This window comes from Bacillus sp. PK6-026, from assembly GCF_054161455.1.
Genome location: NZ_CP096418.1, coordinates 3,997,440 through 4,055,110, shown reverse-complemented (window position 1 = coordinate 4,055,110; position 57,671 = coordinate 3,997,440). Strand labels below are relative to the sequence as shown.

The window sequence follows — 57,671 nt, the reverse complement described above, 5'->3', positions numbered from 1 at the left end:
GGTGAAAGAAAAAAAGGATCTTGCATGATTCCTGTATTTCTGAATAGGGGTGGCCGTATCCCATTGGCCAAGAGACTTTAAAAAATCAAAATGAGTGATTACGCCATGAGTGTCTCCTTTTTAACTAATCATTCACACCGTGATCAGGAATATGAAGAAAAAAGCAGATCTCGTAAAAGATCTGCTTTCTATTACATACTGATTTGTTTCTTTTGTTCATAATCTATTTCTGGCTGTATTTCCTTCGTGAGTTGATGCCCTTCTATGTCCACATTCGGAATAATCTTGTCCAGCCATTTTGGCAAGTACCAGGCTGCATTCCCCATCAGCTTCATCACACTTGGAATCAGTGTCATTCGTACAATAAATGCATCAAAGAGCACACCAAAGGAAAGAGCCAACCCGTTGGCTTTAATAGAAGCTTCTCCAGCAAAGATAAATCCTGCAAAAACGAAGATCATGATCAGGCCGGCTGCGGTGACAACAGGACCGCTGTGTTTTAATCCGGCTTGAATCGCTTGTACTGGATTCTTTGTTTTCACATATTCTTCACGCATTCTGCTGACAAGGAATACTTGATAATCCATGGCTAATCCAAACAGAATTCCAATAGATAAAATCGGCAAGAACGCGAGTATCGGCCCTTTTTCTGGTATTTTGAAAAAGTCGATGAGATTCCCGTCTTGTAAAACAAATACACAGATCCCAAGAGTGGCAGTCATTGTCAATACGAAACCAGCAACTGCAACAAGAGGCACAAGCAGCGAACGGAATACGATTGTCAGCAATACAAACGCAAAACCCACAATGAGCACAGCAAACACCGGTATCGCATCATTCAGGCGATCTGAAATGTCAATATTCACGGCAGTCGATCCAGTAACGAGCAAATCTACCCCGTTTTTATCTGATAAGCTGCGTACTTCCTTTACCAAATCCTTCGTTGCCACATCATTTGGACCTGTTTCAGGAACGACCGTAATGATAGCAAAGTTCCCTTCTTTATTAGGCATTGCAGGAGTGACACTCGCTACATGGTCTAGTTCCTTTATTTCTTTCACTGCATCTGTGAAGGCTTCCGCCTTATTTTCTGTCACACTTGTAGCATCCGCTACGATTGTTAATTGACCATTAAATCCTTCTCCAAAACCGTCGGCAAGCAAGTCATATGCCTGGCGTTCCGGATTATCCTTCGCTTTCATCCCTGCATCAGGCAAGCCCAGTTCCAAATGCATAGATGGAATACTAATGACGAGCAAAATGAAAATGCTGCATACACTTAGCATGATAGGGTTTTTTGTGACAAAGCGTCCCCAGACATTTGTTTCAGCGCTTTGTTTATCTTTTTTCTTGTTTGATTTCGGAACCATCCGTTTCCCCGCTATCGATAAGACGGCAGGAACAAGCGTGATTGAGGCGAGAACAGCTAACAATACACTAAGCCCTGCTGTCAGCCCCATTGCAGACATAAAAGGAATGTTAACAACCGTCAATCCGCAAAGTGCGACAATAACAGTAAGTCCGGCAAAAACGACTGCACTCCCAGCTGTTCCGGTAGCTCTGGCAATTGATTCATTCTTTTGTATGCCTTCGCCTAGAAACTGGCGGTGCTTCGTAAAAATAAATAAAGCATAATCAATCCCAACAGCAAGGCCAATCATTCCGGCTAATGAAAGACTGACGGAAGCAATATCGAAAACTTGTGTTCCAATCAAAACAAGTCCAATACTAACACCTAATCCAATCAGTGCAGTTAAAATCGGTAAGCCTGCTATTAATAAAGAGCCGAATGTAATGGCTAACACTACAAAGGCCAGGATAATGCCGACAATTTCAGAGATACCGCCTATCTCCATCTCGGCTCCCGGTACATCACCGCTCAGCTCAGCTTGCAATCCCTCATAATCAGCCATTTTCAAACTGTCTTTTACGTGTTTGATAGAGTAATCCTTTATATCATCTGCTGATGATTTATACTTGATATCAGCATAGGCAACTGTGCCGTCTTTCGCGATTGTTCCTGTCACAAAAGGACTTGCAATCGAGTCAACAGAACCATCTTTATCGATTTCCTTTAACGTATTTTCTATTGCTTTTTTGGCTGACTCTGCAGTAAGTTTCTCTCCATCTTCAGCACCGAAAATCACCCGTATGCTCCCTTTATCAGGGCCGTGAGGAAATTCTTTTTGAATGACATCCATCGCTTTTTCCGAAGGTGTGTCAGGTATGGACATATCCTCAGAAAAACTTGGTTTTAACGTAATGGCAAGCCCTATCGAAGCAACTAACACAACGATCCACGCACATATGACTTTTACGCGATGGCGAGCAACCCATCCTCCTAATTTATATAACATTTTTGACATGATAATCTCCTTTCAACACATTGCTTGATCATATTCCTTCTCATTGTAGTGGACAATGAAATAAAAAAAACGTACATTCGGGTATGTACGTTTGGGCAAATTTCAAATTTGATGTTATTTGTCTAATGTCAGAATGCCTCTTTGCATGGCAATCGTTACGGCTTCAGTTCTTGAATTCGCGCCTAATTTATTGTAAATGGACGTTAACCTGGACTTTACTGTTCTCTCAGAGACGCCCAAATCAAAGGCGATCGCTTTGCTTTTAAGACCTTTAGCAATTGCTTTTAGAACAATGACTTCCTTTTCTGTCAGCTGCGTATCACTGCTCTGTTTTTTCATCCGCTCCAATTGGATTTCTTGCAGACGTTTTAAGATTTCAGGCTGCAACAGCACGTTTCCTCTTATTGCTGCATCCATTGTATGAAAAAGGGTTTCTGAACTCGTATCCTTCAATAGATATCCTTTCGCCCCTAATTCAATTCCTTCGATCATTAAGTGATCTTCATTATAAGTAGTCAAAATAATGATAGGGATGTCATGTTTTTCTTTTATTTGTTTAATGGCTTCTAACCCGCTCATCTCCGGCATATACAAATCCATGAGAATGATATCCGGTTTTAATTCATCTGCAAGACGGACTGCCGCTTTGCCATTTTCGGCCTCTCCTATGATGGTGTAATGATCATTCGTTTCAATTAAAAGCTTCAGACCTTCCCTCACGACAAGATGGTCATCAACGATTAAAACCTTATTCATCTTGCATCTCTCCCTGAATTGGTACTGTGATCTCAATTTGTGTTCCTTTTGATTTTGTACTCTTTATATTAAATTGGCCTTTCATGGCTCTGACGCGTTCTTCTATGCCGAGAAGCCCGTAATGTCCTCTCTTTTTCTTGCTCTTTTCAACATCAAATCCTTTGCCATTGTCCTTGACAGTTAAATGGAGCCTCCCCTTATCATCATCCCAAATGGATACCGATATCGTTTCTGCTTCAGCGTGCTTTGCTGCATTCGTTATGCATTCTCCAATGATGTAATAACAGTTTTCAGCTGTACGAACGTCTAATATCTGATGTAATCGGTAGTCTAAAAAACCACCCATGCCTGTCGACTCTTGAAAATGATCCATTAGTGAGGTAATTCTTTCTTTTAGAAAACCGATTTCCTCTGCTTTGCTGCGCAGATCGTCAATCGCTGAACGCGCGTCGGCCAATGTACCTCTCACTCTTTTCATTGATTGTTGAATGATTTCTATTGCTCTCTCTGTGTTGCCTTTGGCGAGATGAACATGAATAGCATCGAGCTGCATATTTAAACTGACCAGCCCTTGAGCAAGCGTATCGTGTAAGTCCCGGGCCATACGCTGCCTTTCGTTTTGCAGCGTCAGCTGTTCGACCTGCTGATGAGCCAGCTCCAGCCGTTCAAGAGTCAGCTGAGCTTTTATCTTTTCATCGACTTGGGCAAATAATGTAGCGGCATAAGTAATAATCACGATCATAATAGGTACGGCAATGACAAGAAAATGCAAATAATCACCTTTGTGAATCTGATGTGTTGCATTGATTGACAGCAGAAGCAGTAAATACAGTATGAGGAAAGTCCTTCTTCTGTCTGCTATTCCTGCAATCTGTCCAATCAAAAATGCATAAAGGCCGATGATGACCAGCACTAAGAAGCCAGTCATGATATTAGCCAGTGTAAAAGTGATCAAACCTTGCAGCACAAAATATAGAATGACCCTTTTCTTAACCCAGCGATATGAATGCCAATGCAGCAAAGCAAAAATGGCGGTCAATACTGTAAACACGTTAAGCAATAAAATGGACCAGCTCCCAATAATAAATTGCAGCACGATAGAGGCTACATAGATCATGAGAATAAAAGCCAGGCCCGGCACTCTGAGCGCAAGCATATTTAATGCCCGTCTATCATGTGAGTAATGCTTTTCTTTAAAAGGATTCAAACCTCATCCACTTCCTTTAACAGTTTAACCGAACAGAGATTCATGTAATTTATTGAACGTGAACATACATTTATCCAATCATTTTATAGGAAGAGAAAGAACACAACAATACCGAGGTGCAGTGAACCATTAGATGTTCCCAAACATATGATCATTGCCCAAACGTACATAAGCGTTCTGCCTTTATGTACGTTTTATCTTTTCAAATTTACATTTAAAATCATGAGGAACTCACTATTTATTAAAGGAATGATCAACATTGAAATCGATTGATCTCACAATTTTATCATTAAAAAGAAAAGGTATCAGAACTGAGAAAGTGTCAAAAAATCAGTGCCCTGATCGATTAAGCAATACGAACGAAAAAACAGACAAACATAGAAACAAAAATAGTCAATCCAAGAGCACGTGTAAAGAAAAAGAGGAATGAATATGTATTGGTTTTTAGGTGCTTTATTATATTTTCTCATCGGTACTTGTATATTCATTGGAGTCATTAGAGACATTCACTCAGGCTCATGGATGCTCCTTACATTAGCAGCTCCAATCATCATTATTGGCTACCCTTACTTTTATTCAAAGAAGCTTTTTGCCAAAAGATAGTGAAATAGACGCCATACAATCAGAGGATCTTGCATGATCCTTTTTTTTCAGCCTATCGACGGTGTTTATCTTTTAAAAAAAGGGAATAGAACAAAAAAAGAAAAGGAGATGGAAGACATATGAAAAGCGACCGAACCATGCATATTATTTCATGTACAGACAATAACTACGCACAGCATTTAAGCGTGATGTTCGCATCATTGCTGACGAATATGGATCAGACGCGCGATGTGAAACTGTATGTCATCGACGGAGGGATTGAACCGGAAAATAAAAAGCGTCTGGAAGAGACGACCCTTCAATTCGGAGCCCCCATTACATTTCTGAATGTAGAAAAAAGCCAGTATGACCGTGCGGTCGAAAGCAGCCATATTACAAAAGCGGCATACTATCGGATTTCCATCCCCGATCTGATTGATGACGAATCCGTCAAACGAATGATCTATGTCGATTGCGACGCCTTAGTGTTAGAGGATATATCGAAGTTGTGGGACAAGGACATTTCACCTTATTTCGCAGCGGCGGTTGAAGATGCAGGCCAGCATGAACGGCTGAAAAAGATGAACATCAGCGACGAAGCAAAATATTTTAACTCAGGTATCATGATCATCGATATGGAAGCCTGGAGAAAAAACAACATTTCGAAAAAAGTCATCGACTTCATCAATAACAACGATGAAGACATGTTTATGTTTCATGACCAAGACGCGTTGAATGCGATTCTTTATGATCAGTGGCTCGAACTTCATCCGAGGTGGAACGCCCAAACACACATTATTTTAAAAGAAAAAACGCCGGCTTCCCTCATCGATCAAAAGCGCTATATGGAAACAAGGGCAAACCCGGCAATCGTTCATTTCTGCGGCGGAAACAAGCCTTGGAATTCAAACACCTCACACCCGTACGCCCGTCAATATTTTAAGTATTTGCAGTCCACAGCCTTTAACCAGCCGGCCAAATTGTCTAAAAACCATGTCAGCTAACATGCCAATCTCATTTTAAATCGCAGGATGAATCGATATAATGACAACAAACCCTGACGTATCCCCATATTCGCTTGTTTCCTTTCGGAAACAAGCATTTTTCTTGGCTGCAAAAATTTTTGACGAATGGAGGAGCGCTTTTGGTTAAAGTGCTGTTGACACTTAACGGACTGTTTTACCGCGCAGCGCCGCTGTTGAAGGAAAGGGTCGAACGGCTCGGCGCCGAATTTGCTCCAATCGGTTGACGAGACAGGATTTACTGACTCATATCAAGGATGTTCATATTTATATCGCCGGCGTTGAAAAAGTGGACCGGGAGCTGATCGACGCCGCCCCGGAACTAAGATATATCATGAAATTCGGTGCGGGAATCGACAATATTGATGTAGAATATGCAAGCGAAAAAGGAATCCTCGTCACGAATGCACCCGGCCAAAACGCCTCGGCAGTCGCCGATTTGGCATTCGGCCTTCTGCTGTCTGGCGCCCGTTCGATCCCGCAGTCAAACGCCGCAGTCAAAGCCGGTTTGTGGCAATCCGAGATGGGCTATGAGCTCGATGGAAAAACGCTGGGGCTTATCGGTTTTGGGGAAATTGGCAAAAAGGTTGCAAGACGGGCTTCCGGGTTTCATATGAACGTTTTGGCGTACGGCACATACAAAGACTACAATGCAGCCAAACGGCTGAATGTACGGTTTGCAGAGCTTGACGATATCCTGGAAAAATCTGACTTTGTATGTATCAGCACGTCATTAAGACCTGCCACCTATCATTTGATCAATCAAGAAAAGCTGGCAAAAATGAAGAAAACCGCGTACCTGGTCAACATTGCCCGCGGAGAAGTGGTAGACGAAAGCGCGCTCATTCAAGCGCTTGAACAAAAACAGATCAGAGGTGCAGCATTGGACGTCTTTGAAACCGAACCGCCGGCCGCCCGGATCACTAGTCTCGGCAATGTCATATGCACGGCGCATATCGGCGGCGCTACGTATGAGAGCATCAGGCGCATCGAAGAGGTGACATATCAAAACATCAAAAGGTTTATCGAAAAACAGCCGCCGGCTTTCCGCGTTTCATAAAGACCGGAAACGGCGAAAAGCCGCATCCGGTTATGTTCTTTGAAAAAACTCAATTATTTCTCCTTCGGGCCCAAAAAGAAAAAAATAGCGGAAGCCGTTTGGCAATACGGTGATCTCGTCTTCCATCAGCTTGATGCCGGCGCTTTTTACGCGGGCGAATTCAGCCTCGATATCATCGGTTGAGACGGCAAAATGATGTACTTTTCCTTCCTGAGGAAGACTGTCGTTATATCCCTCGATCAATTCAAGCTCTGTCTCGTCTTTGTTCTCAAAGCCTAAAAAAGCCAGCTTCATGATGCCGTTTGTATGGGTCATTCTGCCTTTCAGCGTCATTCCGATCACATTTTGGTAGAATGTGATCGAAGCATCAATGTTTTTCACCATCAGTCCTACGTGGTCAATTCGCGCCATTACGCCATTCCTCCTTTTGTTTCTCCATCATTTTAGAAAGGTCGGAATCATCTGTCAATTATCTCGATTAAATGATGAATAAGAATATTGATCAGGCGTTATGGTAGGATAGAGAAGACTTTAAAATAAGGACTGAAATCAAATGCATACATTAAAAATAAAACATCCATTCGCTGCAAAAATGAAAAAGGGCTATCCCTTAATTGAAAAAGAAGCTGTTTCTTCGCAAGAAAACGGCATAAAAGAAGGTTCGCTGATCAGGGTTGCCGATGAAAACGGCACGTTTTTGGGAAAGGGCTACTATGGCGAGCAAAACAAAGGGATCGGCTGGATTCTGACCCGAAACGAAGAGGAATCAATTGATCAATCATTCTTTTTAAGCAGGCTGGCGAACGCCTTTCAGGCCAGAAAATCGCTTTTTCAAGACCCGGATACGACCGCTTTTCGTTTGTTTAACGGGGAAGGCGACGGAATCGGCGGCTTTACGATTGATTATTATGACGGCTACTATTTGTTCCAATGGTACAGCAAAGGGATTTATACCTTTAAGGAAGCGATTATGGAAGCCCTCGATGAATTGACAGACTATAAAGCCGTATATGAGAAAAAACGGTTTAATACGGCCGGGCAGTATGTAGAAGATGACGACTTTGTCAGAGGAGAGAGAGGGGAATTTCCGATCATTGTGAAAGAGAACGGCATACATTTTGCCGTTTACCTCAATGACGGTGCGATGACAGGCGTTTTTCTCGATCAGCGCCATGTCCGCAAGGCGGTTAGGGACCGGTATGCGGAAGGAAAAACCGTGCTCAACACCTTCTCATATACAGGTGCATTTTCTGTGGCGGCGGCGCTTGGAGGCGCTGAAAAAACGACGAGCGTTGATGTTGCAAACCGCAGTTTAAGCAGGACGATCGAACAATTCAGCGTGAACGGGCTGGATTATGAAGCTCATGATATTAAAGTCATGGACGTTTTTAAATATTTTCAATACGCGGCCAAAAAAGAACTCGCCTTTGACCTCGTCATCCTTGATCCACCTTCATTTGCGAGAACAAAAAAGCATACATTCAGCGCGGCAAAGGATTATAAAAATCTGTTGAAAGACGCGATTCGAATCACTAAAGATCAAGGTGTGATCGTCGCTTCGACGAACAGCAGCGCTTTTGGGATGAAAAAATTCAAAGGCTTTATCGAAGCGGCATGCAAAGAAACGGGGACGCGCTTTACAGTGCTTGAGGAGCATTCGCTTCCCGAAGATTTCAAAACGGTGAAAAGCTATCCTGAAGGCGATTATTTAAAAGTTGTCTTTTTGCGGATCCGCCGCCGTTAATGTTAAGGGCGGGGAAAATTTTGCGATAAAAACAATACCTGTCGATCAATTATTCATGTATATTGATATTACGCGAAAAACTCAGGCAGGGGGAAGTTATGGATTACGGAATTTTAATATCGATAGGTATTTATATGGCAGGAATGCTTTTTATCGGATATTTTGCATATCGAAGAACTTCAAATTTGACCGACTACATGCTTGGCGGAAGAAATCTGGGCCCCGCCGTCACCGCGTTAAGCGCAGGTGCTTCCGATATGAGCGGCTGGCTATTAATGGGGCTGCCCGGTGCGATGTTTTTGAACGGATTGAGCAGCGGCTGGATCGTTGTCGGTCTGACAATCGGCGCTTATTTGAACTGGGTGTATGTTGCGCCGAGGCTGAGAACGTATACGGAAACGGCCGGCAACAGCATTACCATACCCGATTATTTCGAAAACCGTTTTAAAGACGGTTCAAGGCTGTTACGGGTGACGTCGGCTTTCGTTATTTTAGTATTTTTCACTTTTTATACATCATCCGGAATGGTGGCGGGCGGAGAGCTGTTCAGAACAGCATTCCACCTTGATTATCGGATCGGCATCTGGCTGACGGCCGGGGTTGTCATTCTTTATACGCTCTTCGGGGGCTTTCTGGCTGTCAGCTGGACCGATTTTGTTCAAGGGACGATCATGTTTATTGCGCTCATCTTAATGCCGATCGTCGTATTTGTCCAATTGGGGGGAATTGCGCCGGCGTTTTCGGAAGTGAACGCGGTCAACCCGGACCTCCTCCGTCCGTTTCAAGGAACAACCGCAATCGGTATTGTTTCTTTACTGGCGTGGGGGCTCGGCTACTTTGGACAGCCTCATATTATTGTCAGGTTTATGGCGATTTCAAGCGTGAAAGAGTTGAAGAGTGCCAGAAGAATCGGCATGGGCTGGATGATCTTTTCGATTTGCGGCGCGATGCTGACAGGACTCGTCGGCATCGCCTATTTCAGCGCAAATCATCTTTCGTTAAAGAATGCCGAGACGATATTCATTAAGTTGGCAGACCTTTTGTTCCCATCGATGATTACGGGATTTTTGCTGGCTTCCATTTTAGCAGCTGTCATGAGCACGATTTCTTCACAGCTTCTTGTAACCTCAAGCGCGCTGACAGAGGATTTTTATAAAGCGTTTGTCCGGAAAGGAGCTTCTGACAAAGAACTTGTTCTTGTCGGAAGGTTGTCTGTCCTCGCGATTTCACTGATCGCCCTCATGATGGCGCTTCATCCGAATGAAACGATATTGAATCTTGTCGGCTATGCGTGGGCAGGTTTCGGAGCGGCCTTTGGTCCTGTCGTTCTGCTGAGTCTGTATTGGAAACGAATGACGAAGTGGGGCGCGCTTTCAGGGATGCTGTCCGGGGCGCTGACTGTTATTGTGTGGGAGCAAGTAAAAGCTTTTGACCCGGTTTATGAAATTATTCCCGGATTTATTGTTTGTACAGTCGTGATCATCGTCGTCAGCCTGATGACAAAGAAGCCGTCCGTAGAGATTGAAAAGGAATTTGAGACGGCGGTTGAACAGCTGAAAGGTTGAGAATAGGGTGATGGTCTTTGTCAACGTATTGTTGACGGCCGCTTTTCTCACAGGGGCTTTCGCAGGATTTCTGTGGACATTTTCCAAAGAAAAAAGCGATGAATTTTTTCGGAAATGGCGGCGGATGGATCGGGGAAATTTCACACTTTTCGGTTGGGATTTTGGTGTATTTCTTTTATAGTATTGCTGATGTGCTGCTCGATGTCTAAATGAAAAAAACCAAATTGGCGGAAAAAAACTTCCCCAATTTGGTTTTTTTATTTTTCGGCTATGACACTGCAATAAGGGAAATGAGAAACGGCGCTGCGCAAAGCGTGATGATCGCAGCCAGGATCATCGATACGCTTGAAATCGTTCCGGACACGGAGCTGAGCTCAAATGCTTTTGATGTACCTGCGCCGTGGGCGCTTGTGCCAAGCAGCACGCCCCTTGCAATTTCATTATCAATCCGGAAGTAGCGAATGACCATCGGTCCGATCACTGACCCGGACAGGGCGGTCAATATAACAAAAACAGCGGTCACCGCGGGCATTCCGCCGATCATTTCAGAAACGCTCATTGCAATTGGCGTTGTGACCGATCTGGGAACGAGGCTCTCAATCAGGTCTTCATTCAGCTTGAAAAGTTTTGCGATAAACGCTGTTGACAGGATCGCGATACAGCAGCCTACAGTCACGTTGATAATGATCTCAACCGCGTATTTTTTCAAGACTGGAAAGTATTTGTACAACGGAATCGCAAAAGCCACGGTTGCCGGCTGGAGCATGTCTGTCAACAAGCGACCGCCCGCATTGTACGCTTCAAAGGGCACATTGATGAAAAGCAGCAGGCCGACAAGTATCACCGGCGTGACCAATAAAGGTGACGCATACACCTTTGGATGGCGTGAATACACCGCTTTTGCGCCCAGATAAATTAACACTGTTGCGATCAGGCTTAAGCATCCGATGAGCATGTTTTTTTCCTTTCCTTTCTTTTGGCAATCAATTGAGTCAGCATTCCGGTCGACACCATGACGACGAATGTACTGATGAGGACAACGAGTATAATGCTAGTGCCGAATTCAGCCAGAATATCTCCGTAGTTCATAATCCCGACGGCTGAAGGGACAAAGAACAAAAGCAGCTCCGCGAGAAGCCACAAGGCGCCGATTTCAATCCATTCCAGCTTAATGATTTTGAAATGAAGAAGCGCAAAAATGACGATAATCCCGAGAATGCTGCCGGGAATGTTTATATGAAGAACCTCGGCAATCAGATTCATGAAACGCGCGAATAAAAATAAAAGAGCGACCTGACCTAATCCTTTAATGAATGTTTTCATGTCATTATCCCCCTTTCTAAACATGAGTGTACATGAGTTTTAAGTATAGGTAAAATACATATACAGAATAGATATTATTCATTTTGTCTATAGTTAAAAGCGCAAATCAGGTCAAAAGAAACAGTTTCCTGACTAAAATTAGAAATTGTCGTCCGGAATCATTTGGCGATTTTTTGTGACCATTAAACTGCCGTATTCCCGTGTCTTTAGACTTGTCCGCGATGAAAGCGGTGTACAGATGATTCAAAAAGACGGGTTATATGTCCTTAAAATGCGCTGTGAGGAAGATGATGAACTGTGTATATATCCCTAAAAACAGTATTTACAGCCTATTCAACATCCGTGATTTTCGACTTAAACTATAAATATTGGAAATGAGAGCAAGTCCAGTCAAAGATGTGAATCTATGAAAAACCAATCAAATCATAATTTGACAAGGAAACAATCCATGCGAATCATACTGCAATTTCAGAGGTGACAATAATGGACTACTCAGACACGCTGCAAAAAATACACGGTGTCCTCTCCCATAAGGCGGCAGAGCTGGAAGAACAAATTGCAAGGCTGGAGCGGGCAAAGCGCGATGTAGAGCGGGAACAAAACCTCGGAATCGAAGAAATCAGGCAGATTTTGCGTCCGAACCTTGATGAGTCGTGGACCGGAAGCAGGGCAGCCGATTTTGACGAAGCACGTGATGAAGCGCACACGGCAATGTACAGAATTTTCACCGATGAATATGATCGGTATATTCATAAAATTGATTTAAAGATATTTGCTTTAGATTCTGAAAAAGGGGCTGTTCAAGCTGCAAGCTGGTCGGCCGACCGGGCGGACTTTCTGATGGAAAAAGGAGAGGAGGCCGTCGACGCTCTGCACAGCACAATCAACGGTTTAAAAGGGTGGTTGAAATGAGCAAAACGATTAAACTTAACCATGCAGCGGTTATGAAGCAGCTGGAGCAAGTAAGCAGCACGCTTCAAGCCGTGTCTTTAAAAAGCCCGTCAGCCGGAGCGCTCGGGCGGAACAACCTTGATTTTACGAAAAAGTGGCTTGAACGCGAAGCCGAAATTTGCAATATGGTCGAACAGTATAAAGAGGCTGTTCGTAAAAACATTGAGGACACCCGCTCCAATGTGGACACGCTGAAGGAACAGGATGAAGCGATTGCCCGAAGATAGGCGCTGCCGGCTGTATGCCGGCGGCGTTTTTTTATGTTGATGTAGAAGGGTGCTCCACGGGGGTGCAGAAAACAATGAAATTGGTTTAGAATATGAATACAAGCAGGAACTCTGAAAGGGTGTCAAACAAATGGACATACGCCACTTAACCTATTTCTTGGAGGTAGCCCGTCTGAAAAGCTTCACAAAAGCCGCTCAGTCATTATACATATCTCAGCCGACAATTTCCAAAATGATTAAAAATCTTGAAGAAGAGCTCGGGATTGAGCTGTTTTACCGGCGGGGGCGTCAGATCGAGCTGACTGATGCGGGGCAAAGCATGTATGTGCAGGCCCAGGAAATCACCAAGTCGTTTCAAAATTTAACTTCAGAGCTGAATGACTTGATGGACGTCAAAAAAGGGCACGTGCGGATCGGTTTGCCGCCGATGATCGGCTCCGGCTTTTTTCCGAAAGTGATAGGGGATTTCAGAGACAAATATCCGAACGTCACCTTTCAGCTTGTTGAGCACGGCTCTGTGAAAGTGCAGGAAGGAGTGGAAGACGGATCGCTTGATATCGGCGTTGTCGTCTTGCCTGCAAAAGAGGAGATTTTTCACTCCTTTACAATCGTAAAAGAAGACTTGATGCTGATCGTCCACCCGTCTCATCGTTTTGCCGATGCGGATGAGATCGAGCTTCGGCAGTTAAGCGAAGAACCGTTTATCTTTTTCCGGGAAGACTTTGTTCTTCACGAACGGATCATTACGGCTTGCTTGAAGGCTGGATTTCAGCCGAATGTCATTTATGAAACCTCGCAATGGGATTTCATCAGCGAAATGGTTTCCGCTAACCTTGGAATCGGGCTTTTGCCCGAAAGAATCTGCCGCGATCTTGACCCGGAAAGAGTGAGAATCATTCCGCTGGTGAGGCCGGCCATTCCTTGGCATGTCGCCGTCATTTGGAGAAAAGACCGCTATCTGTCGTTCGCGGCGAGGGCGTGGATTGATCATACAAAATCGTATATATGGAGCGAAAATTCAAAAACAGAAGGGAATGCAGCCGAATGAATCTAGAAGATGCCGCAAGAGGAATTGAGAAAGTCAGAAAGCAAAAACCGCTCGTACACAATATGACAAACAATGTCGTCACCAATTTTACGGCGAACGGTTTACTGGCTCTCGGCGCATCGCCGGTGATGGCGTATGCGAGGGAAGAAGCCGCCGACATGGCAAAGATCGCCGGAGCCCTTGTGCTGAACATCGGCACGCTCAGCCGGGAATCTGTTGAATCGATGATCATTGCAGGAAAGTCCGCCAATGAACACGGTGTGCCGGTTATTTTTGACCCAGTCGGTGCTGGGGCGACGCCGTTTCGAACAGAATCGGCTCAAGCGATTATGCGCGAAGTGAAGGTTTCCGCCGTCAGAGGCAATGCCGCGGAAATTGCCAACACGCTTGGAGAGGACTGGCTGATCAAAGGCGTGGATGCAGGCGAAGGGAGCGGCGACAGAACAGAGCTCGCCAAAAAAGCCGCGAAATTATGGGATACAGCCGTCATCATAACCGGAGCTGAAGATGTCATAACGGATGGAACAAAAACGTATACCGTAGGCAACGGACATCAACTGTTAACGAAAGTGACGGGGACAGGCTGTCTGTTTACCTCTGTCATCGGTGCGTTTTGCGCCGTTGAAAAAGACGTTTGCCATGCCGCTGTATCTGCAGCCGCTTTTTATGGAACGGCGGCCGAGTTGGCCGCGGAGAAAACGGAAAACCTGGGGCCCGGAAGCTTTCAAATCGAGTTTTTGAATCAGCTTGCCGCTGTTGAAGCGATGGATATAAAAGAACGCGGCAGGATCAGAGAGGTGGAATAAGATGACGCGAGTCTCAAAAGAAACGATAAAAGATCTGTTGTCAGTCTATTTTATTATGGGTTCAAACAATACTGCAGGCGATCCTTTAACTGTCATTGAACAAGCCTTAAAAGGCGGTGCGACACTTTTTCAATTCCGCGAAAAAGGCGAGGGCGCGTTAAAAGCAGGAGATCAAAAGGCGTTTGCTCGACAGGTGCAGGCTCTTTGCAAACAGTTCAATGTTCCGTTTATCATCAACGATGATGTAGAACTCGCGCTTGCGCTTGACGCCGATGGGGTGCATATCGGGCAGGATGATGATAAGGCCGCCGACGTCAGAGCGAGAATCGGGGACAAAATCCTCGGTGTTTCCGCGCATACACTTGAAGAAGTCGTAAAGGCGGAAAAGGATGGAGCGGATTATATCGGTGCAGGACCGGTTTACCCGACTGAAACAAAGCGGGATACAAAAGCTGTGCAGGGTGTCTCGCTCATTCAAGAGCTCCGCAGGCAGGGGATTGGCATACCTGTGGTCGGAATCGGCGGGATCACGGCCGAAAACTGCGCCCCCGTCATCGAGGCCGGCGCTGACGGCATCAGTGTCATCAGCGCCATCAGCAAAGCTGCCGATCCAAAGGCGGCCGCCGAGGCGTTCAGCAAGAAAGTGCAAGCTGCTAAACAAAGCGCGCATTCCTAAATGGAATATGCGCTTTTTGATATAAAAATTAAAATCTCTCGTTCATAAACCGTTCCAGAAAATGCCCGATCACCAGGGAGGACATGCCGAGCGATGAGGCAGTGCGGCCAAGCGAGGAGATTTTCAAATGATAATTAGACAAGGCTTCTGCAGCACTTCTTGAGGCAATCGTTTTTTTAATCGCATCGACGATGATCGGATAGGATTCTACAATGGTATTCCGCAAGATAATCGTATCGGGATTCAACGTCTTCAAGATGTTGAGAAGTCCGATGCCGATATGAAAACCGAATCTTTCAAACGTCTCCATCATCCCCGGATCACTGCGGTCTGCAAGTTCTTTAACGGTTTCGTAAAGCGAGGCTTCGGAATTCGCTCCATAGTGAGAGAAGACGGCTTTTTCCGAAGCGTAAAGCTCCCAGCAGCCTCTATTCCCGCACCGGCACAATGGGCCGTCAAAGTGAATGGACATGTGCCCGGCTTCTCCGGAAAAACCTTGCACACCTCTAAACAGTTTTCCATTCATTAAAATCCCTAAACCAATCCCGGTATTAATGCTGACAAACACGGCATGCTCCAGCTGTCCGGCTTCTCCGTATTTCTTCTCGCCAACGGCGCCGGCGTTTGCTTCGTTTTCAATTAAAATGGGAACGCCGAACCTTTCTTCCAGTTTTTCCTTTAACGGAATCAAATGGATTGGCTTATTTGGCGTAAACACCACCTGCCGTTCGTTGTCTACCAAGCCGGGTACGCAAACGCCGATTCCGGTCAATCCGTATGGGGAAGGCGGTATTTTGTCAACGGCTAGCCCTGTCAATTCGATTAATGCCTCTTCTGTCGCCTGAATGTCTTCTTCATCCAGCGTCCGTTCGAATTGTTCAATCAAATGCCCTTCAAGATCGGTTAACACAACAATCAGATAATTGGTTCCGATATCTATACCGACCGCATAGCCGGCTTTTCGATTGAATTTCAGCATCACGGGCCTCCTGCCGCCGCTTGACTCGCCGGGGCCGGTTTCATAAATGATGTCCTTTTGAAGCAAGGAAGATACTTGGGAGGAAACGGTCGCTTTATTTAATCCCGTTATTTCCGAAAGTTTTGCTCTTGAAATGGGTGCGTTCTCAATAATCTGATCAAGAATCAGAGCTTTGTTCATTTTTTTTACAAGGGCTTGATCCGCTGTATTCAATGTCAATCACTCCATTGTTTTGAAGCTGTGAATTTATTATAGTATAACAAATTTAGAAAACTCAATTTTTTCCTTCATTTCCATTGAAAGCGGTTGATTCATCTTGTAAAATAAATACAAGGAAGTTAGTTTAATGGTTAAACAAACTTATTTTTTAACGTTTGCTTTGCAAGGAAAAGTGAAGGGGGAGATCGGAATGTTTTTTAGAAATGTCGGAGTGATTGAGTATGAAGGAGCCGATTCGGAAAATCCTTACGCATTTAAATATTACAACCCTGATGAATACGTCGGCGGCAAAACGATGAAGGAACATCTTCGCTTCGCTGTTGCGTATTGGCATACCTTTGATGCGGACGGGAAAGACCCTTTCGGTGACGGGACGATGTTCCGGCCGTGGAACCGGATGACACATCCTTTGGATAAAGCAAAAGCCCGGGCGGAAGCGGCTTTTGAATTCTTTGAAAAGCTCGGCGTGCCCTATTTCTGCTTTCATGACGTTGATATCGTTGATGAAGGAGCAACGTTGCGTGAGACATTTACGTATTTGGATCAAATGTCGTCTTTTCTTAAAGAAATGATGGAGACTAGCCGTGTTCAGCTGCTTTGGAATACAGCCAATATGTTTACCCATCCGAGGTATGTCCACGGGGCCGCAACTTCCTGCAATGCGGATGTCTATGCCTATGCGGCCGCAAAAGTGAAAAAAGGACTGGATATCGCCAAGGAGCTTGGAGCGGAAAACTATGTGTTCTGGGGCGGAAGAGAAGGTTATGAAACATTGCTGAATACAAATATGAAGCTTGAACTCGAAAACTTGGCTTCATTTTATAGAATGGCGGTTGAGTATGCGCGCGAAATCGGTTTTGACGGCCAATTTTTGATCGAGCCGAAGCCGAAGGAGCCGACGAAGCACCAATACGATTTTGATGCGGCCACAACGATCGCTTTTTTAGAAACTTACGGTTTAAAAGACCATTTTAAACTCAATCTTGAGGCGAACCATGCGACCTTGGCCGGGCATACATTTGAGCATGAACTACGGGTGGCTGCCTTGCACGACGTGCTGGGTTCCATTGACGCCAATCAGGGCGATTTGCTCCTGGGCTGGGATACTGATGAGTTCCCGACCGATCTGTATTCTGCAGTACTTGCGATGTATGAAATTTTGAAAGCAGGCGGGTTTAAAACCGGTGGTATTAACTTCGATGCTAAAGTAAGGCGCCCGTCTTTTGCGGATGAAGACTTATTTCACGCTCATATCGCAGGAATGGATACGTATGCAGTCGGCTTGAAAGTCGCCTCCCGTCTGCTTGAAGACAAAGCCCTCGACCAGATCATTGAAGAGCGTTATGAAAGCTATACGAAAGGGATCGGGCTTGAGATCAAAGAAGGCCGCACCGATCTGAATAAGCTTGCCGCATACGCTCTTGAACACGACCAAATTGAAAATCAGTCAGGCCGCCAGGAACGACTGAAAGCGACCGTTAACCGTTACTTATTGAACGCTTTGCGCGAAGCGCCGGCAGAAAAGGAGACACGCTAGTGGAATACGTGATCGGGGTCGACCTCGGCACCAGCGCGGTTAAAATCATCCTTGTCAATCAGCGGGGAGAGCTGTGCGGCGAGGTCTCCAAACCATTTTCAATCATTCAGCCCCATTCCGGTTATTCTGAACAGGATCCCGCAGAATGGGCGGTAAAAACGAAGGAAGCCATTAAGGAATTAGTTATGCATTTCCCGGGAAAAGCATCTCAGATTAAAGGGATCAGCTTTTCCGGACAGATGCATGGATTGGTACTTTTAAACGGCAAAGGAGAGGTTTTGCGAAACGCGATCCTGTGGAACGATACACGGACAACCGAACAATGCCGTCTGATTAACGAGAAAGTCGGAAAGGAGCGCCTGCTCGAGATCGCGAAAAACCCGGCGCTCGAAGGCTTTACCCTTCCGAAGCTTTTATGGGTGAAAGAACATGAAAAAAAATTTTTTGAAAAGGCGGCCGTTTTTTTTGCTGCCGAAAGACTACGTCAGGTACACGATGACGGGGCGTCTGCACAGCGAATATTCAGATGCGGCCGGAACGCTCCTGCTCGATGTGAAACATCAGACATGGAGCGGGGAAATCTGCAGCAAGCTCGGCATCCCGGAGTCCTTATGTCCGGATCTGATTGAGCCGTGCGCCTGTGTCGGCGGCGTCAGTCCGGAATTCGCGGCCGAAACCGGTCTGGCTCCTGAAGTCAAGGTGTTTGCCGGCGGCGCTGATAATGCATGCGGCGCGGTCGGCGCCGGTATTTTAAGAGAAGGAACGGCCCTTTGCAGCATAGGCACCTCAGGGGTTGTTCTCACATATGAATCAAACCGAGATCAAGCGTTTGATGGCAATATTCATTTTCTGAACCACGCCGCCCCCAATGCGTTTTATTCAATGGGAGTGACGCTTTCCGCAGGACGCAGCTTCAGCTGGTTTAAAGATGTATTTGCCGGGCAAACGTCATTTGACGAATTAATTAGCGATATTGACCATTCCCGTCCCGGTGCCCGGGGGCTGCTGTTTACCCCTTACTTGTCAGGGGAGAGAACCCCTCATGCCGACGCAGATATTCGCGCCAGCTTCATCGGGATGGACAGCGCACATACACGGGCGGACTTCGTCAGAGCCGTCATTGAAGGCATCACATTCTCCCTACACGAGAGCATTGAACAATTCCGTGCCGCGGGAAAGGATATCAGCCGCGTGATTTCAATCGGCGGAGGCGCCAAAAGCGATCAATGGCTGCAAATCCAGGCGGATATCTTCAACGCCGACATCATCAGACTCACAAGCGAACAGGGGCCGGCATATGGAGCAGCCATGATCGCGGCCGTCGGGTGCGGCTGGTTTCCGTCGCTTGAAGCTTGTGCAGACCGATTCGTTCTCATCAAAGAAACCTTTTCACCCCGCCGTGAATACAGCAGACAATACAAAGCTCTGTTTCAAATTTACAGAGATGTCTACCGGCACACGAAAGCGCTGAACGAGCGGCTGGCGAGCTTTCGGGAATAAAAAAACTTATGAGCCGGCCGGCTCATAAGTTTTTTTCGGGTGTGCATCCAGTTTAAGATTGATCCATGTGAATGCCTGTATGTGCTTTGACCTGAATTTCTGCAAATGCTTCTTGATCAGGGGTTTTTGAAGACAGAATCGTCCCGAGATAAGCGCCTAGAAAGCCGAGCGGAATGGAGATGATACCCGGGTTGGAAAGCGGGATCAGCGGTTCTCCAACAAAGATAGCGTTTCCGGCCGGGTCCCAGACACTCGGGCTGATGGAGACGAGAATCAGCGCGCTTAAAAGACCGGTCAGACTGCCGGCCAAAGCGCCGGCCGCATTAAATTTTTTCCAGAAGACGGTGAAGATAATGAGCGGCAGATTGGCGCTTGCCGCCACGGCAAATGCAAGCGAGACAAGAAACGCGACATTCAGCGATTGGGCGAAGACAGCAAGCAGAATCGAAAGGACGGATACGCCGATGGAAGCCCATCTTGCAGCGATCATTTGCTCTTTTTCCGTAGCCGCGCCTTTTCTGATAATCTGGCTGTATATATCATGCGCAAAAGCGGATGCCGCCGACAGCACAAGGCCTGTGACCACCGCCAAAATCGTTGCGAACGCGATGGCTGAGACGAAGGCGAACAGAAAATCTCCGCCGAGCGCCTGAGCAAGCAGCGGTGCAGCCATGTTCCCCGCTTTATCGGCAGCTAAAATGTTTTCAAAACCGACAAACGCGGCAGCACCAAAACCGAGAAAGACCGTCATAATATAAAATATACCGATAATCCATGTAGCCGAGATTACCGATTTCCTTGCCGTTTTGGCATCTTTTACTGTATAAAACCGGATGAGAATGTGAGGCAGGCCGGCTGTCCCGAGGACGAGTGCCAAATTGAGTGAAAGTGTTTCAAGAGGAACTTTATACTTATTGCCGGGGTTCAAAAAATCAGCCCCAAGCGGAGTAGCTGTTTTCATTTGTTCAAACATGTTCGTCAGGCTGAAGCCGAATTTTGAAAAAACGATGATTGAGATAATGAGCGTCCCTGCCATCAAGAGAACGGCCTTGATGATCTGGACCCAGCTGGTTGCGATCATTCCTCCGAATACGACGTATATGGTCATCAAAACCCCGACAATGCACACGGCCAGCGTATAATCGATGCCGAGCAGAAGCTTGATCAGCGCACCGGCGCCGACTAACTGTGCAATCATATAAAAGGTGGAGATCGTGATCGTGTTTAATGCGGCGACACCGCGAATTTTCTTTTGTTTAAAACGAGAGGCAATCATGTCCGCCATTGTAAATTTGCCGAGGTTTCGGAGCGGCTCTGCCACTATGTAAAGCACGACTAAATAAGCGACGAGGAAGCCGATGCTGTAGAAAAAACCGTCAAACCCGTTCAAAGCGATCATCCCGGCAATGCCGAGGAAAGAAGCCGCTGACATGTAATCTCCCGCAATAGCCAGTCCGTTTTGAATGCCGGTAAGCCCTCCTCCCGCCGTGTAAAACTCATTGGCCGTTTTTGTCTGTTTGGCCGCGAAATACGTAATGACAAGCGTGAGAGCAACAATGGCAAGAAACAGAATAAAGGCTGTGGCACTCATGAATCAACGCCTCCAATCTTCTTTTTGAAATCGCTTGCAATTTGATCGAATTGACCGGCTTTTTTTGTATACATAATGCACAGCGTCCATGTCATAACAAACTGAGCTATCGCAAAAACCCATGCCCATGTGATGGCTCCGACTGCCGGCTGATTCAAAAATGTGAAGTATGACGTCATAACCGGCAGCAGGAAATAAAAGAGCAGAAAGAAAATCGTCATCGGTACAATAAAAGCCCGTTTCCGTGATAACAACCGCTGGAACTCCGGAGATGCCGCAGCTTTGCTGTAATCTATTTTGCCTTCTCTCATTTGTTCTTTGCCCCTCCTTGTGTTTGTCTGAAAAGATACAACAAAGGTATGTAACACGCTCCGGATTTATTCTTCAATTTTCACACAGCGTTTTATTTATATAAGATGAAAGACCTGATCATCTCGAATAAATGTTTTTTCCATAAAAGAAACCGTTTGTTCACCTTTTTCTTCTCATTTGTCATGCCTTCCGCCTCGTTTCCGCCTCTGTCAGCTTCCTTCTCAGTTCATTTGCAGACGCAATCGCTTCCCGGTCTGTTATCACGCCGCCGGGCTTGTTTCCTTTGCCGAGCAAATAGCCGTCGAATGTCATGTTCATAAAATCAAATATGTAGTGAAACTGTTGAATGAGCGGCAGCCCTTTCAAGCGGGGATCATCGTCTCCGACAGCTGCCACGTAGACCGTTTTTTTCGCCATTTGCTGTTTAAATGCAGATCTTCCATGCTCTATCAATGTCTGTGACCAGCGGTCAATAAAATTTTTCATCAGACCCGACATGCCGTACCAATAGATCGGAGTGGCGAAAACTAGGATATCCTTCTCCAGCACCCGGCTGATCAGGTCTCTGTAGTCATCATCAGGGTAAAAAGGGGCTGTATTGCTGTGCCTGTAGTCCGATACGGGCTGAATGTGATAGTTTCGCAGAAATATCTTATCGGCATCAAGTCCGTCTACTAATCGATTCATCAGTTCTTCCGTATTTCCATTTTCACGGGAGCTTCCGCAGATTGCTGCTATCCCCATATTGTTTCATCCTCCTTTGGAATCGGTCATGAATTCAGTTTAAGATAACAACAATCATCAGTAAAATTGATATTTTAGATATTTACCATCGGAAAAATCGATTATATAAGCGAACTTAACAGAAAAGAGAGAATGGAAAGGAAGCATGAGGATATTATCAGAAGGATCAAGACGAAAAGCTCCGCCCCCCTTCGGGAGAAAGGCAATCGAAACCGATGCAGAAGAAAGTGAATGGGACTGCTGGCGTCAGCGTTGGTTAGCAATGGCTCTAAAACGCCTTATTCAATCCGGTCTGGTACCCCTTAAGAGAGTGAAGCTGGAAAAATGAAACGACCTATGTACAGGGCAAAGGTAAGGCTGCTCCTTAAAACGCGCGTTTCTATGGAGCAGACAGAATCTATACACAGGCAGCAGGCCTGCTGCTCAAATACGTCATTATCAATTAAAACACTCGTTAAAACAGCCGGTTGGATCATCTTGATAGATCAAGATTCAACAGAACCGCCTGTTTTTTTGGATAACTGATGCTTCTAAACGCTTACTGCTTTATCGGTTTTTCAGCATCGCTTTGGACGGGCTGACTGTGAAGAAATTCTTTCACATCTTCAATTTGCAGCCCAAGTTTTTTCGCCTCCTTCATCAAAATCACCCAATCTTTGTCCAACTTGTGTTTCGTTTGAGTATTCATAGCTTCCTCCAATATGATAAGACGTTGTTCACCTCAAAGAAAAAAACGGTTTTTCCTTGAGATGCAATAAAAGTTATAAAACAACAGCCATGTGAAAACAATGACAAATTTCATAAAAAATTCACAAAGTCATCTTTGATAAACCTACCTATTCCCTAAATAACTGACTAAAAAAACCAAAAAATCTTAGATTCTTACTTATAATAATAAACAATCAATTACTGACTGGATAGTATTCAATTAAAAATGATCATTTTTCCCTATTAAGAATTTCTCAATTGCAGCCGAATATCCTTTGAATATTCTAAAAATAAGAAAGAGATTTTTGGCAGATTATTACGAAAAAGTATTGGAAAATCAATGGTTTCAAGGAATGATTTAGAATAAAGACATGGTGGGTAGGGAGGGTCCTTTCGGCTTAGTTGCTGTATGGGTTAAAGAAGGGTAATACGAAAATACTATTATCGACCAGTATTAAGTGGAAAAAAAGAACATTGGTTTCAAATGCAGAGAAAAAAGTATAGCTTTTGCCTCAAAATCGCTTTAATTCACCAGGATGAAACCATTGTAATGGATAAAAACCCGAACTATTCCTTGTAAGGCATTTAATGGAACAGAAACCTTTCCACTTGTTTTGCCCCTAGTTTTTATTTGAAGAAATGATGAAAATACGAGCTGGAAAATGCTGAAGGTGGTAAAATGAAAAAGCGAATATATCATCTTAGGATTAAAAAAGAGATTCACAGGCGTTTTATAGACTTAAAATGGAAGAATAACGCCGCTGAAAGGAGAGAAATGAATTGGCAATATTAGTATGCGGAGGGGCGGGCTATATTGGAAGCCATGCTGTAGCGGAACTGTTAAGCCGCAATGAAGAAGTCGTGATTATTGATAACCTGCAAACTGGACATCAAGAGGCGGCTTTAAAGGGAGCTTCTTTCTATAATGGAGATCTGCGCGATGAAGCATTCCTAAGAAAAGTATTTCAGGAAAACGAGATTGAGGCTGTCATGCATTTCGCGGCCGATTCTTTGGTTGGAGAAAGCGTAACAGATCCTCTCAAATATTATGACAACAATGTTTACGGAGCCGTTTGCCTGTTAAAGGTCATGAAAGAGTTCGATGTAAAGCAAATTGTCTTCTCATCAACGGCTGCAACATACGGAGAACCGGATCGTGTGCCGATTATGGAAACAGATCCGACGGATCCGACAAACCCGTATGGGGAAACGAAGCTCGCGATTGAAAAAATGCTGAAGTGGTCTGAAAAAGCATATGGAATCCGTCATGTCGTCCTTCGCTACTTTAATGTTGCCGGTGCGCATGTAGACGGATTGGTCGGCGAAGATCATCAGCCTGAGACGCACCTGATCCCGATCATTCTTCAAGTCGCGCTTGGCAAACGCGACAAGATTATGATTTTCGGCGACGACTATCCGACTGCAGATGGTACGTGCATCAGAGACTACATCCATGTAATGGATCTGGTCGACGCGCATATTCTCGCTGTCGAAAGGCTTCGAAAGGGCGGAGAAAGCACTGTATACAATCTCGGAAACGGCACGGGCTTTTCGGTCAAAGAAGTCGTTGAAACAGCCCGGAAAGTGACAGGCTGCCCGATACCGGCGGAGGTTGCAGAGCGGCGTGCTGGAGACCCGGCACAGCTGATCGCCTCTTCTGAAAAAGCAGTGAAAGAACTGGGATGGCAGCCGAAATACGCCGAGCTGGAAACGATCATTGACAGCGCGTGGAAGTGGTTTAAAGCACATCCGAACGGCTATCAAAGCTAGAATGCGGTGACGCCTATTAAATAGGATGAAAAAGAGCTTTCAGTTACAGAAGGAAGCTCTTTTTTGATGTTTTGAAGTTTAAAGCGTGCTGTCAACAGGGAAAAGGAATGGAGGAAGATAATGATTCACTATGAAAAAAATTAACAATGTTAAATTAATGATTGACCAAAGTTTTTTATTGTGGTAAACCTAAATTTGACAGATTTTTTGTTTCGGAGGGATTTGTCAGCTCTTGCTATGTGTGTAAAAAGAACTAAAAAATTACCAGTCTATTTCCTTCATTATTCATAATATCATGAACAAATTTTGACGATTTTGTGACATTTGGGTGAAAAAAAGGTGAACAATCGAAAAAAATAAGGCTAATTGGTGAAGATTTTGATAGCATAGCAAGGTAGAAGAAAAAAGTTTTTCAGAATCCTTTTATCTTAGATATTCTGACCAAATTTTAGACATCATTTAAGGAAGGATGGTGATCCTCTTGTTCAGAGCATTTAAACCACTGATTATGCTGACTCTACTTTCCTCCATTTTTTTATTGGGCGGCTGCAGTCAAATCGCGGTATTGGATCCTAAAGGACCGGTTGCTTCGCAGCAAAGAGATCTTATTCTATTATCGATTGGATTTATGCTGTTTATCGTAGCGGTCGTATTTGTCCTTTTTACTGTGATGATTGTGAAATACCGTGAGCGTAAAGACAGAAAGTCTCCTTACAGCCCGGAAGTAGAAGGCAATACATTTTTAGAAATCGTCTGGACAGTGGTTCCGATTTTAATTGTTATTGCGCTGTCAGTGCCGACAGTTCAAACAATTTATTCTCTAGAAGAGGCTCCAAAAGCATCAAAGGACAAGGAACCTTTGGTCGTATATGCGACATCTGTCGATTGGAAATGGGTATTCAGCTACCCGGAACAGGATATCGAAACGGTCAACTATTTGAATATCCCGACAGACAGACCGATCTTGTTTAAAATCTCATCTGCCGATTCTATGGCGTCACTGTGGATTCCGCAGCTTGGCGGGCAAAAATATGCCATGTCCGGAATGGAAATGGAGCAATATTTGCAGGCAGACCATGAGGGTACTTATAAAGGCCGAAATGCAAACTTCACAGGTGAAGGTTTTGCAGAACAACAGTTTAATGTCAAAGCGGTATCTGAAAGCAAGTTTAACGACTGGGTGAAGAAAACGCAGAAAGAAGCTCCTAAGCTGACGAAAAACCAGTACGATGAACTGATGCTTCCTCAGCATGCGGACGAAATGACGTTCTCATCGACACACCTGAAGTATGTTAACCACGGAAATGATGCGGAATACGCCATTAAAGCGCGCGAAAGATTGGGCTATAAACCATTGTCTCCGCACTCAAAATCAGATCCGTTTGAAAACGTGAAGACAAACAAAGATCAAAAACAATCTGAAGACCAAGATTCTCACTAGGAAAGGAGGAAGCTTGCATGAATTTGAAATGGGACGAATTCATAATTACAGGTGACCCATTAATTCTTGGAGCACAGATTTCCATTTTGCTTACATCCATTGCAATCGTATTTGTGCTGACATACTTCAAAAAATGGAAATGGCTTTGGAGAGAATGGATTACCACCGTCGATCATAAGCGTTTAGGAATCATGTACCTCATTGCCGCAGTCATTATGTTCTTCCGCGGCGGCGTCGACGGGTTAATGATGCGTGCCCAGCTCACGCTTCCTAATAACAGCTTTTTAGATTCAAACCACTATAATGAAGTGTTTACGACACACGGTACGATCATGATCATTTTCATGGCGATGCCGTTTCTTATTGGATTAATGAACGTCGTCGTACCGCTCCAAATCGGTGCGCGCGATGTTGCATTCCCGTATTTGAACAACTTGAGCTTCTGGACCTTCATGGTCGGAGCGATGCTGTTTAATATTTCATTCGTCATCGGCGGATCGCCGAATGCAGGATGGACGGCTTACATGCCGCTTGCAGGCAATGAGCTGAGTCCTGGGCCTGGGCAGAACTATTACTTGCTCGGACTTCAGATCGCGGGTATCGGTACGCTTCTCACCGGGATTAACTTTATGGTGACCATCCTGAAAATGCGTACAAAAGGCATGACCCTATGGCGGATGCCGATGTTCACTTGGACAACGCTGATCACTTGTGTGATTATCATTTTCGCCTTCCCTGTCTTGACAGTGGCTTTGGCGCTGATGACATTTGACCGCTTGTTCGGAACAGCCTTTTTCACCTTGGCGAACGGCGGTATGCCGATGCTGTGGGCGAACTTGTTCTGGATTTGGGGACATCCTGAGGTTTACATCGTTATTTTGCCTGCTTTCGGTATTTTTTCAGAAATCATTGCGACATTCGCAAGAAAGCAGCTGTTCGGCTACAAAGCAATGGTTTATTCAATTGTTGCCATTTCGGTTCTCAGCTTCGTCGTTTGGCTGCACCACTTTTTCACAATGGGCAACAGTGCGGCGGTCAACTCGTTCTTCTCGATTACGACGATGGCGATATCGGTGCCGACCGGAGTTAAAATCTTTAACTGGCTGTTGACGCTGCATCGAGGCAGAATCAAAATCACAACGCCGATGCTGTGGTCGCTTGCATTTATTCCGAACTTCGTCATCGGCGGTGTTACGGGCGTTATGCTTGCGATGGCAGCTGCGGATTATCAATATCACAACACATACTTCCTCGTATCGCACTTCCACTATGTGCTGATCGCGGGTACTGTGTTTGCATGTTTCGCCGGATTGATCTTCTGGTATCCGAAAATGTTCGGTCACAAACTGAACGAACGCATCGGAAAATGGTTTTTCTGGCTGTTCATGACGGGCTTTAACATCTGTTTCTTCCCGATGTATTTCCTTGGATTGCAAGGAATGCCTCGCCGTATTTACACATACGGAGCAGAAGACGGCTGGACTGCATTGAACATGATTGCGACATTCGGCGCATTGCTGATGGCCGCAGGATTCATCGTTCTCTGCTACAACATTTTCTACAGCTTCCGTCATTCAAAACGCGAAGAATCAGGAGATGCTTGGGGAATGGGTCGTACACTTGAGTGGGCTACATCTTCTGCGATCCCGCCGCACTATAACTTTGCGGTTCTGCCTGAGGTTACATCACCTGACGCATTTGCGCAAATGAAGGAAGACAATGTCGAGATTCATCCTGAAAGCAAGTTTAAAAAGATTCATATGCCGAGCAATTCAGGCCGTCCGTTTCTCATGTCATTATGCTTCGGATTTGCTGGATTCGGGCTTGTCTTTGAATGGTTCTGGATGGGAATCGTCGGTCTGATCGGTGTATTCCTCTGTATGATTCTTCGTTCATTTGAATATGACGACGGCTACTATGTAAGTGTTGAGGAAATAAAAGAGACTGAACGAAAGAATGCCAAGTAAAGGAGGCGGGATTGATGGAACATGCAGAACACAGCAATTCTAACGCTCCTATGGAATACCGTTCTGAAATCGGAAGGTTGAATATCCTTGGCTTTTGGATTTTTCTTGGAGCGGAGATTGCTTTATTCTCTACGTTATTTGCGACCTATGCTGTTCTTCATAACAGAACAGCGGGGGGCGTACTGCCGGCAGAACTGTTCGACGCAAAGCTCGTTTTAATCATGACGTTCCTGCTGTTAACGAGCAGTTTCACATGCGGCATCGCAGTGCATGAGATGCGCCGCGGCAGTTTGAAAGGCGTGATGATCTGGATGATCATTACCCTGTTGCTCGGTGCTGGGTTTGTCAGCTATGAGCTTTATGAGTTCAATCATTATGTACACGAAGGTGCCACTTTATCGACAAGTGCTTACTGGTCATCTTTCTTTGTTCTATTGGGAACACACGGACTGCACGTATCGATCGGTATCTTCTGGATTATCGGCATTTTGCTTCAGACGAAAAAGCGCGGCCTAACCCCGCAAACGTCTGCTAAGCTGTTTATCTCAAGTTTGTATTGGCACTTCTTAGACGTGGTATGGATTTTCATCTTTACCGGCGTCTATTTGATAGGGTTGGTGAATGTATAATGGCAGCAAAACAATCGGCTGAACACAGCCACTTTCCTTGGAAGCATATTGTCGGGTTCGTGTTGTCCATTGTGCTGACCTTACTGGCCTTGTGGGTGATTTATACGGATTTAAGCATGGCTGCAAAGCTGTGGATTATTTTCGGTTTTGCGATCATCCAAGCTGGACTTCAGCTCTTAATGTTTATGCATATGACTGAAAGTGACAGCGGCAAAATCCAAGTCGGGAATACGCTGTTTGCCGCATTTATTGCGGTTGCGATTATTGCCGGTTCCGTCTGGATCTTCGCTGCTCACAACTATCACGGAGACAACCCTGAGGGCGGTACTCCAGGTGCAAAACATTCTGAGCACAGCGGACATTAATTGATTGGCAAAAGAGTGCGGATTTCAACGATCCGCACTCTTTTTTGGTTGCTGAACGGAAAAAGAGAGAGCCACAGGCTCTCTCTTTCTCATACACTCTTAACCGCGTTTTACGCCGCGGCCGAATTTGCCGTCGCCCGGCTTGCTCTTTTTAGAAAGAGTAACAGTCAGGAATGTACCATAGTTTTTAACTTGGGCAGTTTCCAATTTGCGCATCTGTGTCACCTCCTTATTACTTCCAGTTGATTACATATTCATGCTATCATAGAATAAAGTGGTAAAAACCACAAAAAGGCACTAAAACCCGACATCATCCTTCAATTCTATTCATAGGGTTTTTATTGCGGTATTTGTTCGGAGGAAACTGATTTAAGGAGAGTGTTACTGATGATACGCGTGTTGTTAGTAGACGACTACAGGGTTCTGACATCCGGAATGAAGGAAATATTAAAAAAATATAATATGGATGTCATCGTTTGCCACGAAGGAAATGAAGCTCTCGACCTCTTAAAAAATCAAGAGGTACATATAGACGTTTTTCTTTATGATTTAAAAATGCCGGGAATGAACGGGTTGGAGCTGTCTCTTAAAACGCTGGAAACCGCACCTCAATCCAAAATTATCATTATGTTTTCGGGAGATGAAATTCACTCATATTTTAATAAGCTGATTGAGGCCGGAGTTAAAGGGTTTATCGATAAATCGTATACAGACAGCATGATTGCTTCGAGTATTTTATTGTGTTTAAAAGGGGCTGTGTTATTTCCCGACGGCTTGCTGCAAAAACTGAGGCTTGATTCCGATCTCGCGGTGGACGAGCATTTAACAGACACAGAACTGGATATTTTGCAGAAGGTGGCCAGCGGTAAAACAAATAAAGAGATCGCAGCAGACCTACAAATGTCGACGCGCAACGTAGAGTATCACTTGAGCAAAATCTATAAAAAGCTCAAAGTAACGTCACGGTACTGCGCAGTAAAAAAAGGAACGATGCTTAATTTGATCAAGCAGAAAGTTTAGACAAAGTATATATTTGCTTTTCCCTGCAAAAGAGAGTCGATAGGCTCTCTTTTTCTTTTTCCTCCGAATAAATCCCGTAATAATGGCCCATTGATGCCATTGGCTATTCATGTCGGTTTTCGGTAGTTTTTTGCGGTTTTTTTGATATTGTCCTGTGATAATCTGATTCATGTGGTCAGTTGGTAAATTCAGGGGTATCGTCGCATTGCAGGCTCTTTTTAAAACGCTCCAAAGCTGAAATGATAACGGCATTCGCCAAGGGCGTGGAAAGAACATCATGCATAAAGTGCTGAAAGAGAGCTTGCCGGCTCTCTTCTCCTTTATTTTTCTGAAATCATGCATACCGGGGAGGTCTAATCTTTGAAAATTATTCGAAATCAAGAGACAGCGACAACCGTGTTGGAAAATGAATGCATCGTCCTAAACCTGGACAATGGGCAGTATTTCGGATTGGAAGGGGCTTTAAAAGAGCTGTGGATCGAAATTGAAAATGAGCGAAAGGATAAAAAAGATATTCTGATCAAGTGGCAATCGGCGTTCGATCAGACAGAGGAAGAACTGTCAGCGATATTAAATGAGGCGATACAGGAACTGACACATCATAAGCTGATTGAAATAGAGGATAAAAGCTGATGAAAAAAAGAGCGCTTGTCAAAAATCACGAATATTTTACAACCGTTCATGCTTTTGTACGTATGATGCTGTTAAATCATGATTTTGAAGAAGCTTATGAAAAAATTGCGATCCATCTGTTTCCGCTGTATGCAAGCGCACAGCAAAGAGGTGCAGGGCTGCTTGATATAGACGAACTGCACCAGAACGGCGAATATTTATATTCGCTTGATGAAGACGACCATTTGGTTACTTCATGCGTTTCTATTGCATTAACGATTCAATCTATATTATTCAGCAATGGGTTTGATGCTGATCTCATGATCGGGGTCAAGAAAATTGATGACAAGCTGTTTTCTCATGCGTGGGTTCAAATGGAAAACGGCAAATCGATCGATCCGAATCATAAAAATAAGGATTTAAAAGTTTTACAGACGTATAAGATGAGCGCTTACGCTGAAAGGTGGGTGTTATCTCTAGTATGAAAGTATGGTTTGGAATGCAGGGAGACAACACCGTTGCATGGCATGAGTGGGTTTCCGCCGTCAAGAAATGGGGACGGGTGGAACGGATTCACAGCTACAGCCGCGGGATCGCAAACATGGCTGAAGCGCATATCCGATACGATGAAGCTTTTAGACCTACAACTCAAATAAATCTTTTGCATCCCGTCATCTTAGACGGCTGGATCAGCGGCGGTCTTAACGCAAAATCGGATGGCACCCGAAAGATTGAACAATATGACAAGCTGTACGTGTCTTTGAAGCAGGATCAAGCTGCCATGCTGTCTCACTCGCATGGCGAATTTACGATGATGTGGTGGGATGACAGTCTACATAGCCTTGTTTTGGCGACTGATATATACGCAACCCGTCCTGTTTACTACTGGGTCAGTCCGAAAGGAGAATGGTTTGCAGCGAATGACTTGCGCATCCTTTTGCTTGTTCATGACATTCCTTTTGCGATCGATCAAAATGTGTGCAGAATGTTTCCTACTTCAGGCTTTGCTGTAGGAGAAAACGGCTTTGAAGATCGGACGTTTTTTAAAGGAATACGCAAAGTGCCTGCGGCGTCCTACGCTTTTCTTGGCCGGGATCATGCGGTTCATGCGCACAGCTATTGGGGACTTTCGCAGCTGTTAAACGGGAAAGATCTTGCTGGAGACGCAGTTCCGCGGTTCCGGGAGCTTTTTCAGGAAGTGACAGCAGATCGTTTAAAAGATGAAAAGCATATTGTCGAATTAAGCGGCGGACTGGATTCAGCTGCCGTAACCGCCGCCGCAATTGCAGGCGGACGGAAGGAACAGCTGCTGGCCGTCAATATATCATTTGCCGAACCTGACATGATATTAAGCCATGACAAGGACCTTGTAAAAAATATGATGCGCGATATGGATATTCCCGGCCTGATCATTCTCGGAGACGCCACAGCCAAAATTCCAAACGCGGAAATCGGGCGTGATCCGCTTTGGTTTGTAGACGGTCCTGATCCGAGAGCCAATTCACTGGTTAATGAGACTTTTACAGTGATCGCTGAGGAGTATGGTGCTTCGTCTGTCCTGACGGGTGAGGGCGGGGATTTCATTTTTAGCGGAGAAGTGTCAGTGATCGATTCTCTGCTTCGGCAGAGACGGTTTTCTGAAATCTACAAATTGCTTCGCGAATGGTCAGGCGGCAGCATGAAAGAGATGCTGAAGCTGGGATTTCAATATGGAATCGCCCCTTTCATGCCTTATATCGGAGAAAAGCTCTATTACGACCTGCTGTGGTCAGATACGGAATATGAGCTGCCTGAATATTTTACTGAAGAACACCGAAAGAGAGAACGGGAGATCAATAAGGAGGATCATCTTCGCTATCGAAAAAGCCGGGAGCTCTCGGTGTGGGGTAAGAGGTTCCATTATGACTTTTTGTGGCCGAGAGCGAGGTACATGGATGCTGTTGGTGTGACATTGCCTACGTACCATCCGTTTTTGGATCGGAGGCTGATCGAATTTTCATTTTCCGTACCGCCTGAACAGCATTTTGATGTTTTAAAAGGGCTTGAAGAACATTATGCAGGCTCTAAAATGCTTCTTCGCAAATCTTTCACCGATATCCTGCCTGCCTATGTTTATAACAGATCAACGAAAACAACATATGCCCATATGGCCAGGAAAAGCTTTATGAATGACCGCAGACACGTTCTTCAGCTATTTGAACCGGGAGAGCACGTCTTTGTTGAAGAGCTCGGCATCATTAAGCGCGATATATGGTGGAAACACTTGCTGGCTATGGCTATTCGCTCTGAAGATCCAAATAATGATCTGGGCATGGGCTATCAGTACATGAGATCTGTCATTGACTTGGAAATATGGCTCAGGGAAGCATCCAAGGGGAAGGAGCACCTTCTCGATCGGAGCCGTCCGGGAAAACCAAGGGTCATGGCTGATATCGAAACCGTCAATACGCCGGAGAAAGCCAAAATATACTCGTATCAATGACCACAATAGGTATAGAAAATGAAGGTGAAGCATGTGTTGAAGATGAAGCATATTCAAGAGCCGCTGCAAACGGCGGGCCTGCTTGGGAAAATGGTCTGGAAATCCGGTCCGCGGCTGATGATTTGCATGGTTATCTTCATGCTGATCGAAGCCGGAGCACCTTTAATCCAATTGTACGCTTCAAAGCAAATGATCGACGGCATTGTCGAGCAGGAAGCGGTCATCTATGCGGAAATATGGGCTGTCATTTATGCGGGAAGCCTGGTCATGATCAGTGTCGTTAAATCATTGGAAAAATGGGTGAAGGCCATGCTTTCTGAGAGGTCGATGATCACAGTCAACAGTTTGTTAATCGACGCTTTTGACCGCATTCCGGGGATGCGTTTTTTTGAGGATCCAAAGTACAGGGACCGGCTGGAAACACTGCGGGATCGCTCGACATGGCTTCCTTCCCAATTCATTAATATCAGTTCGAACTTGGTGACAGCCGTTATGTCTTTGGCGGGCGTTGTTTTGATTATTGCCTACCTGTCGCCCGTTCTTGCTGTCATCCTCATTTTATCTACCGCTCCATTCGCTTTTGTCCATAATCATTACAATGAAATGGAGTGGGAATATCACAAGGATTACGCCCCTGTCAGAAGGAGGGCCGCATATGCTCGCCACATTCTGCTCGGGAGACGATCCGCCAAAGAAGTACGCCTGTTTGGCTTGGGATCTTTCTTTCTTGATTTATATCAATCTGCTTTTAAAGGCTTATATTCTGTGCTGCGGAATATTCAAGTCAGAAGCGCGCGCTGGTCGGTTTTAACGGGTTTCTTATCGGGGGCGGGAACGGGTTTGGGGTACTTTTGGATCCTGTCCCAATCCCATTCAAACAGTTTTTCTGTGGGGGATATATCGTTGTACTTGGGGGCCGTGTTCCAATTATCAACGGCTCTCCGGGATATCGCCAAGGAAGGTGCAGATACGTTGGATATATGGAGAATGGGAAGAGACTTTTTTCTTTTTATGAACGCCGAAAAGGATATCAGGCTTCCTTCCAATGGCGAATCTCTCGGGGACGCAGGACCGCTGGCAGTCGAATTCAAAAATGTCACCTTCCGCTATCCTTTCAGAGAAGCGGCTGCCGGCTCCCGGGAAAATGAAGCTGATGTGAATGAGGAAGATTTGGATATGCTCGATGAGCTTGAAGATGAAGAAATGCGGGAACACGACGAGCAGCCTGAACCGAATGACATGCACACAGGCGATGTTCTAAATCGAATCAGCTTTTCAGTATCACCGGGAGAAAGAATTGCCATTGTAGGGGCGAATGGATCGGGGAAAACAACGCTCATCAAACTGCTCTGCCGTTTTTATGAATATGATGAGGGTGAGATTAAAGTGAACGGCAAAGACATCCGCAAGATCGATCTTCAAGAGCTGAGAAACAAGATGGCGGTCGTGTTTCAGGAATTTGGTAAGTACGAATTGTCACTCCGGTACAATATCGCGGTAGGGCGAACGGAAGCTTTAGGTGATGAAGAAAAACTTCGCGCCGCCGCCCGGTCCGCTAAGCTGGAACCAATCATCGAAGAGTTGCCTGAAGGGCTGGAAACAATGATCGGCCCTGAATGGGGGGGCACCGATTTTTCGGGAGGCCAATGGCAGCGGATTGCTTTAGCCAGATCGTTTATGAAAGATGCCGGACTTGTCATCTTGGACGAGCCGGCCGCATCTTTGGATATTCGGGCTGAGTATGATATTTTTCGGCAATTTCACAGCTTCACAGAGGGAAAAACGGTGATCATGATTTCCCATCGGTTCAGTACGGTAAAAATGGCTGACCGCATACTGGTTTTGAAAAACGGAAGAATTGCGGAAGAGGGAAGCCATCAGGAACTTATGGACAAGAACGGGGAATACAGCAGAATGTTCCGCATGCAGGCCAAATCGTTTCAGGGGAAGGATGAGGTATATTGCTGAAGTTTTGTTCCTTTTTCAAAAAGCTGCCTCAAACCGCTTCCATCATCTTTTATGGTTTATCGTTGTTTTGGCGCTGCGACCCTTTTAAGTCGGCTGTTCTATTTTTTATTACACTGCTGAATGCAATGCTCGGACCGCTCCTAGTCTGGCTGAGTGCAGAGGTGATCGATGAGATTGCACGGGCGCCGTTTGAGCTGTCTTCTTGGAATGCGCTTGTTTGGGCGGCCTTTGCATACATTGCTTTTACGCTGATCGTAGATGCCCTTCAGCCTGTGGCTGAAATGCAGAAAAGGCTCCTTACCGCCAAGCTCGAAGCTTATCTTGATGAAATGCTCATGAAAAAGGCAATTTCCATTCCTGATATCGCGGCTTTTGAAGACGCATCTTTTCATACCAATACACAAATCATCCGCTATAATGAATATTTTGTCACGATGTGGGTTTCCATCGTGTCTCAAACCTTCGGCGGAATGGTGATGATTGCAGCCAGCAGTTTACTGATCGGCATGTCTGCACCGTGGGTGCCGCTGCTGTTTCTCATATTGGCCGTTCCTAAACTGTACTGGGAGGCGAAATTAAACAACGCGACCTTTGAAGGACGGAAAGAGGTTCAGGAACTGAGACGGCGCGCGGAATATTATGCAGGTGTCCCTCTCATGTCTGAAACAGCCGGAGAGGTCAAGATATACAATCTTGTTCCTTTTTTTAAATCTTTTTATAAAAACACCTCGATGGAGCTCCTCCATACGCTGTCCAACGATCAAAAAAAACTGGCGCTGTATCAGCTGTTCTGGTCGGTATTACAATCTTTGGCCGCAGGTGCCGTTCTGATTTACATCGTTCACCAGGCTTTTTATGGTCGGTTGTCCATCGGGGATGTGATGCTGTTTATCGGAGCCGCGGTTCAGTTCAACGAAGGAATCAATGAAATGTTCGCTGCGTTTGCGATCGGTGCAAGAGAAACGAGGCACCTCGGAAATGTTCATTCTTTTTTAAACAGCAAAAATGGCATGGAAAATGGGGAAACCGCGCCAGCTGCTCAAAAGGAAAAAGGATTTACATGTGATCAAGTGGAATTTTCTTATGATGGAACCAAAACGGTTCTTGATATTCATAAGCTCGATATTCCATTGAATAAGACGACCGTTCTCGTGGGAGAAAATGGATCAGGCAAAAGCACACTCGTTAAATTGCTCCTGCGTTATTTTGATCCTAATCAAGGCACGATCTCTTATAATGGTTTACCACTTTATAAGTATGATATTGAACATTACCGGTCAAATGCCGCGGCTGTGTTTCAGGATTTTTTACGGTACGAAATGACATTGAAATACAATATCGGCTTGGGCGACATTTCTTCTTGCACCGACTTGGCTAAAATAAAAAGTGCTTCGGCCTTCGGCGGAGTGGATCAGTTTTTACATAAGCTTGAAGACGGTTATGAAACAGAGCTTGGCAGACTGTTCGGCGGCAGGAATTTGTCGGGGGGAGAATGGCAGCGGATCGCCATATCCCGCGCATTTATGCGTGATGAGTCTGCCGACATTTTGATATTCGATGAACCCTCCTCTGCGCTGGATGTGTTTATTGAGGAAGAGATATTTGATAAGCTGCAAAAGCTGACGCAAGGCAAAACAGTCATTATTGTCTCGCACCGGTTAAGCACGGCCCGTTTTGCCGATCACATCGTATTTTTAGAAAAAGGAAGGGTAGCGGAGGCCGGCACCCATCAAGAATTGATGAAAAATCAGGCCCAGTATGCAGAGCTGTATCGCCTGCAGGCTGAAAAATACGCGCAGTAAAGGAGAAAACAATGAGCAATATAGAAGAACTACGTCTGTTTCGAAAAGAAAATATTGAATGGCTGCAGACTTGGTTTGAGGATGCAGAAGTGAAAAGGCGGCTGGAAGGGATGATGCCGCTTGACGAGTGGTTCAATTTTGCAGACGGGAATGAAAACTACCGGGTATGGGCGGCTTTAGAGGACGGCAAGCCTGTCGGCGTTGTCATGGTTGAAGTTGAGGAGGACTTGACCGGGAACATTGCCCTTGTAGTCGATCCGTTTTTGCGCGGAGAGGGATATGGAAAAGCGCTCATCAAAAGGACGATGGCATTGCCGGAAATGAGCCGGATCAACAAATGGTTTGCCGGAATTGAAGAGGATAACGAGAGGTGCTTAGCGTGCTTCCGATCCGTTGGATATTCATTAGAACATGAACAGCCGGACGAGGACGGCTACTACTCTCTTATTTATTTCCCGGAATCTTAAATAAGGAGCATAAGAAGATGAACTTGATCAAATGGATTGTGGTTTCCGTTATTTCAGTCGCCTTTTTTCAGCCGGCATCAGCCGCTCTATTAAAAGAAAAAGACGACTACACTATTCTTGTATATATGATTGGTTCTGACATGGAAAGCGATTTTCATATGGCAAGCGATGACATTCAGGAAATGATGGATGCGGGTTCATCTTCAAACGTCAATGTCGTTCTTCAGACAGGAGGAGCAAAAAAATGGGCGAACCCGTCGATCAGTCACAAGGTGAATCAGAGGTGGAAAGTTGAACATCAGAAGCTGGCGCCCCTCGAAAATATCGGGAAGACAAATATGGACAGTCCCGGCTCCGTCACAGATTTTATCACATGGGGAGTCAAAACATACCCGGCTAAAAAATATGTATTGATCTTCTGGGGGCATGGGCTTGGCTCCGTTGACGGCTACGGGGGAGACGAAAACTTCGGCAATAAAAAAATGAAAATAAGCGAGCTCCAGTCGGGAATCAAAAAGGCCTATGAACATACGAAGCAAAAGTTTGATTTAATCGGTTTTGACAACTGTAAAATGGCCGGGATTGAAACGGCATATGCCTTGAGGGATTATGGAAAGTACATGCTGGCTTCAGTCGACTATACGAATCAAAACGGCTGGGATTACAAATATGCGCTGCAGTCTGTTCAAGACGACCCTTCAATCAATCCGAAAGAGCTTGGCAGGGAAATCGCGGCAGGCTACATACAGCAGTCAAAAGAAAACGGTGAAACAGAAGACCTGCAGCAGTCTTTAATTCAATTAAACCGCGTCAAAGACGCTGTCGATGCCCTCGACAGGTTGAGCTTAAGCATGAACCGGGCATTGAAAGAGCCGGATGGAAAGCGCCTGCTTCACTACGCACGTCTCGCTGCCGAAGATTATGCAGATGAATCGGATATGGTTGATTTGGCCGATCTGTCAAGCTTGATCGGCCAGCAGATCGGAGCTGAGAAAGAAGCGAAAGAGGTCGTAAAATCCGTCAAAAAGGCTGTCATCATGAACATCAAGTCTCCTGAGCACCCGAGAGGAAGCGGCATGTCCGTTTATTATCCGGCCAGAGACAACCAAAAGCGGTTTGCGGAAAAATCAAAAATATACAACCTGCTTGATTTCAGCGGCCGGTATCAAACATTCATCAAAGATTACTCCCATTCAGCATTTAACTTTGATCTATAATGGTGTCTCTTACAGCAAAAAAAGCGCCGGCGGAACAACCGGCACTTTTTTATCGGCTCATGTGCTTTCGAATCAATGGAAGTCCGTAAATGATGAAAGCGGCGACATGGGCGATGACAACGTTGAGAATAAAGAGTACGATCATGAGAGAGTGTCCTGTAGGAGAAAGGCTGCTGGTCATGTAGAAAAAGAAGAAGACCCACATTAAAATGATTGGCGGAATAGAAGAAATTGCGACCTTTTTGTTGTCCAGCCATAAAAATAAAGGAGTGGCGCTTGCGATCAGCAAGTAAGCGAAAAACATATCCATGCGTTTTCAGCCCCTTTCAATAATGATAGCGCTGCCAAAAAAGCGGAATGAAACGACAATTGTGTCTAATTGGAGAATATTTTGTGAACATTCTGTTACATTTATTATACCACGTTCTTCGAAAAATGATACATACTGGAAAGCATTTTCCGCTCCAACTATCGGCTCAATTTTCGCGGCGATTCAATAGGACATAAAGGATGAAGGAGAGAAAATGCGTGGAGGAAATTGATCCTGCAAAAGTTAGCCAAGACCGCGCGTTCCCTATACGAAACCGGCAGGATTCCGGAAACGAAGAGAAAGTGACAGGCTGGACCGCACGATAAGGCCGCAGCCCCCTTGGATCAACGACTTTTTCTAAACAAAAAAGGCTCTCGGCATTTGGCGCCGAGAGCCTCTTATTTGTCTAAAAAATAAAGTGGGCGCACAGTACGATGACAGGCAGCGTAATCAGCGTCCGAACGAGAAAAATCAAGACGAGGTCAAGGAATGTCACCGGAATTTTGGAACCGAGCAAAAGACCGCCGACTTCCGACATGTAGATTAATTGTGTAACCGATAAACAGGCGATGATGAACCTGGTCATTTCACTTTCAATCCCGCTTCCGAGCACAGACGGAAGGAACATGTCGGCGAACCCGACGACAAGCGTTTGTGAGGCCTCGGCGGCTTCAGGAACCTGGAGCAGTTCGAGCAGGGGAATGAACGGCAGCCCGAGCCATTTGAAAACAGGTGTATATTCAGCGACAATCAGTGCGGCTGTGCCGAGCGCCATGACGACGGGAGCGACGCCCATCCACATATCGAGCACGTTTTTGGCTCCGTCCTGCAAGAAATCTTTGACGCTTGTATTTTGTTTTGCTTTTGCGACAGCCCGGCTGAGTCCCCATTGGAATGGAGTGTATCCTTCGGGAATCTCCTCTTGATCCTGATCCGCTTGGTCTGTAATATAAGTATCAGCCTTTCTTGATAAAGGCGGAATCCGCGGGCTGATCACCGCGGCTGCGGCACCCGCCAGCAATATCGTCAAATAAAACGGAACGAACATATGGGCAAGGTCAACCTGTGAAATAATCACGAGGCAAAACGTGATGGAGACGACTGAGAAAGTCGTGCCGATGACGGCGGCCTCACGCTTCGTGTAGAACCCTTCTTCATACTGTTTGCTTGTCAGGAGCACGCCGATCGTGCCGTCGCCGAGCCATGAGGCCATACAATCGATCGATGACCGTCCCGGCAGCTTAAAGACAGGTCTCATCAGCTTTTTCATCAAAGCGCCGCACAGCTCAAGCAAGCCGAAGTTCAACAGAAACGGCAGAAACAAGCCTGCAAATAAAAAGACGGAGAAGAGAACGGGCAGCAAGCTGAATAATAATGTTCCGCCTGTACTCTTGGCATATACCGCTTCAGGGCCGATCTTAAAGTATGCCATCACTGCGAAAATCATGCCGAACAGGCGGACGATATACCAAAATAAAGATACATTCAGCAAGTTATAGAAAAACTCGCTTTTTTTAATGAAAGCCGGATGAAAGGTTTTGGTGATAAAGGTTAAGATAAATGTTGCGGTTACGATGACCGTCATGATTAACGGCAATTGCTGCTGAAGCAGCTTCTGCAATGCATTTGAAAAGACAGCAATTGGAATCGTTAAATTTCCTTCGATTTTAACGGGAATCATAAACAGAATAATTCCGATAAGCGAAGGGACCAAAAATTTTATGAGATCAAGCCGTTTACGCTTTTGAAGTGCTTTATCCAAATGAAAAACTCCTTATGAATTGGTGATTCTGTATCGCTTCTGCCGGAGGCAAAAGTTTAATTTTATGCAACATTACTCATTTTAATACAAATCAATCAAAAATCAATGAATTTATCACATTCGACAATAGTTGGAAAAATCCTTTAAAATAGAATAGGAATTTGTTCGCAATAAAATCGAAACATTTTATTCTTTTGTACGTCATATCATTTGTGAGGAAGCGGATGCCGTCTTCCTGGATTATTTCATCGTGTCATATTATAAGGGCGGGATTTCGAATGAGTCAGAAAAAGAATATTACAAATCCCTTTTATCAGGGGGATTTGATTTTTGTCTATATTGTCTTTTTTATCATAAGCGTTGTGGCTGTGTACGCCGCTCAGCAGTTTAATCAATATAATGAACCCTTTGCGATGAAACAGTCCCTTTACTATTTGCTGGGGGCCTTTATCATCATCGTGTTTCTTTATTTTGATTTGGAGCAGCTTGAAAAGCTCAGCTTTTATTTTTATCTGCTCGGGATTTTGATGCTGATCGTGTTAAAGTTCAGTCCGGCATATATCGGATCATACAGGTTTGCGCCGGTTATCAACGGTGCCAAAAGCTGGTTTATGCTTCCCGGGTTTACGCTGCAGCCGTCGGAATTCATGAAAATCGGGCTGATCATGTATTTGGCTTCCTTCATGTCGAAAAACGGGCCTGTCGGCAAGCGTACGTTGAAAGAAGACTGCATCTTTCTGCTGAAAATCGCCGGTATTATCATTGTTCCGTTCGGCTTGATTTTAGAACAGGATACGGGTACAGCCGGAATCGTCGCGTTTGTCATTCTTGTGATGGTATTCCTGTCGGGCGTGAACTGGAAATTGATTTCTCTCATCTTCGGAACGGGTCTTACAGTCATTGTTTTGATTTTGTTTGTCATTATCAAATTTCCCGATGTCGCGGGAGCACTCGGGGTTGAACAATACCAAATCAACCGCGTCATGACCTGGGTCAATCCGAGCGAACAGAATGCCGACGATAAAATGCAGGTCGAAAGGGCGCAGCTGGCGATCGGTTCGGGGAAAGTATTTGGAAATGGTGTAAGCGATCTTCAAGTCTATGTACCTGAGGCGCAAACAGACTTTATTTTTGCCGTCATCGGCGAGAGCTTCGGGTTTGTCGGATGCACTTTTGTTGTCATTATGTTTTTCTTCCTAATTTACCGGCTTGTCGTGCTCATAGACCGAATACATCCGTTCAGCAGGTTTGCCTCATTTTTCTGTGCGGGCTTTACCGCTTTAATTGTCATTCATACCTTTCAAAATATCGGAATGAATATCGGCATTATGCCCGTGACCGGCGTCCCGCTGCTTTTGGTCAGCTATGGAGGAAGCTCAGTCGTAGCAACCTTGATCGGCTTCGCGGTTGTCTACAATTCAAGCTGCCAGTTAACAAAGTATCAAAGCTATATGTTCAAATAACAGCCTGATGCATGCAGGCTGTTATTTTATTCACCCTTTTTCGCAATGTGAACGGTTGTTCATGTTATAATGAAAGTTAGTGCTTTTGATGAAGAAATAAGGCGGGGTACAATGGGTCAGAAGAAAAATACGACAAGTCCCTATTATCAGGGAGATTTGATTTTTATATTAGCTATGTTCTTTTTAATCAGTGTGATCGCTGTTTACGCTGCAGAGCCGTCTTTTTCACTGAAGGGCTATCCGGCAAAGCAATTGTTCTTTTATCTGCTCGGCATTTCGGTGATCGTCGGCTTTCTCTATTTTGATCTGGAGCAGCTTGAAAAATTCAGCATATACATATATCTATTCGGCATCTTGTCATTGATCGTGTTAAAGTTCAGTCCAACGTCGATCGCACCGATTATCAAAGGAGCGAAAAGCTGGTTTCAATTTGGTTCGGTCACGCTGCAGCCGTCGGAATTTATGAAAATCGGCCTGATTATGATGCTGGCTTCGGTGATTTCCAAAGCAAGTCCGAAAGGCTCGCGCTCGATGCAGGAGGATGTTCACCTTTTGCTGAAAATCGCAGGGGTATCTGCGGTTCCGGTCGGTTTGATTTTAATGCAGGACGCCGGTACGGCCGGTATCTGCATGTTCTTTGTCGCCGTTATGGTGTTTTTATCAGGTGTGAACTGGAAGCTGATTTCGATTGTGGCGGGGTCAGGAATCACCCTCGTACTGCTCGTTCTGTTTTTGGTGATCAATTTTCCGGAGTTTTCGAAGGATACGCTGCACATCCAGCAATATCAGATCAACCGGGTGATGACATGGGTCGATTCGAGCCAGCAGGACGCGAACGATACGTATCAGACCGAAAAGGCCGTTACGGCGATCGGCTCTGGAGAAATCTTCGGAACGGGTATGAACAATTTGAAAGTCTACGTTCCTGAAGGCCAAACCGATTTCATCTTTGCCGTCATCGGGGAAAGTTTCGGTTTTATTGGCTGTACTTTTGTCGTCATCCTGTTTTTCCTTTTCATTTACCGGCTTGTCGTGCTGATCGATAAGATACATCCTTATAATAAGTTTGCGTCATTTTTCTGTGTCGGGTATACGGCGCTGATCGTCATCCATACATTCCAAAATATCGGAATGAACGTCGGATTGATGCCGGTTACGGGCGTTCCCCTTCTGTTCATCAGCTACGGAGGGAGCTCTGTGTTGTCTGCTTTGATCGGCTATGCGATCGTTTATAACGCCAGCTGCCAGCTGACAAAATATAAAGGGTATATGTTTAAGTAAAAAAGACAGCCGAATCAGGCTGTCTTTAATCTTGGTTTAAAAATGCGAGAGCTGCCGACACAAGAATTTTCGCCGCGTTCAGCATGCCTTTTTCATCGATATCAAACAGCGGGTGATGGTGCGGGTAAACGGCTCCAGTCTGCGGATTGCCCGCGCCGGTAAAAAAGAATGATCCAGGGACATGTTCTAGATAATAAGAGAAATCTTCGCCGATCATATTCGGTTCGAGTTCGATGACGGCTTCAGGGCCGACGATTCGATTGGCACATTGGCGGACGATGTCCGTTTCTTTTTCATGGTTGACGACAGGCGAGTAGCCTTTTTCATAATCGAGTGAAAATGAAGCGCCGTTGCTGTCGCAGACGCCCTTGATGACGCGTTCCATCTCGGCGATGATCGTCTCTTGGACATGCTTTGAAAAGGTGCGGACTGTTCCTTCAATGACCGCTTCTTCGGCGATGACGTTAAACGCCTGGCCTGAATGAAACGTTCCGATCGACAAGACGGCTGCTTCCGTCGGATCGATTCTGCGGCTGACGATTTGCTGGAGATGGTTGACGACTGAGGCTCCTGTTATTAAAGCATCTGTCGTTAAGTGAGGCGCGCCTCCGTGTCCGCCCCGCCCGGATATCGTGACTTTAAATTTATCAGCGGCTGCCATCATCGGGCCTGATGTAACACCGACTTGACCGACGGGCATCGGAGCCCAGATGTGGGTGCCGAAAATGGCATCCACGCCTTCGAGACAGCCGGCTTCAATCATCGGTTTGGCGCCGCCTGGTGTGACCTCTTCACCGAATTGATGGATCAGCACGATATTTCCTTTCAAGTCTTTTTGATGCTTTGCCAGGGCTTTTGCGGCTGTGAGGAGAGCCGACGTGTGAGCATCGTGTCCGCAAGCGTGCATGACGCCGGGGACAGTTGACCGGTACGGAACATTTTTTTGATCCTGTAATGGCAGAGCGTCGAAATCGGCTCTCAAGGCGACCGTCTTGCCGGGGCGGCCGCCTCTAATATGACCGATGACCCCTTGGCCGCCGACATTTGTTCTCACGTCAATCCCGAGGTTTTCCAAGTAATTTGCAATGGTGCGCGGTGTATTGACCTCGCGGTGGGAAAGCTCCGGATATTGGTGAAAATGTCTCCTGAGTTCGATCATTTCCGGATATAATGCATCTAATTCTTCAATTACGGACTTCACCGTCATCTCCCTTTCCGCTTCAAAAATTGTAAGACGATTCTATCATTTTACCATATGAAATTGAATCCATCTGCAGTCCGCCAAACCGTTTTGCTTTAGGGAAAAGCAGATATTGGATATGATAAAGGTTGAGGAGGTAAAAGGATGAATAAAACGATTGAAACTATTTTAAATCACCGTTCGATCAGGTCTTTTACAGATCAGCTCCTGACCGAAGAAGAGGTTCGCCTGCTTGTGGAGAGCGCTCAAAGCGCATCGACGTCCAGCTATATTCAAGCTTATTCAATCATCGGTGTCACCGACCCGGACAAGAAGCGCAAGCTTGCGGAATTGGCCGGAAATCAGCCATATGTTGAAAAAAACGGCCATCTGTTTGTATTTTGCGCAGACCTTTACCGGCATGACAAAATGGCCCGGGAAAAGGGTGTAGATATCACAGCTTCTCTTGAAGGGACGGAGACCTTTATGGTCAGCGTCATCGATGCAGCTCTTGCCGCTCAAAATATGTCAATAGCGGCCGAATCAATGGGCCTCGGCATCTGCTATATCGGCGGGATTCGCAATAACTTGAACGAAGTCTCCGGGCTTCTGGAAACACCTGAATACGTTCTGCCGCTGTTCGGGCTTGTCGTCGGCCATCCGGCCAACCTGTCGGATAAAAAGCCGCGTCTGCCGCTTGATCACATTTATCATGAAAATGCCTATCAAGCGGACGAAGCCGAGTTTAAAAAACATATGTCCGCATATGACGAAACGATTTCAAACTATTATCAAAAGCGGACAGACGGCAAACGGTCTGACAAATGGACAGACCAGATCACCGGCAGCCTCAGAAAGCCGCCGCGTGCGTATATGAATGAATTCGTTAAAGGAAAAGGTTTGAACAAAAGGTAAGGAACGTCCCCTCCGACTCGGAGGGGACTTATCTTGTCAGCATGTATTGAAGGAAAAGATAAAACATCAGCCAAAAGGGAAGACTGAAAAGGATTCCGAATAAACAGCCTTTTGCAAAGCGTTCTTCTACGACTGGCGGGTGCGTTTTTTGCTTCGTCTCATTCATCAGTATTAGGAGCTCCTTTAGGTTTATCCATGATACTATTATTTCTTTTTGCGCAGGAAAAGTAAACGAAGACTTGGGGTGAAAAAGATGTTGTCATTAAGCATACTTGATCAGACTCCCGTTTCTGAAGGAAGCACACCTGAACAGGCTTTACAGCATACGGTGGAGCTCGCGCAAGCGGCGGAGCGCCTCGGATACAAGAGATTTTGGGTTTCTGAGCACCATTTTTCAAGAAACTTGGCAGGATCAAGTCCGGAGGTTCTGATCGGTTATCTTGCGGCTAAAACAGAGAAGATCCGTATAGGATCCGGCGGCGTCATGCTTCCCCATTACAGCGCCTACAAGGTGGCAGAAAACTTCCGCGTCTTGGAAGGACTTGCGCCCGGAAGGATTGATCTCGGTGTCGGACGTGCTCCGGGAGGGATGCCGATCGCTTCCATGGCTCTTCAAAATGGAGGAAGACGGATGACTGACCAATATCCCGAACAAATTCAGGATCTCGTCACATATTTACACGATCAAGCCGATGAACACCACCGCTTTCCCAACTTGATCGCATCGCCGAACGTGGCCGCAGCGCCCGCTGTCTGGCTGCTCGGCTCCTCAGGGGAAAGCGCGAGGCTTGCCGCCCAAACAGGGGCATCGTATACATTTGCCCAATTTATTAACGGCGAAGGCGGAGAAGAGGCGGCCAGACTTTACAAAGAGAGGTTCGAACCTTCTGTATTGGGTGAACAGCCAAACGTGATCATTGCTGTATTTGTGATTTGCGCTGAGACAGAAGAGAAAGCGGAGAACCTTGCAAAAAGCTTGGATTTCTCTTTATTAGCCAATGAACAGGGGATAGTGACCGAAGGCTTTCCATCATTGGAAACGGCGCTGTCATATCAATATTCTCCTTATGAAAGAAAGAGAGTGGAAGACAATCGAAAACGGATGGTCATCGGGACGCCGCGGCAGGTGAAGGAACAGCTGCTTGAACTGGCCGGCGCTTACGGAACGGATGAAATCATGGCGGTGACGATCACCCACGATTTTCAAGACAGGCTGGAATCTTACCGGCTGCTGGCCGAAGCGTTTCATCAGTCAATTTAACGTTTTTGCTGAAAAAAATCGAGAAAATGGCGGATCGGGAAAAGAATAAACAGAATGCATATGTATAAAGCGGTAAACAGCCAGCTGAGCGGAACGAGGATGACGGTATCGACGGTTTGCTCCGTTGCTTTTTGAAAAGGCTTGGGCTCGCGCTTCTGCAGGTTGACGGCGAAGTACAAAATCGTGAAAAATATAAAGCAGACAATAAGGAAGGATAAGCCGAATAATACGATAAAAGAAAGCATATATACGATGTCCTCCGATTGCTTTTTTCACGTTTTGAAGAGAAGGGAGAGCTTCTCCTGAACGCATTATCCGTATTTTAACATATAAAAGCCTTGTTGAGTGGTTCTCAACAAGGCTTGTCATTATTCGACGATAAAAGGGTCTTCCGTCAGAATGTAGCTTGATTTTCCTTTGGCGGACGCATAGGCTAGCATATAGTATTTTCCGGACTTAAGGGTTGCGGCGTCATTGATTTTGCCGTTCCATTGATAAGATTGATAGCCTTTGCCTTGGTTTTTATAAACGCCGGCCTGCCCGAGAAGGTTCAGATTTTCATCATAGACGAGAAATGCGAGCTCTTCAGCCCCGCCCGGCAGGTAGGCTTCGATCGTGTAAGCACCCTGCTTTGCCCCCGGTTCAACCGTTACGGATGTGACGCGCGGGTAGTCAGGCTCTTTGACGATCAACAGGAGCGGAATTTCGGCGACTTTTCTGCCTCCTTCACGGACGTAAACCGTGCCTTCATATGTGCCTGCTTTCGTTTTGGCGGAATTGACGGTTACTTTTGCCGTTGCTTTACCTGTTTGATGGGCCGGTACCACGACTCGTTCCGTTCCTGATACCGTGATGCCCGCTCCTTTAAAGGAGTATTCGAGCTGATAGGCTTTTCTGAATGAAGAAAGGTTTTCAATTGTGAACGCTTGTTTTTTCGTTTGTTTTCCTTTGTCTTTCAGGAACGTTCCGTATGAGTGGCTGCCCGGCGTTACAATTGATGAAGCATGAAGGGCCTCGATGATGCGGATGCTGCCCGCTCCTTGCGTATTGTGAGGGAGAGGCTTTCCGTTTTCATCCGTCAATTTTTCCGCCGTATTCATCAGCACGCCTTTGATTTGCTCTGGCGTCCAATCCGGTTTGGCCTGCTTTAATAGGGCTGCCGTTCCCGCGACATGCGGGGAAGCCATGCTTGTACCCTGCTTTGAACCGTAACCGTGAGGGTTTTTCGGATCGTGGGTCGGAATGGTGCTGACGATATTGACGCCTGGCGCTGAAACGTCAGGTTTAATCATCCATGTATCCATGACAGGTCCGCGCGACGAGAAGGAGGCAATCGTTTCCCCGAGCTTTTTGTCCAATTTGAAAGAAAAGACAGCAGAGCGTTCCCCTTCTTTGATCTGCTGAACAAGCTTTTCGCCCTCTTCTTTCGACAATTTGACAGTCGGTACGGCCATCCCCATAACGTTGGCCTCGATTTCCCCTGTTACATTATTGTAAATCACGGCTCCGACAGCGCCGGCGTTTTTGGCGTTTTCGGCCTTATCCACAAATGGAATGACGCCTCTCTGGATAACCGCTACTTTTCCTTTCACATCTTTGCCTTTGAAATCGTCAGCTTGTCCGATCCCAGCTTCAACAAGTTCCACGTCTTGACCGTTCAAAGCTTCAAGATCTTTTTCCTCCTGGTATCCCATCACTTTTGCTGACGAATACGAAGGAAGCCTCACAGAATATTCATTATATGGAAGCTGCGAGGCGCCGACGGAAATCGCATCCCTTGAAGTTCCCGGCGAGCCGACCGTCCAGTTTTCCGGTCCGCTGTTTCCGTTTGACGTAACGGCGACAACTCCTTCGGCCATCGCCCAGTCCAGTGCGATGCTTGTTGCATAATCAGGGCTGTTCAGTGAATTGCCCAATGAGAGGTTCATCACTTTTGCTCCGTCCGCGACGGCTTTTTCAATGCCTGCAATCACGTTCTCGGTTGTTCCTGAGCCGCCGGGGCCGAGCACACGGTAAGCAAGAAGCGTTGCTTCAGGCGCCACCCCTTTAATCTGACCGTTCGCGGCGATGGTCCCCGCAACATGGGTGCCGTGATCAGTCGCTTCTCCGCGCGGGTCGCCTGCCGGTGTTTCTTGTGGATCATAGTCATTATCCACAAAGTCATACCCCTTATATGGGCCGAAATTTTTCTTTAAGTCAGGATGTGTGTAATCCACACCCGTGTCAATGACAGCTACCTTAATGCCTTTACCGGTATAGCCTGATTTCCATGCCTGATCTGCTCCGATGTACGGTGCACTTTTATCCATCTGTGGATAAATGGCATCCGCTGCAAGTGTCACGTCTTTTCCTTTTATGCTGTCAGGTTTGTAAGCTGCGTTCGGATAAACCGCTTTTACTTCCTTGACGGCGAGCAGCTTCGGAATTTCACTGGCCGGCAGTTTCATTGAAAAACCCGAAAATACACGGTCGTATTCGCGGTTTATTTTCGCTTTTTTGAGTGTTTTCAGCGCACTGTTTTTCGCTTTGCTGCGAGCGGTTTTTAAAGAAGCTTTCGTTTGCTTTTCCCCATCCGCTTTTGCTTCGGCAAGCGACTTTTCTTTCAGCTCCACAATAACTGTTGTCTGTTTATCAGACGTCACATCAATATCACCGTAGATTTCAGCTTTCTCAAGTTCAGGCGACTTTTGATCGGGAACGGATGTTGCCTGCACTCCGGTGAGGAATGTGGATAACGAAAATAATAGAATAAAAGCCATAACGAAATAGCGCATGATACTTTTTCTCAATCTGTTTTCCCCCTTACGGATAAATGGTTTCTTTGTAATCCTTAGAGTTTCGAACTTTTAAAATATTCTCTCAGTTTTAAAAAAATCCTTCTATATATAGAAATAATTTTCAAAGATTCAATGTATTGGAGTGGATGTCTTTAGATTTATGCACAATTTACTGTGTATAAGTGAATAAACTTGTGTATAGATATTGTAGGGAATATACGTTCTTATACTAAATGTTGAATAAATATGTGGATATGTGGATATACCCTGTGGGTAATATGTGTTTATCCTTAGGATAAGCTGTGAGTAAGTTACATTCATGGTTTGTTTCCGTTGAATCATGCGTTTCCATCAGTTTTCAACAAAACTTCTAAAAACTAGAATCATTTTGCACACACATTGTGACAAACATTTTCATTTTGCTGGGATAAGATAGAGCAAGAAAGTTTAATAGAGTTGCTAGTTTTACCACAACGAAACTGGAGGGGATCGGTATGAAAGGTTTGATATCATTTTTAAAATTATGGACGGCCGTGCTGCTGAATGCGGTGGTGCCTGTCAGAGAGACTCAAATGAAGGTGATGGCGTTCGCCGGCGGTACATATCAGGCTGCCGATGCTTATCAGGCAGGCGGCTTTTCGGAAAAAAGAGAAGAATCAACAGAGCGGATGTCGGGCTGTAAGAGAGCGATGCCCGGCAGTTTTACGACAGAACCCAACCGGGCTGTTTGCCAAAAAGCGGTGAAGAGGGTAAGAGCCGGACCAACTCTTTACACGGGAACTTAAACAAGGTAAAATCCCACTCATAACGGGAAGTGGGTGACGGCTTTGAAAATCTATAAAGTATTGAACAACAATGCAGCAATCATAAAGGAGGATGGTCAAGAAAAAATTGTCATGGGGCCTGGTATCGCTTTTCAAAAAGGCAAAAACGATACCATTCCAAGAAACAAGGTAGAAAAAATTTTTACCATTCATGAAGAAAATGAAAAGTTTAAACAAATCCTCGAAACACTTCCGGAAGAACATATTGAAGCTGCCGAAGAGATCATCAGCTATGCGGAAGGGCGGCTGTCCGCACCGTTGAGTGATCATATCCACATCGCCCTTGTGGATCATTTGTCATTTGCGATCGAGCGAGTCCGCAAAGGATTCGTCATTCAAAATAAATTATTAAATGAAATCAAAGCGCTTTATAAAAAAGAATATGAGATCGGACTCTGGGCAATCGATTTGGTCAAAGAAAAATTGAAAGTCGAATTGCCTGATGATGAAGCGGGTTATATTGCGCTGCATATTCATACCGCAAAAATGGATGCGGAAAACATGCAGAAGACGCTTAAATACACAAACATCATCAAAGAATTGATAGAAAAAATCGAATGCTGTTTCAATCAGAAGATTGACGAAAACAGCATCTCATATCAGCGTCTTGTCACGCATCTCAGGTATGCCATCAACAGGCTGGAATCAAATGAAGCGTTTCATGTCATGGACGATGACATGCTTTATTTCATCCGGAAAAAGTATCCTGGAAGCTACCAGTGTGCGGCAGGGCTGGCGGATTACGTGAAAACTGAATATGATCTTCATCTTCCGGAATCGGAAGTCGGATATATTACGCTGCATGTCCAGCGTTTAAATGATTCCTATAGGTAATACCGCCTGATAACGCGCGATCAGGCTTTTTTTAGGTCGATTTTCACAGAAAATAAAAAAGTAGTTGACGAAAGCGTTATCACATAATAAAATGAAAGCGTATTAAAAAATAAATACCGGGGATTGTGACTGGTAAAGCAGGCAAGACCTAAAATTTGCTAGATGAATGGGGAGAATCTATCCGCCATTCGTTGGTGAATTTTAGGTCTTTTCTGCTTTTTTTTAAAAAAAAAGGAGGAGTCATCATGAATCACAAAGAAATCGCCGTACGTCTTATACAGCTTCTTGGCGGAGAAGATAATGTCATCAGTGCAGCTCATTGTGCGACAAGGCTTCGTTTGGTGATCAAGGACGAAGCGAAAATCGACCAGGAAAAGGTCGAAGAGCTGGAAGGTGTAAAAGGAGCCTTTTCGAGCTCTGGCCAATACCAGATTATTTTCGGAACAGGACTTGTTAATAAAGTGTATGAACAGTTTGCCAAAGAGCTGAATCTTGACCAAAAGGAAACGGTTCAGCACAGCGATGCCGCAAAGGGAAAAATGAATCCTTTAGCGCGATTCGCGAAAACGCTGTCAAATATTTTCGTGCCCATCATCCCGGCCATTGTTGCAAGCGGTTTATTAATGGGGCTGTTGGGGATGATGAAGGCATTTCAGTGGGTCGATCCTGATGCAGCGCTGTATAAAATGCTTGATATGTTCTCAAGCGCGGCATTTATTATCCTTCCGATCTTGATCGGTGTCAGTGCTGCGAAAGAATTTGGCAGCAATCCTTACCTGGGGGCTGTACTTGGAGGTATTTTAATTCACCCGAGCTTGTTCAATCCTTGGGGATTGGCAACTGCATCACCGGATGTGATGAACTTTTACGGGCTCAAAATCGAGATGCTGGGCTATCAAGGAACCGTTGTTCCAATTTTGCTTGCCGTGTATGTGATGAGTAAAATCGAAAAAGGCGTAAGAAAAATTGTTCCAAACGCGATCGATCTTTTAGTGACACCGTTTGTCACGATTATTTCAACGGGATTTATTGCCTTTATCGCAATCGGTCCTTTAGGAAGAATGCTTGGTACAGGGATCACGAACGTTTTAACTTATGTGTATGATCTTGCCGGACCTGTTGCCGGACTGATTTTCGGAGGAACATACTCGCTGATCGTTTTAACTGGTGTTCACCACAGTTTCCACGCGATTGAGGCCGGCCTTATCGCTGATATCGGCAGGAACTACCTGCTTCCGATCTGGTCTATGTCCAATGTCGCCCAAGGCGGGGCCGGACTTGCCGTATTCTTTTTGGCAAAGCGCGCAAAAACAAAAGAAATCGCTTTACCTGCTGCTTTCTCTTCTTTTCTCGGCATTACCGAACCTGTTATTTTCGGTGTTAACCTCCGTTACCGCAAGCCGTTTATCGCGGCAATGGCCGGTGGAGCGCTCGGTGCTGCATACGTTGTCTTTATGAATGTTGCGGCAAACGCCTACGGTTTGACGGGAATACCGATGATTGCGATTGTTGCCCCGCTTGGAATGGGCAACCTGATCCATTATTTAATCGGAATGGCGATCTCTGTGTCTGTCGCGTTTATCACAGCCTTTATCTTAGGAATTAATGAAGACGAGAAAAAGTGACGGAAGGAGGGGAAAACGATGAATCAAGATCAGGAGCTTCGTCAAAAGGCAATAAACCGGGTTGAAGAATACCGGGATATTGTAAACCTTGATCCCTATCGGCTGCATTATCACATCATGCCTCCTGTCGGACTGCTGAATGATCCGAACGGGTTCATTCAGTGGAAGGGAGTTTACCATCTTTTTTATCAGTGGATGCCTTTTAAAACGGGGCACGGTGCAAAGCTGTGGGGGCACTACTCTTCAACAGATCTCGTGAACTGGCGGCATGAAGAGATCGCCCTCACGCCGAGCGACTGGTTTGATAAAAACGGCTGTTATTCAGGAAGCGCGATCGCTGAAAATAATGTGCTCCACCTGTTTTATACGGGGAATGTCAGAGATGACGAGGGAAATAGGGAGACCTATCAATGTCTCGCCGTCTCGAAAGACGGCATCTCGTTTGAAAAACAGGGGGTTGTTGCAAGGCTTCCGAAAGGATACACGGCTCATTTCCGCGATCCGAAAGTATGGAAAAAGAGTGGCAGCTGGTACATGGTGCTCGGCGCCCAGACTGAAAAACTTGAGGGCAGAGCCGTTCTGTTTCAATCGGATAATTTGAAAGACTGGCAGTTCCTTGGCGACATCACAGGTTCAAATACAGATCAGCTCGGGGAATTCGGCTATATGTGGGAATGCCCTGACATGTTCGAACTAAACGGCAAAGACGTCTTAATTGTCTGTCCGCAAGGCCTTGAAGCAAAAGAGATGCGCTACCAAAACGTCTATCAGTCAGGTTATTTTGTCGGTGAATTGAACGAGCAGAAACCGGGTTTTACACACGGAGACTTTGAAGAGCTTGACCGCGGCTTTGATTTTTATGCGCCGCAGACGACAAAAGACGAATCAGGCCGGAGGATACTGGTTGCCTGGATGGGTGTTCCAGACCAGGATGAACAGAGCCAGCCGACGATTCAGCATCAATGGGTGCACTGTATGACATTGCCGAGGGAATTGCATTTGCAAAACGATAAAATCGTTCAAAAACCGGTCGCGGAGCTTAGAACGCTCCGCCAAAACGAAAAACGCGCAGCAATATCACTTAATCAAGGCACCGAAAAACTGGACATTGTTCAACCGGACAAAACCGAGCTTTTCATCAGCCCGCAACTTATTGAAGACAGCTTTGAGATTTCCTTCAGGGGTGCCGCGCGACTCATTTACAATAAAGCTGACGGCATCATAACTTTGGAAAGAAACAGCTATGTTGATGAAAGAACGGAAGCCAGACATTGTCGTTTGCATGAGCTCCGCGATTTAAACATCTTTTTAGACGCGTCTGCGATTGAAATCTTCGTCAATGGGGGAGAGGAAGTCTTTACGGCAAGATATTTTCCTTACCCGGGAAATAATGATGTTTGGATCGGTGCCAGAAAAGAAATCATAGTGAATGTAACATCCTGGACGGTGGCATAAAGGGTGCGGTTTGCTATTTTCTGTACAACCCCTTTATGATATGCTTTTTTTAGAGAGAGTGCAGTGAAAAAGGGGTTGTTTTTTTGGATCAAAACCAGCAGAAGTTGACAGCTGTGCGTTTGAAAAAAATGGCGGATCATATTGAGGATACGAGAGAGGAATACAATGGTTTGCTCCTTCAGATGAAGAAGCTGATCGGCGGTATTGAAGATAAAACAATTCCGGATGATGAAGAAATACAAAAGAAACTTCAAGACACTTATGAACAAATGAAAGAATATGCTCTTTTTGTGGAATCGATCGAGACTTTCTTAAGATCAACTGCAAGAACGATCAAACGCGAAAGCTAAATAAAAGCCAGCCCCTTTTAATGGGGCTGGCTTTTATTTGCCACTGAGCCGTAAAGCGGAGTGCTTCGTCGGCCCGACGTATTGATTCAAACGGAATGATTCGCGGATGGCTTCCGTAATAAATGTTTTTGCAGAATAAATGGCTTCTTTTACATTTGAACCTTTGGCGAGTTCAGCCGTAATCGCTGCGGAATAGGTGCAGCCCGCCCCGTGCGTGTATGGAGTTTCAATTCTTTCTCCTTCGATGACTTCTGCATCCCGGCCGTCAAATAATACATCTACCGCTTTTTCGTGATTCAGTTTGCCTCCTCCTGTAATGAGGACGTGTTCAGCGCCGAGGCCGTGAATGACTTTTGCCGCTTCCTTCATTTGCTCAACCGTTTTAATTTCTCCAAGTCCGCTGAGCTGGCCGGCTTCAAAAAGGTTTGGCGTAATGACCGTGGCAAGCGGAGCCAAAAGCTCTCTTAAAGCCTTTGCGTGTTCGGGATACAGCACTTCATTTGCTCCTTTACATACCATAACGGGATCAATGACGACATTTTTCATGCTGTGCTTCTTGATTGTGTCTGCCGCCAATTCAATGATATCAACGGTCGGAAGCATGCCCGTTTTCATCGCATCTACCCCGATGCCGTCCACAATCGTCGACAGCTGGGCGCGGATGACTTCTGTATCAACTGGGAATACCTGGTGATTCCAGTTGTTCTCAGGATCCATGGCGACAACAACCGTAAGGGCCGTCATTCCATAGACGTTCTTTTCTTGGAACGTTTTTAAGTCCGCCTGAATGCCGGCGCCTCCGCTTGAGTCAGAGCCGGCGATTGTCAGTGCTTTGTGCATTGTCATGTTCAGTCAATCCTCCACGATAAGAGATTCCATCCAAAGTTGGTTTATTACTTATTATAGACAGCTTTTCGCAAGATCACAATGAAATGGCTGCCGCTTTATAGTGCAGCGGTCCTCTGCCAAATTTCGTGAATGGATTGGCATAAAAAACCAAACCATCTTTTGATCCATGTGAAATTATTCGCATTATGATTTAATATGTTTAGAATGAAATAAGAAGGAGCGTATATCACAAATATGAACATATCTATCGTAGTTGTCACGCACAACCGGGTCACCGCTTTGTGCGAATTGCTTGAATCCATTACAAAACAGTCTGTTGCACCGTTTGAAGTCATTATTGTTAATGATGCCGGGGAGAGCGTCGACTTTGTTGAGCGCCTTTATTCAGACCTTCCGATCAGAGTTATCCATCTGAAAGAAAACGTGAAGCATGTAAAAGCGAGAAATATAGGGGTGAAAGAAGCTTCCGGAGATGTTATTATGCTGTGTGATGATGATGATTTTTTCACTCCGTGCCATATGGAAAGAATGTTGAATGCGCTGGAGACCGCCGATTTTGTTTATTCGGATGCTGAGATTGTGTCTTTCGAAGAAAAAGAGGATAAAAGAATTCCGACAAGCCGTTATCTTTTTGCGTATTCCTTTAACTTGGATGAAATGAGGAAGTTTTCTACATATGTTCCTTCAGGGAGTATGTACAAACGGTCTCTTCATAACGAGATCGGCTATTTTGATCCTGCTGTCCACAATTATTGGGATTGGGACTTTTTCCTGAGAGCAGCTGAGCGCTTTCGCGTGAAAAGGGTTCCTTTTGCAAGCGTCATCTATGCGTTTTCAGATCAGGGTGACAACCAATCCGGAGATCTTGGCGGAATGAGACAGTATTATTTGGATGTCTTGAGTGAAAAGCATCAGCTTGGCAAGCTTCCGACAAAGAACTTTTTCGTACTTCTCGAAGAACCTGCTATGAAAAAAAGGGAAGCGGAAAGCGAAATCGTCTGGGACGGAAAACCGGTCGCATCCAGGCTTTCCGCTGCAAGACAATTGAGTTAAGGAGGCCTGAACATTGAAACAGATTTTGAATGACAGCTGGTGGCAGCAGCTGAAGGACGAGTTTAATAAGCCTTACTATCAAGAACTGAGGGAAATGCTGAAAAGGGAGTATGCAGAGCACACCGTATATCCTGAACCGAACGATATATACAATGCTTTGCATTATACTTCCTATGAAAATGTTAAAGTCGTGATTCTCGGCCAGGATCCGTATCATGGCCCGGGGCAGGCCCATGGCTTAAGCTTTTCCGTACAACCCGGTGTCAATCCGCCGCCTTCTTTGAAAAATATCTTTATAGAATTGCAGAATGACATTGGCGCCGACATCCCTAATCACGGTTCTCTCGTCAGTTGGGCCAAGCAAGGCGTTCTGCTGCTGAACACCGTTTTGACTGTGAGACGGGGCCAGGCAAATTCGCATAAAGGAAAAGGGTGGGAACAGCTGACAGACAGTATCATAGATGTTTTAAACAAAAGAGATAAGCCGGTCGTTTTTATTCTCTGGGGCCGGCATGCCCAAATGAAAAAAGAGCGAATCGATACATCCAAGCATTTCATTATCCAGTCGCCGCATCCGAGCCCATTCTCGGCTAGAAACGGGTTTTTCGGGAGCAGACCGTTTTCAAGAGCCAATCAGTATTTGGAACAAATCGGTGATGAGCCGATTGATTGGTCCCTTCCGAATCTTTAAAATCGCGAGAACCGCTAAAATAAGCGGTTCTTCGTTTGTCTGGCTCCTATCTACCTGAGAAGTTTTTTGATGATTCGCAGCCCGTTTTTTGATGAAGGGTAACGGAATGAAATGTCAAACAGGTTTGTCTGTTTTAAAACGCTTTTCTCGTGGGAAAACGTCTTAAAGCTGTGATACCCATGGTAACTTCCGATTCCGCTTTCGCCTACGCCGCCGAAGGGGAGGTAAGGTGTGGCTGTGTGCATCAGCGTGTCATTGATGCATCCCCCGCCAAATGAAATCCGGCTGAGGATGTGCTTCTGTACCGGTTTTTCATTCGTAAACAAATAGAGCGCGAGCGGTTTAGGGCGGCTTTGAACCATTTGGATAACGTCTTCG

The 57,671-nt window shown here is 45.5% G+C and carries 57 protein-coding genes and 1 pseudogene (2 of these 58 cut by a window edge); 38 read left to right on the top strand and 20 right to left on the bottom strand.

From position 1 onward, the window contains the following. Nucleotides 1–28: the 3' portion of a YwaF family protein gene (locus M1D59_RS20680; RefSeq protein ID WP_458117651.1), read on the top strand. Its footprint begins 713 nt before the window's first position; 28 of the gene's 741 nt are visible here — the last part of the coding sequence; its start codon lies beyond the left edge, outside the window; the stop codon is at nt 26–28. 163 nt (nt 29–191) lie between these two features. On the opposite strand, the gene M1D59_RS20675 is transcribed toward M1D59_RS20680, so the two are convergent. The 3 genes from M1D59_RS20675 to M1D59_RS20665 all read right to left on the bottom strand — a co-directional run bounded on the left by M1D59_RS20675 (nt 192) and on the right by M1D59_RS20665 (nt 4,278). Continuing rightward, on the bottom strand, nt 192–2,366 hold the full coding sequence (locus M1D59_RS20675; protein WP_458117650.1) for an MMPL family transporter: 2,175 nt from the start codon (nt 2,364–2,366) through the stop codon (nt 192–194). 114 nt (nt 2,367–2,480) lie between these two features. Continuing rightward, a complete protein-coding gene (gene ydfI, locus M1D59_RS20670) occupies nt 2,481–3,122 on the bottom strand; it encodes a two-component system response regulator YdfI (protein WP_035337953.1) in 642 nt (213 codons plus the stop codon). Further along, complete coding sequence (locus M1D59_RS20665; RefSeq protein WP_458118061.1) at nt 3,115–4,278, bottom strand: sensor histidine kinase; 1,164 nt, start codon at nt 4,276–4,278, stop codon at nt 3,115–3,117. Before M1D59_RS20665 ends, ydfI begins: the two co-directional genes overlap by 8 nt. A gap of 310 nt (nt 4,279–4,588) precedes the next feature. Between M1D59_RS20665 and M1D59_RS20660 the strand changes: the two genes are divergently transcribed. The 4 genes from M1D59_RS20660 (at nt 4,589) to M1D59_RS20645 (ending at nt 6,993) form a co-directional block, all read left to right on the top strand. Next, nucleotides 4,589–4,759, top strand: a complete 171-nt coding sequence (locus tag M1D59_RS20660; RefSeq protein WP_145929954.1) for a hypothetical protein — start codon at nt 4,589–4,591, stop codon at nt 4,757–4,759. Then, nucleotides 4,756–4,932, top strand: coding sequence for a hypothetical protein (locus M1D59_RS20655; protein ID WP_095291354.1), 177 nt, complete (start codon nt 4,756–4,758; stop codon nt 4,930–4,932). Before M1D59_RS20660 ends, M1D59_RS20655 begins: the two co-directional genes overlap by 4 nt. A gap of 119 nt (nt 4,933–5,051) precedes the next feature. Then, a complete protein-coding gene (locus M1D59_RS20650; protein WP_101561336.1) occupies nt 5,052–5,915 on the top strand; it encodes a glycosyltransferase family 8 protein in 864 nt (287 codons plus the stop codon). Between the two features lie 241 nt (nt 5,916–6,156). Next, nucleotides 6,157–6,993, top strand: coding sequence for a phosphoglycerate dehydrogenase (locus M1D59_RS20645; protein WP_224146315.1), 837 nt, complete (start codon nt 6,157–6,159; stop codon nt 6,991–6,993). A 30-nt stretch (nt 6,994–7,023) separates the two neighbouring features. Here M1D59_RS20645 and M1D59_RS20640 read toward each other — a convergent pair whose 3' ends face one another. Next, on the bottom strand, nt 7,024–7,404 hold the full coding sequence (locus M1D59_RS20640) for a VOC family protein (RefSeq protein WP_458117649.1): 381 nt from the start codon (nt 7,402–7,404) through the stop codon (nt 7,024–7,026). A gap of 142 nt (nt 7,405–7,546) precedes the next feature. Here M1D59_RS20640 and M1D59_RS20635 point away from each other — a divergent pair, with 142 nt between their 5' ends. Both M1D59_RS20635 and putP read left to right on the top strand, forming a co-directional pair. Beyond that, nucleotides 7,547–8,737 (top strand): class I SAM-dependent rRNA methyltransferase, encoded by a 1,191-nt coding sequence (locus M1D59_RS20635; protein WP_023856980.1) that lies wholly within the window; start codon nt 7,547–7,549, stop codon nt 8,735–8,737. Between the two features lie 98 nt (nt 8,738–8,835). Further along, nucleotides 8,836–10,302: a sodium/proline symporter PutP gene (gene putP, locus M1D59_RS20630; RefSeq protein ID WP_035337945.1), complete on the top strand. Its 1,467-nt coding sequence runs from the start codon at nt 8,836–8,838 to the stop codon at nt 10,300–10,302. A gap of 268 nt (nt 10,303–10,570) precedes the next feature. Here the strand turns inward: putP and M1D59_RS20625 are convergent, their stop codons facing one another. Further along, nucleotides 10,571–11,257 (bottom strand): CidB/LrgB family autolysis modulator, encoded by a 687-nt coding sequence (locus tag M1D59_RS20625; protein ID WP_023856983.1) that lies wholly within the window; start codon nt 11,255–11,257, stop codon nt 10,571–10,573. Next, entirely contained in the window at nt 11,239–11,625 is a 387-nt protein-coding gene (locus M1D59_RS20620; RefSeq protein WP_020453376.1) for a CidA/LrgA family holin-like protein, read from the bottom strand. The genes M1D59_RS20625 and M1D59_RS20620 overlap by 19 nt, the downstream gene beginning before the upstream one ends. Before the next feature lie 483 nt (nt 11,626–12,108). Here M1D59_RS20620 and M1D59_RS20615 point away from each other — a divergent pair, with 483 nt between their 5' ends. From M1D59_RS20615 to thiE, 5 genes are all read left to right on the top strand, one after another. After that, on the top strand, nt 12,109–12,537 hold the full coding sequence (locus M1D59_RS20615; RefSeq protein WP_020453375.1) for a YwqH-like family protein: 429 nt from the start codon (nt 12,109–12,111) through the stop codon (nt 12,535–12,537). Continuing rightward, nucleotides 12,534–12,803 carry a YwqI/YxiC family protein gene (locus M1D59_RS20610; protein ID WP_020453374.1) on the top strand — a complete coding sequence of 90 codons (270 nt, stop codon included), beginning with the start codon at nt 12,534–12,536 and terminating at the stop codon, nt 12,801–12,803. Before M1D59_RS20615 ends, M1D59_RS20610 begins: the two co-directional genes overlap by 4 nt. Nucleotides 12,804–12,933: 130 nt before the next feature. Then, nucleotides 12,934–13,851: a cidABC operon transcriptional activator CidR gene (cidR, locus tag M1D59_RS20605; RefSeq protein ID WP_023856984.1), complete on the top strand. Its 918-nt coding sequence runs from the start codon at nt 12,934–12,936 to the stop codon at nt 13,849–13,851. Then, entirely contained in the window at nt 13,848–14,657 is an 810-nt protein-coding gene (thiM, locus tag M1D59_RS20600) for a hydroxyethylthiazole kinase (RefSeq protein ID WP_025810598.1), read from the top strand. The genes cidR and thiM overlap by 4 nt, the downstream gene beginning before the upstream one ends. Nucleotide 14,658: 1 nt before the next feature. Then, a complete protein-coding gene (gene thiE, locus M1D59_RS20595; protein WP_026580283.1) occupies nt 14,659–15,333 on the top strand; it encodes a thiamine phosphate synthase in 675 nt (224 codons plus the stop codon). Between the two features lie 28 nt (nt 15,334–15,361). Here the strand turns inward: thiE and M1D59_RS20590 are convergent, their stop codons facing one another. Continuing rightward, nucleotides 15,362–16,525, bottom strand: a complete 1,164-nt coding sequence (locus M1D59_RS20590) for an ROK family transcriptional regulator (protein WP_123032426.1) — start codon at nt 16,523–16,525, stop codon at nt 15,362–15,364. A 196-nt stretch (nt 16,526–16,721) separates the two neighbouring features. Between M1D59_RS20590 and xylA the strand changes: the two genes are divergently transcribed. Together xylA and xylB are read left to right on the top strand one after the other, a co-directional pair. Then, complete coding sequence (gene xylA, locus M1D59_RS20585; RefSeq protein ID WP_023856988.1) at nt 16,722–18,068, top strand: xylose isomerase; 1,347 nt, start codon at nt 16,722–16,724, stop codon at nt 18,066–18,068. Then, nucleotides 18,068–19,568, top strand: a pseudogene (xylB, locus tag M1D59_RS20580) (xylulokinase). Before xylA ends, xylB begins: the two are co-directional and overlap by 1 nt. 52 nt (nt 19,569–19,620) lie before the next feature. Here xylB and M1D59_RS20575 read toward each other — a convergent pair. The 4 genes from M1D59_RS20575 to M1D59_RS20560 form a co-directional block, all read right to left on the bottom strand. Next, nucleotides 19,621–21,159, bottom strand: a complete 1,539-nt coding sequence (locus M1D59_RS20575) for a solute symporter family protein (RefSeq protein ID WP_458117648.1) — start codon at nt 21,157–21,159, stop codon at nt 19,621–19,623. Then, the gene (locus M1D59_RS20570; RefSeq protein WP_023856991.1) at nt 21,156–21,470 is read right to left on the bottom strand and encodes a DUF485 domain-containing protein; all 315 of its coding nucleotides are present in this window, start codon (nt 21,468–21,470) and stop codon (nt 21,156–21,158) included. Before M1D59_RS20570 ends, M1D59_RS20575 begins: the two co-directional genes overlap by 4 nt. A 181-nt stretch (nt 21,471–21,651) precedes the next feature. Next, entirely contained in the window at nt 21,652–22,215 is a 564-nt protein-coding gene (locus M1D59_RS20565; RefSeq protein WP_025810603.1) for a flavodoxin family protein, read from the bottom strand. A gap of 538 nt (nt 22,216–22,753) precedes the next feature. Then, nucleotides 22,754–22,903 (bottom strand): anti-repressor SinI family protein, encoded by a 150-nt coding sequence (locus M1D59_RS20560; protein WP_023856995.1) that lies wholly within the window; start codon nt 22,901–22,903, stop codon nt 22,754–22,756. 800 nt (nt 22,904–23,703) lie between these two features. On the opposite strand from M1D59_RS20560, the gene galE reads away from it, so the two are divergent. The 5 genes from galE (at nt 23,704) to qoxD (ending at nt 29,095) form a co-directional block, all read left to right on the top strand. Further along, nucleotides 23,704–24,693 carry a UDP-glucose 4-epimerase GalE gene (gene galE / locus M1D59_RS20555; RefSeq protein ID WP_023856996.1) on the top strand — a complete coding sequence of 330 codons (990 nt, stop codon included), beginning with the start codon at nt 23,704–23,706 and terminating at the stop codon, nt 24,691–24,693. A 472-nt stretch (nt 24,694–25,165) separates the two neighbouring features. Continuing rightward, on the top strand, nt 25,166–26,134 hold the full coding sequence (gene qoxA, locus M1D59_RS20550; protein WP_095291511.1) for a cytochrome aa3 quinol oxidase subunit II: 969 nt from the start codon (nt 25,166–25,168) through the stop codon (nt 26,132–26,134). A gap of 17 nt (nt 26,135–26,151) precedes the next feature. Continuing rightward, nucleotides 26,152–28,101, top strand: coding sequence for a cytochrome aa3 quinol oxidase subunit I (gene qoxB, locus M1D59_RS20545; RefSeq protein ID WP_025810604.1), 1,950 nt, complete (start codon nt 26,152–26,154; stop codon nt 28,099–28,101). A 14-nt stretch (nt 28,102–28,115) separates the two neighbouring features. After that, nucleotides 28,116–28,730 (top strand): cytochrome aa3 quinol oxidase subunit III, encoded by a 615-nt coding sequence (gene qoxC, locus M1D59_RS20540; RefSeq protein WP_023856999.1) that lies wholly within the window; start codon nt 28,116–28,118, stop codon nt 28,728–28,730. Next, the gene (qoxD, locus tag M1D59_RS20535; RefSeq protein ID WP_023857000.1) at nt 28,730–29,095 is read left to right on the top strand and encodes a cytochrome aa3 quinol oxidase subunit IV; all 366 of its coding nucleotides are present in this window, start codon (nt 28,730–28,732) and stop codon (nt 29,093–29,095) included. Before qoxC ends, qoxD begins: the two co-directional genes overlap by 1 nt. Nucleotides 29,096–29,194: 99 nt before the next feature. On the opposite strand, the gene M1D59_RS20530 is transcribed toward qoxD, so the two are convergent. Beyond that, nucleotides 29,195–29,311 (bottom strand): lariocidin family lasso peptide, encoded by a 117-nt coding sequence (locus M1D59_RS20530; RefSeq protein ID WP_423734433.1) that lies wholly within the window; start codon nt 29,309–29,311, stop codon nt 29,195–29,197. A 171-nt stretch (nt 29,312–29,482) separates the two neighbouring features. On the opposite strand from M1D59_RS20530, the gene M1D59_RS20525 reads away from it, so the two are divergent. The 8 genes from M1D59_RS20525 (at nt 29,483) to M1D59_RS20490 (ending at nt 38,663) form a co-directional block, all read left to right on the top strand. Beyond that, nucleotides 29,483–30,115: a response regulator transcription factor gene (locus M1D59_RS20525; protein ID WP_026580278.1), complete on the top strand. Its 633-nt coding sequence runs from the start codon at nt 29,483–29,485 to the stop codon at nt 30,113–30,115. A 360-nt stretch (nt 30,116–30,475) separates the two neighbouring features. After that, nucleotides 30,476–30,748, top strand: coding sequence for a hypothetical protein (locus M1D59_RS20520; RefSeq protein WP_026580277.1), 273 nt, complete (start codon nt 30,476–30,478; stop codon nt 30,746–30,748). Continuing rightward, nucleotides 30,748–31,212 (top strand): lasso peptide biosynthesis B2 protein, encoded by a 465-nt coding sequence (locus M1D59_RS20515; protein WP_023857003.1) that lies wholly within the window; start codon nt 30,748–30,750, stop codon nt 31,210–31,212. Before M1D59_RS20520 ends, M1D59_RS20515 begins: the two co-directional genes overlap by 1 nt. After that, nucleotides 31,209–33,209, top strand: a complete 2,001-nt coding sequence (locus tag M1D59_RS20510; protein WP_106070921.1) for an asparagine synthase-related protein — start codon at nt 31,209–31,211, stop codon at nt 33,207–33,209. Before M1D59_RS20515 ends, M1D59_RS20510 begins: the two co-directional genes overlap by 4 nt. Nucleotides 33,210–33,251: 42 nt before the next feature. Then, on the top strand, nt 33,252–35,177 hold the full coding sequence (locus M1D59_RS20505) for an ABC transporter ATP-binding protein (protein ID WP_229129214.1): 1,926 nt from the start codon (nt 33,252–33,254) through the stop codon (nt 35,175–35,177). Beyond that, nucleotides 35,171–36,979 (top strand): ABC transporter ATP-binding protein, encoded by a 1,809-nt coding sequence (locus M1D59_RS20500; RefSeq protein ID WP_023857006.1) that lies wholly within the window; start codon nt 35,171–35,173, stop codon nt 36,977–36,979. Before M1D59_RS20505 ends, M1D59_RS20500 begins: the two co-directional genes overlap by 7 nt. An 11-nt stretch (nt 36,980–36,990) precedes the next feature. Continuing rightward, nucleotides 36,991–37,446, top strand: a complete 456-nt coding sequence (locus tag M1D59_RS20495; protein WP_043054499.1) for a GNAT family N-acetyltransferase — start codon at nt 36,991–36,993, stop codon at nt 37,444–37,446. A 17-nt stretch (nt 37,447–37,463) separates the two neighbouring features. Further along, nucleotides 37,464–38,663: a clostripain-related cysteine peptidase gene (locus M1D59_RS20490; RefSeq protein WP_043054498.1), complete on the top strand. Its 1,200-nt coding sequence runs from the start codon at nt 37,464–37,466 to the stop codon at nt 38,661–38,663. Between the two features lie 49 nt (nt 38,664–38,712). Here M1D59_RS20490 and ywcE read toward each other — a convergent pair whose 3' ends face one another. After that, nucleotides 38,713–38,973 (bottom strand): spore morphogenesis/germination protein YwcE, encoded by a 261-nt coding sequence (ywcE, locus tag M1D59_RS20485; RefSeq protein WP_020453353.1) that lies wholly within the window; start codon nt 38,971–38,973, stop codon nt 38,713–38,715. A 406-nt stretch (nt 38,974–39,379) separates the two neighbouring features. Then, nucleotides 39,380–40,735 carry a YjiH family protein gene (locus tag M1D59_RS20480; protein ID WP_023857010.1) on the bottom strand — a complete coding sequence of 452 codons (1,356 nt, stop codon included), beginning with the start codon at nt 40,733–40,735 and terminating at the stop codon, nt 39,380–39,382. Nucleotides 40,736–41,013: 278 nt separating this feature from the next. On the opposite strand from M1D59_RS20480, the gene M1D59_RS20475 reads away from it, so the two are divergent. Both M1D59_RS20475 and M1D59_RS20470 read left to right on the top strand, forming a co-directional pair. Continuing rightward, complete coding sequence (locus tag M1D59_RS20475; RefSeq protein WP_023857011.1) at nt 41,014–42,198, top strand: FtsW/RodA/SpoVE family cell cycle protein; 1,185 nt, start codon at nt 41,014–41,016, stop codon at nt 42,196–42,198. Between the two features lie 111 nt (nt 42,199–42,309). After that, entirely contained in the window at nt 42,310–43,479 is a 1,170-nt protein-coding gene (locus M1D59_RS20470; protein ID WP_023857012.1) for an FtsW/RodA/SpoVE family cell cycle protein, read from the top strand. Nucleotides 43,480–43,504: 25 nt separating this feature from the next. Here the strand turns inward: M1D59_RS20470 and M1D59_RS20465 are convergent, their stop codons facing one another. Then, nucleotides 43,505–44,680 carry an amidohydrolase gene (locus M1D59_RS20465; RefSeq protein ID WP_458117647.1) on the bottom strand — a complete coding sequence of 392 codons (1,176 nt, stop codon included), beginning with the start codon at nt 44,678–44,680 and terminating at the stop codon, nt 43,505–43,507. Nucleotides 44,681–44,824: 144 nt separating this feature from the next. On the opposite strand from M1D59_RS20465, the gene nfsA reads away from it, so the two are divergent. Continuing rightward, the gene (nfsA, locus tag M1D59_RS20460) at nt 44,825–45,574 is read left to right on the top strand and encodes an oxygen-insensitive NADPH nitroreductase (RefSeq protein ID WP_458117646.1); all 750 of its coding nucleotides are present in this window, start codon (nt 44,825–44,827) and stop codon (nt 45,572–45,574) included. Nucleotides 45,575–45,602: 28 nt separating this feature from the next. Here the strand turns inward: nfsA and M1D59_RS20455 are convergent, their stop codons facing one another. Continuing rightward, nucleotides 45,603–45,740: a hypothetical protein gene (locus tag M1D59_RS20455; RefSeq protein ID WP_023857015.1), complete on the bottom strand. Its 138-nt coding sequence runs from the start codon at nt 45,738–45,740 to the stop codon at nt 45,603–45,605. Nucleotides 45,741–45,827: 87 nt separating this feature from the next. Here M1D59_RS20455 and M1D59_RS20450 point away from each other — a divergent pair, with 87 nt between their 5' ends. Beyond that, the gene (locus M1D59_RS20450; protein WP_025810610.1) at nt 45,828–46,835 is read left to right on the top strand and encodes an LLM class flavin-dependent oxidoreductase; all 1,008 of its coding nucleotides are present in this window, start codon (nt 45,828–45,830) and stop codon (nt 46,833–46,835) included. On the opposite strand, the gene M1D59_RS20445 is transcribed toward M1D59_RS20450, so the two are convergent. Further along, nucleotides 46,832–47,080, bottom strand: a complete 249-nt coding sequence (locus M1D59_RS20445) for a hypothetical protein (RefSeq protein WP_023857017.1) — start codon at nt 47,078–47,080, stop codon at nt 46,832–46,834. The two genes, M1D59_RS20450 and M1D59_RS20445, sit on opposite strands and share 4 nt — an antisense overlap. Before the next feature lie 123 nt (nt 47,081–47,203). After that, nucleotides 47,204–49,624: a S8 family peptidase gene (locus M1D59_RS20440; RefSeq protein WP_023857018.1), complete on the bottom strand. Its 2,421-nt coding sequence runs from the start codon at nt 49,622–49,624 to the stop codon at nt 47,204–47,206. Nucleotides 49,625–50,106: 482 nt separating this feature from the next. Here M1D59_RS20440 and M1D59_RS20435 point away from each other — a divergent pair, with 482 nt between their 5' ends. From M1D59_RS20435 to M1D59_RS20415, 5 genes are all read left to right on the top strand, one after another. Further along, nucleotides 50,107–50,397 carry a hypothetical protein gene (locus M1D59_RS20435; RefSeq protein ID WP_023857019.1) on the top strand — a complete coding sequence of 97 codons (291 nt, stop codon included), beginning with the start codon at nt 50,107–50,109 and terminating at the stop codon, nt 50,395–50,397. Nucleotides 50,398–50,439: 42 nt separating this feature from the next. Next, on the top strand, nt 50,440–51,270 hold the full coding sequence (locus M1D59_RS20430) for a PRD domain-containing protein (RefSeq protein ID WP_095291409.1): 831 nt from the start codon (nt 50,440–50,442) through the stop codon (nt 51,268–51,270). Between the two features lie 245 nt (nt 51,271–51,515). Continuing rightward, entirely contained in the window at nt 51,516–52,895 is a 1,380-nt protein-coding gene (locus M1D59_RS20425; RefSeq protein ID WP_023857021.1) for a sucrose-specific PTS transporter subunit IIBC, read from the top strand. An 18-nt stretch (nt 52,896–52,913) separates the two neighbouring features. After that, nucleotides 52,914–54,350, top strand: a complete 1,437-nt coding sequence (locus tag M1D59_RS20420; RefSeq protein WP_145929965.1) for a sucrose-6-phosphate hydrolase — start codon at nt 52,914–52,916, stop codon at nt 54,348–54,350. Between the two features lie 83 nt (nt 54,351–54,433). After that, a complete protein-coding gene (locus tag M1D59_RS20415) occupies nt 54,434–54,700 on the top strand; it encodes a hypothetical protein (protein WP_458117645.1) in 267 nt (88 codons plus the stop codon). 33 nt (nt 54,701–54,733) lie between these two features. On the opposite strand, the gene M1D59_RS20410 is transcribed toward M1D59_RS20415, so the two are convergent. Continuing rightward, nucleotides 54,734–55,546 carry a bifunctional hydroxymethylpyrimidine kinase/phosphomethylpyrimidine kinase gene (locus M1D59_RS20410; protein ID WP_020453339.1) on the bottom strand — a complete coding sequence of 271 codons (813 nt, stop codon included), beginning with the start codon at nt 55,544–55,546 and terminating at the stop codon, nt 54,734–54,736. A gap of 237 nt (nt 55,547–55,783) precedes the next feature. Here M1D59_RS20410 and M1D59_RS20405 point away from each other — a divergent pair, with 237 nt between their 5' ends. Both M1D59_RS20405 and M1D59_RS20400 read left to right on the top strand, forming a co-directional pair. Beyond that, nucleotides 55,784–56,602, top strand: coding sequence for a glycosyltransferase family 2 protein (locus tag M1D59_RS20405; RefSeq protein ID WP_224146326.1), 819 nt, complete (start codon nt 55,784–55,786; stop codon nt 56,600–56,602). A gap of 13 nt (nt 56,603–56,615) precedes the next feature. Beyond that, complete coding sequence (locus M1D59_RS20400) at nt 56,616–57,293, top strand: uracil-DNA glycosylase (RefSeq protein WP_020453337.1); 678 nt, start codon at nt 56,616–56,618, stop codon at nt 57,291–57,293. A gap of 50 nt (nt 57,294–57,343) precedes the next feature. Here M1D59_RS20400 and M1D59_RS20395 read toward each other — a convergent pair whose 3' ends face one another. Further along, nucleotides 57,344–57,671 carry the 3' portion of an aldehyde dehydrogenase gene (locus tag M1D59_RS20395; protein ID WP_458117644.1) on the bottom strand. 1,055 nt of this gene lie beyond the right edge of the window, so only the last 328 of its 1,383 coding nucleotides appear in the window; the start codon falls outside the window, past its right edge; the stop codon is at nt 57,344–57,346.

Excerpts from the sequence above, each read along its gene's own strand:
- cidR (WP_023856984.1), top strand. The coding sequence starts at position 12,934 with ATGGACATACGCCACTTAACCTATTTCTTGGAGGTAGCCCGTCTGAAA.
- M1D59_RS20665 (WP_458118061.1), bottom strand. The coding sequence starts at position 4,278 with ATGCTTGCGCTCAGAGTGCCGGGCCTGGCTTTTATTCTCATGATCTAT.
- nfsA (WP_458117646.1), top strand. The coding sequence starts at position 44,825 with ATGAATAAAACGATTGAAACTATTTTAAATCACCGTTCGATCAGGTCT.
- M1D59_RS20620 (WP_020453376.1), bottom strand. The coding sequence starts at position 11,625 with ATGAAAACATTCATTAAAGGATTAGGTCAGGTCGCTCTTTTATTTTTA.
- M1D59_RS20470 (WP_023857012.1), top strand. The coding sequence starts at position 42,310 with ATGGGTCAGAAGAAAAATACGACAAGTCCCTATTATCAGGGAGATTTG.
- M1D59_RS20560 (WP_023856995.1), bottom strand. The coding sequence starts at position 22,903 with ATGAATACTCAAACGAAACACAAGTTGGACAAAGATTGGGTGATTTTG.
- M1D59_RS20405 (WP_224146326.1), top strand. The coding sequence starts at position 55,784 with ATGAACATATCTATCGTAGTTGTCACGCACAACCGGGTCACCGCTTTG.
- M1D59_RS20650 (WP_101561336.1), top strand. The coding sequence starts at position 5,052 with ATGAAAAGCGACCGAACCATGCATATTATTTCATGTACAGACAATAAC.
- M1D59_RS20475 (WP_023857011.1), top strand. The coding sequence starts at position 41,014 with ATGAGTCAGAAAAAGAATATTACAAATCCCTTTTATCAGGGGGATTTG.
- thiM (WP_025810598.1), top strand. The coding sequence starts at position 13,848 with ATGAATCTAGAAGATGCCGCAAGAGGAATTGAGAAAGTCAGAAAGCAA.
- thiE (WP_026580283.1), top strand. The coding sequence starts at position 14,659 with ATGACGCGAGTCTCAAAAGAAACGATAAAAGATCTGTTGTCAGTCTAT.
- M1D59_RS20490 (WP_043054498.1), top strand. The coding sequence starts at position 37,464 with ATGAACTTGATCAAATGGATTGTGGTTTCCGTTATTTCAGTCGCCTTT.
- M1D59_RS20565 (WP_025810603.1), bottom strand. The coding sequence starts at position 22,215 with ATGGGGATAGCAGCAATCTGCGGAAGCTCCCGTGAAAATGGAAATACG.
- M1D59_RS20445 (WP_023857017.1), bottom strand. The coding sequence starts at position 47,080 with ATGCTTTCTTTTATCGTATTATTCGGCTTATCCTTCCTTATTGTCTGC.
- M1D59_RS20505 (WP_229129214.1), top strand. The coding sequence starts at position 33,252 with ATGAAGCATATTCAAGAGCCGCTGCAAACGGCGGGCCTGCTTGGGAAA.
- M1D59_RS20515 (WP_023857003.1), top strand. The coding sequence starts at position 30,748 with ATGAAAAAAAGAGCGCTTGTCAAAAATCACGAATATTTTACAACCGTT.
- M1D59_RS20530 (WP_423734433.1), bottom strand. The coding sequence starts at position 29,311 with ATGCGCAAATTGGAAACTGCCCAAGTTAAAAACTATGGTACATTCCTG.
- M1D59_RS20675 (WP_458117650.1), bottom strand. The coding sequence starts at position 2,366 with ATGTCAAAAATGTTATATAAATTAGGAGGATGGGTTGCTCGCCATCGC.
- qoxB (WP_025810604.1), top strand. The coding sequence starts at position 26,152 with ATGAATTTGAAATGGGACGAATTCATAATTACAGGTGACCCATTAATT.
- xylA (WP_023856988.1), top strand. The coding sequence starts at position 16,722 with ATGTTTTTTAGAAATGTCGGAGTGATTGAGTATGAAGGAGCCGATTCG.
- M1D59_RS20435 (WP_023857019.1), top strand. The coding sequence starts at position 50,107 with ATGAAAGGTTTGATATCATTTTTAAAATTATGGACGGCCGTGCTGCTG.
- qoxD (WP_023857000.1), top strand. The coding sequence starts at position 28,730 with ATGGCAGCAAAACAATCGGCTGAACACAGCCACTTTCCTTGGAAGCAT.
- M1D59_RS20420 (WP_145929965.1), top strand. The coding sequence starts at position 52,914 with ATGAATCAAGATCAGGAGCTTCGTCAAAAGGCAATAAACCGGGTTGAA.
- M1D59_RS20625 (WP_023856983.1), bottom strand. The coding sequence starts at position 11,257 with ATGCTCATCGGATGCTTAAGCCTGATCGCAACAGTGTTAATTTATCTG.
- M1D59_RS20425 (WP_023857021.1), top strand. The coding sequence starts at position 51,516 with ATGAATCACAAAGAAATCGCCGTACGTCTTATACAGCTTCTTGGCGGA.
- M1D59_RS20570 (WP_023856991.1), bottom strand. The coding sequence starts at position 21,470 with ATGAGAGAAGGCAAAATAGATTACAGCAAAGCTGCGGCATCTCCGGAG.
- qoxC (WP_023856999.1), top strand. The coding sequence starts at position 28,116 with ATGGAACATGCAGAACACAGCAATTCTAACGCTCCTATGGAATACCGT.
- M1D59_RS20640 (WP_458117649.1), bottom strand. The coding sequence starts at position 7,404 with ATGGCGCGAATTGACCACGTAGGACTGATGGTGAAAAACATTGATGCT.
- ywcE (WP_020453353.1), bottom strand. The coding sequence starts at position 38,973 with ATGGATATGTTTTTCGCTTACTTGCTGATCGCAAGCGCCACTCCTTTA.
- M1D59_RS20495 (WP_043054499.1), top strand. The coding sequence starts at position 36,991 with ATGAGCAATATAGAAGAACTACGTCTGTTTCGAAAAGAAAATATTGAA.
- M1D59_RS20575 (WP_458117648.1), bottom strand. The coding sequence starts at position 21,159 with ATGAGTGCCACAGCCTTTATTCTGTTTCTTGCCATTGTTGCTCTCACG.
- M1D59_RS20410 (WP_020453339.1), bottom strand. The coding sequence starts at position 55,546 with ATGACAATGCACAAAGCACTGACAATCGCCGGCTCTGACTCAAGCGGA.
- putP (WP_035337945.1), top strand. The coding sequence starts at position 8,836 with ATGGATTACGGAATTTTAATATCGATAGGTATTTATATGGCAGGAATG.
- ydfI (WP_035337953.1), bottom strand. The coding sequence starts at position 3,122 with ATGAATAAGGTTTTAATCGTTGATGACCATCTTGTCGTGAGGGAAGGT.
- M1D59_RS20610 (WP_020453374.1), top strand. The coding sequence starts at position 12,534 with ATGAGCAAAACGATTAAACTTAACCATGCAGCGGTTATGAAGCAGCTG.
- M1D59_RS20525 (WP_026580278.1), top strand. The coding sequence starts at position 29,483 with ATGATACGCGTGTTGTTAGTAGACGACTACAGGGTTCTGACATCCGGA.
- M1D59_RS20455 (WP_023857015.1), bottom strand. The coding sequence starts at position 45,740 with ATGAATGAGACGAAGCAAAAAACGCACCCGCCAGTCGTAGAAGAACGC.
- M1D59_RS20655 (WP_095291354.1), top strand. The coding sequence starts at position 4,756 with ATGAATATGTATTGGTTTTTAGGTGCTTTATTATATTTTCTCATCGGT.
- M1D59_RS20510 (WP_106070921.1), top strand. The coding sequence starts at position 31,209 with ATGAAAGTATGGTTTGGAATGCAGGGAGACAACACCGTTGCATGGCAT.
- M1D59_RS20450 (WP_025810610.1), top strand. The coding sequence starts at position 45,828 with ATGTTGTCATTAAGCATACTTGATCAGACTCCCGTTTCTGAAGGAAGC.
- M1D59_RS20635 (WP_023856980.1), top strand. The coding sequence starts at position 7,547 with ATGCATACATTAAAAATAAAACATCCATTCGCTGCAAAAATGAAAAAG.
- M1D59_RS20615 (WP_020453375.1), top strand. The coding sequence starts at position 12,109 with ATGGACTACTCAGACACGCTGCAAAAAATACACGGTGTCCTCTCCCAT.